Source organism: Trinickia sp., from assembly GCF_057351765.1.
This window is the reverse complement of the sequence record NZ_JBMRBK010000073.1, coordinates 1-57671: the sequence shown is the minus strand read 5'-3', so window position 1 is coordinate 57671 and position 57671 is coordinate 1. Positions and strand designations below refer to the sequence as shown.

47 protein-coding genes, 1 tRNA gene and 1 pseudogene (1 of these 49 running past the window's edge) are annotated in these 57671 nt (G+C 62.8%); 24 read left to right on the top strand and 25 right to left on the bottom strand.

Annotated elements, in window-relative coordinates; translation table 11 throughout:
- Positions 1 to 348, top strand: a pseudogene (locus ACO1XS_RS20325) (pyridoxamine 5'-phosphate oxidase family protein); its annotated part reaches 645 nt to the left of the window's first position; the annotation flags it as partial.
- A gap of 16 nt (positions 349 to 364) precedes the next feature.
- Here the strand turns inward: ACO1XS_RS20325 and ACO1XS_RS20320 are convergent.
- Positions 365 to 1279, bottom strand: coding sequence for a LysR family transcriptional regulator (locus tag ACO1XS_RS20320; RefSeq protein WP_486391547.1), 915 nt, complete (start codon positions 1277 to 1279; stop codon positions 365 to 367).
- Positions 1280 to 1454: 175 nt separating this feature from the next.
- Here ACO1XS_RS20320 and ACO1XS_RS20315 point away from each other — a divergent pair, with 175 nt between their 5' ends.
- Together ACO1XS_RS20315 and ACO1XS_RS20310 are read left to right on the top strand one after the other, a co-directional pair.
- Positions 1455 to 2654 carry a M20 aminoacylase family protein gene (locus ACO1XS_RS20315; RefSeq protein WP_331574302.1) on the top strand — a complete coding sequence of 400 codons (1200 nt, stop codon included), beginning with the start codon at positions 1455 to 1457 and terminating at the stop codon, positions 2652 to 2654.
- Positions 2651 to 3964: an MFS transporter gene (locus ACO1XS_RS20310; RefSeq protein WP_486391546.1), complete on the top strand. Its 1314-nt coding sequence runs from the start codon at positions 2651 to 2653 to the stop codon at positions 3962 to 3964. Before ACO1XS_RS20315 ends, ACO1XS_RS20310 begins: the two co-directional genes overlap by 4 nt.
- 63 nt (positions 3965 to 4027) lie before the next feature.
- On the opposite strand, the gene ACO1XS_RS20305 is transcribed toward ACO1XS_RS20310, so the two are convergent.
- Complete coding sequence (locus ACO1XS_RS20305) at positions 4028 to 4816, bottom strand: IclR family transcriptional regulator (RefSeq protein WP_331573661.1); 789 nt, start codon at positions 4814 to 4816, stop codon at positions 4028 to 4030.
- A 160-nt stretch (positions 4817 to 4976) separates the two neighbouring features.
- Between ACO1XS_RS20305 and ACO1XS_RS20300 the strand changes: the two genes are divergently transcribed.
- From ACO1XS_RS20300 to ACO1XS_RS20280, 5 genes are all read left to right on the top strand, one after another.
- Positions 4977 to 5741: an ABC transporter substrate-binding protein gene (locus tag ACO1XS_RS20300; RefSeq protein WP_331573659.1), complete on the top strand. Its 765-nt coding sequence runs from the start codon at positions 4977 to 4979 to the stop codon at positions 5739 to 5741.
- A gap of 6 nt (positions 5742 to 5747) precedes the next feature.
- Positions 5748 to 6419 carry an ectoine/hydroxyectoine ABC transporter permease subunit EhuD gene (gene ehuD, locus ACO1XS_RS20295; RefSeq protein ID WP_331573657.1) on the top strand — a complete coding sequence of 224 codons (672 nt, stop codon included), beginning with the start codon at positions 5748 to 5750 and terminating at the stop codon, positions 6417 to 6419.
- Positions 6416 to 7177, top strand: a complete 762-nt coding sequence (locus tag ACO1XS_RS20290) for an amino acid ABC transporter ATP-binding protein (RefSeq protein WP_331573655.1) — start codon at positions 6416 to 6418, stop codon at positions 7175 to 7177. The genes ehuD and ACO1XS_RS20290 overlap by 4 nt, the downstream gene beginning before the upstream one ends.
- A complete protein-coding gene (locus tag ACO1XS_RS20285; RefSeq protein WP_331573653.1) occupies positions 7174 to 8481 on the top strand; it encodes an NAD(P)/FAD-dependent oxidoreductase in 1308 nt (435 codons plus the stop codon). The genes ACO1XS_RS20290 and ACO1XS_RS20285 overlap by 4 nt, the downstream gene beginning before the upstream one ends.
- A gap of 72 nt (positions 8482 to 8553) precedes the next feature.
- Positions 8554 to 9495, top strand: coding sequence for a LysR family transcriptional regulator (locus ACO1XS_RS20280; protein ID WP_486391545.1), 942 nt, complete (start codon positions 8554 to 8556; stop codon positions 9493 to 9495).
- A 36-nt stretch (positions 9496 to 9531) separates the two neighbouring features.
- Here ACO1XS_RS20280 and ACO1XS_RS20275 read toward each other — a convergent pair whose 3' ends face one another.
- Entirely contained in the window at positions 9532 to 10323 is a 792-nt protein-coding gene (locus ACO1XS_RS20275; protein ID WP_486391544.1) for a substrate-binding domain-containing protein, read from the bottom strand.
- A 16-nt stretch (positions 10324 to 10339) separates the two neighbouring features.
- On the bottom strand, positions 10340 to 11641 hold the full coding sequence (tcuC, locus tag ACO1XS_RS20270; protein ID WP_331566114.1) for an MFS transporter: 1302 nt from the start codon (positions 11639 to 11641) through the stop codon (positions 10340 to 10342).
- A 323-nt stretch (positions 11642 to 11964) separates the two neighbouring features.
- Here tcuC and ACO1XS_RS20265 point away from each other — a divergent pair, with 323 nt between their 5' ends.
- Entirely contained in the window at positions 11965 to 13164 is a 1200-nt protein-coding gene (locus ACO1XS_RS20265) for an MFS transporter (protein ID WP_486391543.1), read from the top strand.
- Positions 13165 to 13219: 55 nt separating this feature from the next.
- Here the strand turns inward: ACO1XS_RS20265 and ACO1XS_RS20260 are convergent.
- Together ACO1XS_RS20260 and gltX are read right to left on the bottom strand one after the other, a co-directional pair.
- Positions 13220 to 13295: transfer RNA gene (locus ACO1XS_RS20260), tRNA-Ala, on the bottom strand.
- A 113-nt stretch (positions 13296 to 13408) separates the two neighbouring features.
- Complete coding sequence (gltX, locus tag ACO1XS_RS20255; protein ID WP_486391542.1) at positions 13409 to 14812, bottom strand: glutamate--tRNA ligase; 1404 nt, start codon at positions 14810 to 14812, stop codon at positions 13409 to 13411.
- A gap of 205 nt (positions 14813 to 15017) precedes the next feature.
- On the opposite strand from gltX, the gene ACO1XS_RS20250 reads away from it, so the two are divergent.
- Positions 15018 to 15995, top strand: coding sequence for a patatin-like phospholipase family protein (locus tag ACO1XS_RS20250; protein ID WP_414720138.1), 978 nt, complete (start codon positions 15018 to 15020; stop codon positions 15993 to 15995).
- A 121-nt stretch (positions 15996 to 16116) separates the two neighbouring features.
- Here ACO1XS_RS20250 and ACO1XS_RS20245 read toward each other — a convergent pair whose 3' ends face one another.
- The 5 genes from ACO1XS_RS20245 to ACO1XS_RS20225 form a co-directional block, all read right to left on the bottom strand.
- Positions 16117 to 16803, bottom strand: coding sequence for a C40 family peptidase (locus ACO1XS_RS20245; protein WP_331566120.1), 687 nt, complete (start codon positions 16801 to 16803; stop codon positions 16117 to 16119).
- Positions 16804 to 16939: 136 nt separating this feature from the next.
- Positions 16940 to 18574 carry an ABC transporter ATP-binding protein gene (locus ACO1XS_RS20240; RefSeq protein WP_486391541.1) on the bottom strand — a complete coding sequence of 545 codons (1635 nt, stop codon included), beginning with the start codon at positions 18572 to 18574 and terminating at the stop codon, positions 16940 to 16942.
- Positions 18571 to 19602 carry an ABC transporter permease gene (locus tag ACO1XS_RS20235; protein WP_331566156.1) on the bottom strand — a complete coding sequence of 344 codons (1032 nt, stop codon included), beginning with the start codon at positions 19600 to 19602 and terminating at the stop codon, positions 18571 to 18573. The genes ACO1XS_RS20240 and ACO1XS_RS20235 overlap by 4 nt, the downstream gene beginning before the upstream one ends.
- An 82-nt stretch (positions 19603 to 19684) precedes the next feature.
- On the bottom strand, positions 19685 to 20731 hold the full coding sequence (locus ACO1XS_RS20230; protein ID WP_331566124.1) for a microcin C ABC transporter permease YejB: 1047 nt from the start codon (positions 20729 to 20731) through the stop codon (positions 19685 to 19687).
- Between the two features lie 51 nt (positions 20732 to 20782).
- The gene (locus ACO1XS_RS20225) at positions 20783 to 22672 is read right to left on the bottom strand and encodes an extracellular solute-binding protein (RefSeq protein ID WP_486391540.1); all 1890 of its coding nucleotides are present in this window, start codon (positions 22670 to 22672) and stop codon (positions 20783 to 20785) included.
- Positions 22673 to 22798: 126 nt separating this feature from the next.
- Here ACO1XS_RS20225 and fabI point away from each other — a divergent pair, with 126 nt between their 5' ends.
- Positions 22799 to 23593, top strand: coding sequence for an enoyl-ACP reductase FabI (fabI, locus tag ACO1XS_RS20220; RefSeq protein WP_331566128.1), 795 nt, complete (start codon positions 22799 to 22801; stop codon positions 23591 to 23593).
- 144 nt (positions 23594 to 23737) lie between these two features.
- Here the strand turns inward: fabI and ACO1XS_RS20215 are convergent, their stop codons facing one another.
- Together ACO1XS_RS20215 and ACO1XS_RS20210 are read right to left on the bottom strand one after the other, a co-directional pair.
- Positions 23738 to 24091 (bottom strand): hypothetical protein, encoded by a 354-nt coding sequence (locus ACO1XS_RS20215; protein ID WP_331566130.1) that lies wholly within the window; start codon positions 24089 to 24091, stop codon positions 23738 to 23740.
- Positions 24092 to 24203: 112 nt separating this feature from the next.
- Positions 24204 to 25139: a hypothetical protein gene (locus ACO1XS_RS20210; protein ID WP_486391539.1), complete on the bottom strand. Its 936-nt coding sequence runs from the start codon at positions 25137 to 25139 to the stop codon at positions 24204 to 24206.
- Between the two features lie 245 nt (positions 25140 to 25384).
- On the opposite strand from ACO1XS_RS20210, the gene ACO1XS_RS20205 reads away from it, so the two are divergent.
- The 4 genes from ACO1XS_RS20205 to ACO1XS_RS20190 all read left to right on the top strand — a co-directional run bounded on the left by ACO1XS_RS20205 (position 25385) and on the right by ACO1XS_RS20190 (position 30049).
- The gene (locus ACO1XS_RS20205; protein WP_486391538.1) at positions 25385 to 26653 is read left to right on the top strand and encodes a c-type cytochrome; all 1269 of its coding nucleotides are present in this window, start codon (positions 25385 to 25387) and stop codon (positions 26651 to 26653) included.
- Complete coding sequence (locus ACO1XS_RS20200; protein ID WP_486391537.1) at positions 26650 to 27105, top strand: (2Fe-2S)-binding protein; 456 nt, start codon at positions 26650 to 26652, stop codon at positions 27103 to 27105. The genes ACO1XS_RS20205 and ACO1XS_RS20200 overlap by 4 nt, the downstream gene beginning before the upstream one ends.
- The gene (locus tag ACO1XS_RS20195; protein ID WP_486391536.1) at positions 27102 to 29363 is read left to right on the top strand and encodes a xanthine dehydrogenase family protein molybdopterin-binding subunit; all 2262 of its coding nucleotides are present in this window, start codon (positions 27102 to 27104) and stop codon (positions 29361 to 29363) included. The genes ACO1XS_RS20200 and ACO1XS_RS20195 overlap by 4 nt, the downstream gene beginning before the upstream one ends.
- Positions 29364 to 29602: 239 nt before the next feature.
- Positions 29603 to 30049 carry a hypothetical protein gene (locus ACO1XS_RS20190; protein ID WP_486391535.1) on the top strand — a complete coding sequence of 149 codons (447 nt, stop codon included), beginning with the start codon at positions 29603 to 29605 and terminating at the stop codon, positions 30047 to 30049.
- A gap of 82 nt (positions 30050 to 30131) precedes the next feature.
- Here the strand turns inward: ACO1XS_RS20190 and ACO1XS_RS20185 are convergent, their stop codons facing one another.
- Positions 30132 to 30437 carry a YcgJ family protein gene (locus tag ACO1XS_RS20185; protein ID WP_481582677.1) on the bottom strand — a complete coding sequence of 102 codons (306 nt, stop codon included), beginning with the start codon at positions 30435 to 30437 and terminating at the stop codon, positions 30132 to 30134.
- A gap of 433 nt (positions 30438 to 30870) precedes the next feature.
- Here ACO1XS_RS20185 and ACO1XS_RS20180 point away from each other — a divergent pair, with 433 nt between their 5' ends.
- The 7 genes from ACO1XS_RS20180 to ACO1XS_RS20150 all read left to right on the top strand — a co-directional run bounded on the left by ACO1XS_RS20180 (position 30871) and on the right by ACO1XS_RS20150 (position 43526).
- On the top strand, positions 30871 to 32436 hold the full coding sequence (locus ACO1XS_RS20180) for a Na+/H+ antiporter (protein ID WP_486391534.1): 1566 nt from the start codon (positions 30871 to 30873) through the stop codon (positions 32434 to 32436).
- A gap of 61 nt (positions 32437 to 32497) precedes the next feature.
- Entirely contained in the window at positions 32498 to 33187 is a 690-nt protein-coding gene (locus ACO1XS_RS20175; protein ID WP_486391533.1) for a response regulator transcription factor, read from the top strand.
- Positions 33177 to 34490, top strand: a complete 1314-nt coding sequence (locus tag ACO1XS_RS20170) for a sensor histidine kinase (protein WP_486391532.1) — start codon at positions 33177 to 33179, stop codon at positions 34488 to 34490. The genes ACO1XS_RS20175 and ACO1XS_RS20170 overlap by 11 nt, the downstream gene beginning before the upstream one ends.
- A gap of 82 nt (positions 34491 to 34572) precedes the next feature.
- A complete protein-coding gene (locus ACO1XS_RS20165) occupies positions 34573 to 35961 on the top strand; it encodes a TolC family protein (RefSeq protein WP_486391531.1) in 1389 nt (462 codons plus the stop codon).
- Positions 35958 to 37025: an efflux RND transporter periplasmic adaptor subunit gene (locus ACO1XS_RS20160; protein ID WP_331566146.1), complete on the top strand. Its 1068-nt coding sequence runs from the start codon at positions 35958 to 35960 to the stop codon at positions 37023 to 37025. The genes ACO1XS_RS20165 and ACO1XS_RS20160 overlap by 4 nt, the downstream gene beginning before the upstream one ends.
- Before the next feature lie 45 nt (positions 37026 to 37070).
- Positions 37071 to 40163, top strand: coding sequence for an efflux RND transporter permease subunit (locus ACO1XS_RS20155; protein ID WP_486391530.1), 3093 nt, complete (start codon positions 37071 to 37073; stop codon positions 40161 to 40163).
- Positions 40164 to 40793: 630 nt separating this feature from the next.
- Positions 40794 to 43526, top strand: a complete 2733-nt coding sequence (locus ACO1XS_RS20150) for a hypothetical protein (protein WP_486391529.1) — start codon at positions 40794 to 40796, stop codon at positions 43524 to 43526.
- 83 nt (positions 43527 to 43609) lie between these two features.
- On the opposite strand, the gene ACO1XS_RS20145 is transcribed toward ACO1XS_RS20150, so the two are convergent.
- The 4 genes from ACO1XS_RS20145 to ACO1XS_RS20130 all read right to left on the bottom strand — a co-directional run bounded on the left by ACO1XS_RS20145 (position 43610) and on the right by ACO1XS_RS20130 (position 47286).
- Entirely contained in the window at positions 43610 to 44335 is a 726-nt protein-coding gene (locus tag ACO1XS_RS20145; RefSeq protein WP_486391528.1) for an amino acid ABC transporter ATP-binding protein, read from the bottom strand.
- Between the two features lie 44 nt (positions 44336 to 44379).
- Positions 44380 to 45039, bottom strand: coding sequence for an amino acid ABC transporter permease (locus ACO1XS_RS20140; RefSeq protein ID WP_486391527.1), 660 nt, complete (start codon positions 45037 to 45039; stop codon positions 44380 to 44382).
- Between the two features lie 47 nt (positions 45040 to 45086).
- Positions 45087 to 45884 carry a transporter substrate-binding domain-containing protein gene (locus ACO1XS_RS20135; RefSeq protein WP_331568019.1) on the bottom strand — a complete coding sequence of 266 codons (798 nt, stop codon included), beginning with the start codon at positions 45882 to 45884 and terminating at the stop codon, positions 45087 to 45089.
- Between the two features lie 163 nt (positions 45885 to 46047).
- Entirely contained in the window at positions 46048 to 47286 is a 1239-nt protein-coding gene (locus ACO1XS_RS20130) for a MalY/PatB family protein (protein WP_486391526.1), read from the bottom strand.
- 124 nt (positions 47287 to 47410) lie between these two features.
- On the opposite strand from ACO1XS_RS20130, the gene ACO1XS_RS20125 reads away from it, so the two are divergent.
- Positions 47411 to 48307: a LysR family transcriptional regulator gene (locus ACO1XS_RS20125; RefSeq protein WP_331568021.1), complete on the top strand. Its 897-nt coding sequence runs from the start codon at positions 47411 to 47413 to the stop codon at positions 48305 to 48307.
- Positions 48308 to 48382: 75 nt separating this feature from the next.
- Here the strand turns inward: ACO1XS_RS20125 and hydA are convergent, their stop codons facing one another.
- The 5 genes from hydA to ACO1XS_RS20100 form a co-directional block, all read right to left on the bottom strand.
- Positions 48383 to 49834, bottom strand: a complete 1452-nt coding sequence (gene hydA / locus ACO1XS_RS20120) for a dihydropyrimidinase (RefSeq protein WP_486391525.1) — start codon at positions 49832 to 49834, stop codon at positions 48383 to 48385.
- A 62-nt stretch (positions 49835 to 49896) separates the two neighbouring features.
- Positions 49897 to 51408, bottom strand: coding sequence for an NCS1 family nucleobase:cation symporter-1 (locus tag ACO1XS_RS20115; protein WP_486391524.1), 1512 nt, complete (start codon positions 51406 to 51408; stop codon positions 49897 to 49899).
- Between the two features lie 91 nt (positions 51409 to 51499).
- Complete coding sequence (gene preA / locus ACO1XS_RS20110) at positions 51500 to 52792, bottom strand: NAD-dependent dihydropyrimidine dehydrogenase subunit PreA (protein WP_486391523.1); 1293 nt, start codon at positions 52790 to 52792, stop codon at positions 51500 to 51502.
- A gap of 47 nt (positions 52793 to 52839) precedes the next feature.
- Positions 52840 to 54213 (bottom strand): NAD(P)-dependent oxidoreductase, encoded by a 1374-nt coding sequence (locus ACO1XS_RS20105; RefSeq protein ID WP_486391522.1) that lies wholly within the window; start codon positions 54211 to 54213, stop codon positions 52840 to 52842.
- 69 nt (positions 54214 to 54282) lie between these two features.
- The gene (locus ACO1XS_RS20100; RefSeq protein WP_486391521.1) at positions 54283 to 55554 is read right to left on the bottom strand and encodes an allantoate amidohydrolase; all 1272 of its coding nucleotides are present in this window, start codon (positions 55552 to 55554) and stop codon (positions 54283 to 54285) included.
- Between the two features lie 244 nt (positions 55555 to 55798).
- Between ACO1XS_RS20100 and ACO1XS_RS20095 the strand changes: the two genes are divergently transcribed.
- A complete protein-coding gene (locus ACO1XS_RS20095; protein ID WP_331568119.1) occupies positions 55799 to 56488 on the top strand; it encodes a TetR/AcrR family transcriptional regulator in 690 nt (229 codons plus the stop codon).
- A gap of 1 nt (position 56489) precedes the next feature.
- On the opposite strand, the gene ACO1XS_RS20090 is transcribed toward ACO1XS_RS20095, so the two are convergent.
- Both ACO1XS_RS20090 and ACO1XS_RS20085 read right to left on the bottom strand, forming a co-directional pair.
- Positions 56490 to 57092, bottom strand: a complete 603-nt coding sequence (locus ACO1XS_RS20090; protein WP_486391520.1) for a dimethylsulfonioproprionate lyase family protein — start codon at positions 57090 to 57092, stop codon at positions 56490 to 56492.
- 83 nt (positions 57093 to 57175) lie between these two features.
- Positions 57176 to 57671: 4Fe-4S dicluster domain-containing protein (locus tag ACO1XS_RS20085; protein WP_486391519.1), on the bottom strand; the 496-nt coding region annotated here is incomplete at its 5' end.

Below are 57671 nucleotides of genomic sequence, written 5' to 3'. Positions count from 1 at the left end.
GACGTTTCGCATCGCGGCGGGATGCCGGGTTTCGTTCGCGTCGAGAACGACGTGACGTTGTGCATTCCGGACTACGCCGGCAATCGACTTTTGAACACGATAGGCAATCTGACAGCTTCGCCGCTCGCGGGACTACTCGTTCCCGACTTCGAATCCGGCGATTTGCTCTATATCGCGGCAAAAGCCGAGATCGTTTGGGAAGGCGCGGTGCTGAACGAATTCGAGGGCGCGCAGCGGGTCATCCGCTTTCACGTGAGAGAAACGAGGCGCAGCCTCGGCGTGCTGCCGTTTCGCTGGACGCCTCCGCAGTACGCGCCGCAATTCGGCACTGCCACGCCTGGCACGGCCAATCGCGTCCAGCCGGTCACACCGACGACATGACACGCACGATTTCCTTCCAAAGAAAGTTTCCGGCGGGAGGAAGACGGCGCCCGGCGCGCATCACGATGAACCGGTCCAACGAACGCGCGATCGGATGATCGATCGGAATCGCGCGGACCTCACCGTTCGCGATCGGCCTAGCGGCTGCCCGCCGTGTCATGAACGCGATGGCCAGCCCCTCGGCGGCCATCGTCAACGCGGTCACGAACCGATCGCATTTGAACCGCGGTACGAGCATCGGGCGGATATCGTGGAAGATCGCATCGATGTACCGCTGTACGGCGAAGGTATCCGGCATGACAACGAGGTTTTCGTCCACCAGTTGAGCGGGCGAGACGGTGCCGAGGCTGGCTAGCGGGTGGGCGGGAGAGACGATCGCGCATAACGGTTCGCTTTGCAGCCGCCGCATCACGAGCGAAGGGTCCTTCTCTATTCCGGCCATCAAGCAAATATCGACCTCGTCGTCCCGAACCATGCGCAACATGTCGGGCAAGATCGGACTGCATAGCTCCACCGTGATCTGCGGGAATTGCGCGTTGAACCGCTTGAGCACGCCCGCGACGAAATCATTGACGAACCCTTCGGCGATGCCGAGCGTCAGGCGGCCGCGGCGCAATTCCCGATACTCCTCGAGCTGCGATCTGAAACGGCGCGCATTACGCTCGCATTCGCGAAAGTAGTCGACTACCGCATGCCCCGCCTCGGTCAATGTCACTGCGCGCCCCTTGCGCGATACCAGGGCGAGTTGCAACTCGCGCTGCATCGAAGCGATCTGCCGGCTGATCGTCGACACGTTCACGTCCAGCGATTCCGCCGCCCCCCGCATTGTCCCGTGGACATCGATCGCCTCGAGATAGGACATCGTCCGGTCGCTGATGGCGGGTTCGAGAGTGCCCATCGCACGATCCTCCGTTGCATCGAATGCAACAGTTTCGCACGTCTGAGCGCATGGATCGCTTTTATTGCCTTGGGATAATGCCGGCTCGGGCACGACAAGACCGAACGCGCACAGCGACGCGGGTCGCGTGCCCGCGTGCCTGGGTATAGGTGCCTAAGAGCGAGGAGAACGACCGATGCGTGAAACGCAACCATCCCGATACTGTGAACTGGCCGATCTCGCCGATGCGAGACCGCAACTCGACGAAATCCGCCATCACATTCACCGGCATCCCGAGCTGACGTACGAGGAAGCCGCAACGTCGCGCCTTGTCGCCGAAAAGCTCGAAGCGTGGGGCTACGTCGTGACGCGCAATGTCGGCGGACACGGCGTCGTGGCATCGCTGAGTGCGGGAAGCAGTCCGCGTACCGTGGGCGTGCGCGCCGACATGGATGCGTTGCCGATTCAGGAACTGACTGGCCTGCCCTATGCAAGCATCCACGACGGCAAGATGCACGCCTGCGGTCACGACGGTCATACGACGGTGCTGCTCGGCGCCGCACAGCAGCTTGCGAAGACGCGCAACTTCGACGGCACCGTGCACTTGATCTTTCAGCCGGCCGAAGAGGCCGGCTCCGACAGCGGCGCGCAACGCATGATTGCCGACGGACTGTTCGAGCGGTTTCCTTGCGAAGCGATCTTCGGTCTGCACAATCATCCGGGCGTGCCGGCGGGCACGTTCGGTTTGCGCGCCGGCCCGCTGATGGCCGCGTGCGACACGGTCAAGGTGCGCATCGTCGGGCGTGGGGGACACGCGGCTCGGCCGCACCTCGCAATCGACCCGGTGGTGGTGGGCAGCAGCATCGTCATGGCGTTGCAATCGATCGTGTCGCGCAACGTCGATCCGACCGAGGCCGCCGTCATCACAGTCGGATCGTTCCGCTCGGGCCATGCGCCGAACGTGATTCCCGAAGACGCCGTGCTGGAAATGAGCGTGCGCTCGTTCTCGCCGACGGTGCGCGAAACGTTGGAGGAACGGATCCGGGGGCTGATCGCCTCTCAGGCGCAGGCTTACGGCGCGACGGCCGAGATCGACTTCATTCGCGGCTACCCCGTGCTGATCAACAGCGAGAACGAAACGGCATTCGCCCGCCGGATCGCGGAGGAACTCGTCGGTCCGGAACACGTGATTTTCCCGTTTCCGGCCATCGCCGGCAGCGAAGACTTCGCCTACTACCTGCACAAAGTCCCCGGCTGCTTCATCCGCCTCGGCAACGGCGAAGGCCGCCCGATGCTGCACAACGCGCACTACGACTTCAACGATGACAATCTCACGATCGGCGCAGCCTTCTGGACGCGTCTCGTCGAGCGCTTCCTGAGCAAGGATCGGGCATGAACACCGCCGCGCAATCCGTTTCCCAGGCAAGCGCACGCAACGATGCGCAAATGACGCCCGCGCAGCAGCGCAAGATCGTATTCGCGGCAGTCATCGGCAATCTGCTCGAATTCTTCGACTTCACCGTCTACAGCTATTTCGCGCTGACGATCGGCAAGCAGTTCTTTCCATCGAGCGATCCGATCATGTCGTCGCTGCTCGCGTTCGCGGTATTCGCCGTCGGTTTCGTGATGCGCCCGCTCGGTGGCTTCGTGCTCGGCCGGTACGCCGATCGGGCGGGTCGCAAGCCCGCGCTGACGTTGACCATTCTGCTGATGGCGGTGGGTTCGGCTGCCATCGGTATCGCGCCGACGTACGCGCAGATCGGAGTGGCAGCGCCGCTGCTGATCATCGTCGCGCGGCTGGTCCAGGGCTTCGCGCAGGGCGGCGAGTTCGGCGCGGCTACCGCGACGTTGCTGGAAATGGGCGGCGCGCGCAGCCGCGGTTTTCGCGCGAGCTGGCAGTTGGCGAGCCAAGGCGCGGCGGCCCTGCTGGGCTCCGGTCTCGCGGCGAGTCTGGGCTTCCTGCTCTCCGACGCAACCATGCACAGCTGGGGCTGGCGCATCCCGTTTCTCATGGGTACGCTGATCGCGCCGGTCGGCATCTACCTGCGCCGGCATATCCGCGAAGAAGCGCCCGCCGCGAAAGCCATGGCGAGCCGCGACGATCCGAAGCGCGGCCTCTACGTGCGCAACTGGTTCTTGACGATCTTCGCGATCATGGGCATGTCCGTCTCGACCTACGTGATGATGTATTACATGCCGACGTACTGCATCCAGTATCTGGGTCTGCCGCCGAAAATGTCGATGCTGGCGGGCGTCGCGTCGAGCGTCATCTCGCTCGTGATGTGTCCGATCTATGGCGCATTGTCCGATCGAATGGGCAAGCGCAAGCCGCTGACACAGATCGGCCGCATCGCGCTGATCGTGCTCTTGTATCCCGCGTTCTGGGTCATGACGCACTTTCCATCGCTGCCGGTCGTGCTGGCCGCGCTGATCACGCTGATGCTCTGCTACACGATGGGCTCCGCGCCCGCCTATGCGCTGATGCCCGAGAACTTCCCGAAGCATCTGCGCGCGGGTTACATGTCGAGCGCCTATGCGATCGCGGTCTCGGTTTTCGGCGGCACGGCGCAACTCGTCGCCGCATGGCTGATTCGTTCGACGGGCAACAAGATGGCGCCGGCCTGGTACATGATCGGCTGCGTGCTGATTTCGTTGATCGCCGTATCGATGTTCGAGGAAACAGGCGGCAAGGCGCTCGACGACTGACGCGCACGCGGCCGCGGCAAGGCCTCTTCGTCGCGCGCGTCGACGGCGCGGCGAACAGGCCTTTTAGCCCAAAGCCCGCACTGAAGAACTGATCGCCCGCGCGCATTGCAACAGCGGCGGGCCGAGTTTGGCTTCCATCTCCTCGAGGCTCCACCGCCCCGTCGGTGCCACGAGATGAACGGCACCCAGCGGGCGACCGTTGCCACTGACGATCGGCGCCGCGATGGTCATGTCGCCCAGGAAAAGTTCTTCGCGATTCGTAGCGTAGCCTCGCTGGCGTGCCTCGCGCAGCGCCTGCATGATGTCTGCCACCTCGATCCGGGTATGGGTCGTATGCGCGATGCGGTCCGACGACTCGACGATCGAGCGTGCTTCGGGCTCGGCCAATGCGGAAAGATAGGCACGTCCCGATGCCGTGCAATACATCGGAATGCGGCTGCCGATCGGCATATGCACCGGCACGAAGTGCGCGCTCACGAAGCGGGCGACGTACACCATCTCCCCTTGATCCGGTTCGGTCAAGCACGATGTTTCCGTGGTGAGCTTGGTCAATTCGGCCAAGAAGGGATTCGCCACGTCGATGAGCGTATCGGCGGCCAGATAATTGAAGCCGATCTTCATCACTGCGGGAGTGAGCTGGTAGCGGCGCGTTTGCGGATGCTTACGCAGATAGCCAAGCTGCTCCAGCGTGAAGATCATCCGCTGAGCCGAACTTTTGTTGATGCCCACCGCGGCAGCCACCTCGGCAATCGTCATCGTGCGGCGCTGTGCGTCGAAGCTGCTCAATACGGCCAGCCCCTTTTCCAAAGACTGATTGAACAGCAGGTTGGGCGCGTCGTCGGATGCAGTCATGTCTGAAGAAAATGGGTGGGCTCGGCTCTATTACGGAAGGAAGAATCGCATATCGATTCGCACGAGTCGATATATGGTTTTCAATTATGGTTTATCGATCTTCTACAATCGATCATCGGATCTCGCCAGGCGAACTTTCTTTTCCGCAAGGAGGTGTCCGATGTCTCTCGTCTCTTTTTCGCGTCGCGCCGCATTGGCGCTGGCCCTGCTCGGCACCGCAGTCGTTGCCTGGGCGCAAGGTGGCGCAGCCACCTACAACGTCGGCGCCACGGCGACCGGTGTGCCGTTCACCTTCCTCGACGTCAAAAGCAATTCGATTCAAGGGATGATGGTCGACACGGTCACCGCCGTCGGCAAAGCGGGCGGTTTCAACGTGAACGTGCAGCAAACCGTGTTTTCCGCGCTCATTCCCTCGCTCACGTCCAACAAGATCGACATCATTTCCGCGGCCATGTTGAAGACACCGGCACGCGCACAGGTGGTGGACTTTTCCGATCCGGTTTATTCGTACGGAGAAGGCTTGCTCGTCAAGGCCGACGACAACAAGGCCTATACCTCGCTCGACGACCTGAAGGGCGAAGTAGTGGGTGCGCAAGTCGGCACGGTGTTCCTCGACATGCTCAACAAAAAAGGCATCTTCAAGGAAGTGCGCAGCTACGATTCCATCGCCGACATGACGCGTGACTTGGCGCTCGGGCGCATCAAGGCCGGCCTGGGCGATCAACCCATCGTCGCTTACCAGATCCGCCAGAACACGCTGCACGGCGTCAAGCTCGTGTCGAGCTACAAGCCCGTCAATGTGGGCGATGTCTGCCTGGTCGTCCGCAAGGGCGATAGCGAGTTGCTCGGTCGTATCAACAAGGCCATCGCCAAGATCAAGAGCGACGGCACGTTGTCGTCGATCGTGCAGAAGTGGGGCATCTGATTCGCCATGAGTGCCGCGGCGTTTCTCCAGCAAGCGATAGCGTTCCTGCCCATCCTGTTAAAGGGCGCGGTGGTCACGGTGCAAGTGACCGTGTTGTCGTTCATGTTGAGCAGCGTGGTCGGACTGGCCCTCGCATTGATGCGGCTCTCGCCCGTGCGTGCCGTGTCGGCCATGGGCGCAAGCATCGTCAATGTCATCCGCGGGCTGCCGATCATCGTCCAGCTCTTTTATATTTATTTCGTACTGCCTGACGTTGGGATTCAGCTGAGCGCGTTTCAGGCCGGCGTGATCGGGCTGGGGATCGCGTACTCCGCCTATCAGGCTGAAAACTTCCGTGCCGGCATCGAAGCCGTGGACGCCGGCCAGCACGAAGCCGCTCGAGCGCTCGGTATGCGCGGTGCGCTCGTCATGCGCCGCGTGATCCTGCCGCAGGCCTTCCGTATCGCATTGCCGCCATATGGCAATACGCTGGTGATGATGCTCAAGGATTCGTCGCTCGTTTCCACCATTACGGTGGCGGAAATGACGCGCGCCGGGCAGCTGATCGCCTCCTCCACTTTCCAGAACATGACCGTTTATACGCTCGTCGCGTTGCTGTATCTGTTGATGAGTTTGCCGCTGGTATATGGACTGCGCAGGCTCGAGCGCCGTATGGGCGCCGGCAGGAATAAACCATGATCGAGATTCGCGGGTTGCACAAACATTTCGGCGATCACCATGTGCTGCGCGGCGTGAACCTCGCGGTCGACAAGGGCGAAGTGGTCTGTCTCATCGGCCCGTCCGGCTCGGGCAAGTCCACGGTCCTGCGGTGCATCAACGGGCTCGAGTCGTACGACGGCGGCGAGATCGTGGCATTCGGCGAACGCGTAGACCAGACCAGCAAGACGATTCATACGCTGCGAAGCCGCATGGGTATGGTCTTCCAGCGGTTCAACCTGTTCCCCCACCGCACCGTCCTCGAAAATGTGATGGAAGGCCCCGTCTATGTGAAGCGCGAACAGCCCGGCGCTGCGCGCGCGAAGGCGATGGCGCTGCTCGACAAAGTGGGCCTCGTCGCCAAGGCACCGGCTTATCCCAATCAACTCTCCGGCGGTCAGCAGCAACGCGTCGCCATCGCGCGGGCGCTGGCGATGGAACCCGAGGCCATGCTGTTCGACGAGCCCACTTCCGCGTTGGACCCCGAGCTCGTGGGCGATGTACTCGAAGTCATGCGCAGGCTCGCAAGTGAAGGCATGACGATGATCGTGGTGACGCACGAGATGGGCTTTGCGCGCGAGGTGGCCGATCGCGTCTGCTTCCTCCATAGCGGCACCATCGTCGAGGCGGGCACCGCGGCACAAGTACTGGGCGCGCCGCACGAGCCGCGAACGCAGGATTTCCTGCGCCGCGTGCTGCACCGGCCTGCTGACGTGGCAACGGGAGATGCGGGTCGATGACCGTTCCGCGCACCGCCTCGGGAAAGACGAGCGAGCCGCTGCCGCCTTCGCTGTGGGCCGCCACGGCCCCTGCCGCGCCGCCCGCCCCCCCGTTGCTCGAATCGACGGCGACGGACGTGCTCGTCATCGGCGGCGGCTATACCGGCCTTTCGACTGCGTTGCATCTTGCGGAACGCGGTGTCGGAGTGACGGTGGTGGAGGCCAATGAACCCGGCTGGGGCGCGTCGGGCCGCAATGGCGGACAGGTGAACCCGACACTGAAGCACGACCCCGACGATCTCGTGCGCATGTTGGGTGCCGAGCGCGCAGAACCGTTGATCGATGCGATATCGCGTTCGGCGGATCTCGTCTTCGATCTGATCGACCGGCATGCCATCGACTGTCAGCCCGCACGCGCGGGCTGGCTGCAATTGGCGTATTCGGAGAAAAGCGTTCCGGCCATGCATGCGCGGGCGCGGCAATGGGGGCGGCGCGGTGTGCCGGTCGAGTTGCTCGACCGGGCCGCCGTGGCTCGGCGCGTGGGCACCGAAGCGTTTGCGGGCGGTTGGCTCGATGGCCGCGCAGGCGCCATTCAGCCATTGGCATATGCACGCGGGCTCGCGCGCGCGGTGCAACAAGCCGGGGGCGCCGTGCATGCGCAAACGACCGTCGCGAAGCTGGAGCGGCAAGGCTCGCGCTGGATCGCGACCACTTCCGATGGCAACGAAGTGCGCGCCGAGCATGTGGTGATCGCCACCAACGGCTACACCGGCTCGTTATGGCCGGGCTTGGCGCAGACAGTCCTGAGCGCCAACAGCTTCATCGTCGCCACGCGGCCGCTGAGCGCAGCGCATGCGCAAGCAATCCTCGCTCGCGGCGAGACCGCTTCGACCTCGCAGCGGCTGCTGCTGTATTTCCGTAAAGATGCGGCGGGCCGCTTGTTGATGGGTGGACGCGGTTTCTTTACCGAGCCGCGCGGTCCGGGCGATTTTGCGCATCTCGAGCGCTCGCTCGAATTGCTCTTCCCGCAGTTGGGGCCGCTCGATTACGAGTATCGCTGGGCCGGGCGAATTGCCATTACGCGCGATTTCATGCCGCATATTCACGAGCCGGCGCCGGGCGTGACGATGGCGCTCGGGTGCAATGGGCGCGGCATTGCGCTCTGTACCAGTCTCGGTCGGCACATCGCGGAGCGGCTCGCGGGCAGCGGCAACCGGTTTCCGTATCCGCAATCGCCGATGACTCCAATTCCGTTGCATGGGCTTCAGCGCTTTTACATTGCGGCGGGGGTCGCGTGGTACAGCCTGCTCGACAGGTTCGGCTGAGCGGGATTATCCAAGCGGCGAAGGCGGCCCGCCTCATGCACAATGGCGTTTTCGACACAGTGAGCGCGTACGGTGGCCATCCACTTGGATCTCAACGATCTGCAGGCGTTCATCGCGGTGGTCAAGCTGGGCAGCTTCCGCAAGGCCGCCGAATCGATCAACATCTCGCAACCGGCCCTGAGCCGACGCGTCGACAAACTCGAAGAAGCGCTTGGCGCCCGGCTGTTCGAGCGCACCACGCGCCGTGTGTATCTGACGACGGTTGGCCAAGCCTTCGCGCCGAGCGCCGAGCAGTTGCTGGACGATCTCGATGCGGCGCTGCTCAGCATCCGCGAAGTGTCTTCGAGCCGACTCGGGCATGTGACGATCGCGTGCGTGCCGTCGGCTGCGCACTATTTTCTGCCGGCTGTCATTGCGCAATATCGCGGCCGCTATCCACGTATCCGCGTCAAGCTCTTCGATGCAAGCTCGAACGAAGTGTTGAACGCGGTCAAGAATGGCGAAGCCGATTTCGGCGTCGGTTTCGTCGGCAGTCAGGACGCTGACGTCGAATTCAAGCTGCTCCTGCAAGATCGCTTTGTCGTGGCGTGCCGGCGCGATCATCCGCTCGCGGGCAAGAAGCGCGTTTCGTGGAGCGAGTTCTACGAACACGAGTATGTATCGGTCGACAAGACGTCCGGAAACCGCCTGCTGCTCGACCAAGCGCTCGCGGCCATCGCACCGCGCACACAGAGCGTCTGCGAGACGCGCCACGTAACGACGGCGCTCGGGCTCGTCGAAGCCGGGCTCGGCGTCGCTGCCGTGCCGTCGATGGCGATGCCGCAGTCAGAGCATCCGTTGCTGACGAGCGTACCGCTCGTCGACCCGGTCGTCACGCGGCGCGTCGGTCTCGTACACCGGCGCGGCCGCCAGATGACACCTGCGGCACAAGAGTTCTACCGCATGGTCGTCGACACGCAGCGCACGCGCGCCGCACGCGGCGCCACGAAACGAACCGCGCAACGGAAATCGTGAACCTCGCAGCACGGCCCTGCCCGGCTGAAGGCCGGCTCAGTGTTCGCCGACCGGCTGAAGCCCTGTCGATTCGACCGCCGGCCGCGCGTCGGGCGACGCGAGATAGTCGAGAAGCTGCCTGGCTTCGCGAGGATGCGATGCGGCGGCCGGGATGCCCGCGGCAAAGCGCGTGACGGACTGCACCGATTCGGGAATCGTGCCGACGAAGGTGACGCCCTTCACAGGCAGCAACTCGCTGACCTGTTGAAAACCGACTTCGTAGTCTCCGGTGGCGACCACCGATGCAACCGGAATCCGTGGGATCATCTTCGCCTTCGGCTTGACGTCCTCTTCGATGCCCAGCTTCTTGAAAAGCTCGCGTTCGATATATACGCCGCTTGCGCTGTCTGAATAGGCAATCGACTTCGCGTGCAACAAGGTTTGCCGCAACGCGTCGAGCGAACCGATGTCCGGTTTCGGCTCACCTGCGCGCACCACCATGCCGATGCGCGAATCGGCGAGTTCGACGCGCGAGCCGGGGATGACCTTGCCCTGCTTGATCAGATCGTCGAGTGCATAGCCGACCATGATCACGACGTCGGCGGGCTCGCCGCGCGCAAGCCGATTCGGTATGGCGGCGGCGGACTTGCCCATCGACGGGCCCTGGACGGTTTCGAGCGTGTTTCCGGTTGCCGCGGCAAAGCGCGGGCCGAGCAACTGATAGGCCGCCGTGAAGCCGCCAGAGGTCATTACATGCAGTTCCGCGCTTTGCACGTTCGCCGCAGCAAACGTGCCGGCCAAAAACGCGACAGTAACGAACTTCCGCAAAACGGATCGAAGGGTGTGCATGATCGGACGGCGCCTCTTATTGGGATTGGACTGCGCCGAACGCTGCCGGCAAGCGACGGTACAGCACGAACGTTGCACAGCATGCGCAGGCGGCGGCGAGGCTCAGCCAGTACCCCGGTGCGGCCTTGTCGCCCGTCCAATGAATCAGCGCCGTGGAAACCGCGGGCGTGAACCCGCCGAATACGGCGGTTGCCAAACTGTATGCGAGCGAGAAACCGGCCACGCGGACCTCGGCTGGCATGATCTCCGTGAGCGCGACCACCATCGCCCCGTTATAGACGCCGTACATGAACGACAGCCACAGCAGCACACCGAGCATGCTCCCGAAGCTCGGCGCGTGCGCGAGCCAGGACAGCACCGGATACGCGGTCAGCACGGTGAGCATACTCATGCCGACCAGCAGCGGACGGCGGCCGAAGCGGTCCGACAGCACACCGCCGATGGGCAACCAGATGAAATTCGACACGCCGACACACAGCGTGACAAGCAGGCTGTCGGCCGTGCTCAGGTGCAGTACCGTCTTGCCGAAGGTGGGCGCATAGACGGTGATGAGATAGAAGCTCGTGGTCGTCATCGCGACCAGCATCATGCCGGCGAGCACGGTCGCCCAGTGGCGAGCCAACGTGAGGAACACCTCGCGCAGATGGGGCCGATGCTGCCGCTGCTGGAACGCTTGCGTTTCGGCGAGGTTACGGCGCAGCGCGAAGATGAAAGGCACGATCAGGCAGCCGACGAAGAACGGCACCCGCCATCCCCATGCGGCGATCATGCCTTTGCTGAGCCACTGGTTCAGCGCGAAGCCAAGCGTGGCCGCCACGACGATCGCGACCTGCTGACTTGCCGATTGCCAGCTGGTATAGAAGCCTTTACGACCCGGCGTCGCCATCTCGGCCAGGTAGACGGAGACACCACCGAGCTCGGCACCGGCCGAGAAGCCCTGAAGCAGACGGCCCAGCAGCACGAGAGCGGGCGCGGCGAGACCGATGCTGGCGTAACCGGGCACGAAGGCGATGAGAAGCGTGCCGAGCGCCATCAGCGAAAGCGTGACGATCAGGCCTTTGCGGCGGCCGACATCGTCGATATAGGCGCCGAGGACGATCGCACCGATCGGCCGCATCAGAAAGCCGGCGCCGAACACCGCGAAGGTCATCATCAAGGAGGCGAACTCGCTCGAGGACGGAAAGAAAACCGCGGCGATTTGCGTGGCATAGAAGCCGAACAGGAAAAAGTCGAACTGCTCGAGGAAGTTGCCGGCGGTCACGCGCAGGACGGTTGCGCTTGTGCTGCGTCGATTGGAAGCGACGGCTGCTTGTGGCATGGAGTGTCTCCGGATGGTTCGGTTCTAGTCGATACGCCGCTCGCGGGTCATGTGTTTGAGCTGCCGGGCGATCGCGCATTGTTCTTCGGAACCGTCTCCGATGTGAAGTGCAACTTTTGGATCGATTGATGCGTGGCGTCGATCAATCGATGGAAGTGAGCGGATGGCACGTGACCCGCGAATCACCGTCCCAAAAGAAGTCGCTTCTTTTATCGACTTAACGCTGCGCCAATAAACTTACGGCGAATCGCCGTGCATCCGCGCCGGCGGGTCCTTCCTCCCGAATCCACGTCCGGTCGATTTCGCATTCTCTTGGATCAACCTTGTCATCATCCGAAGCCGTTTCCGGTATGAGCAGCGAGCGCACGCTGTTGGCCGTCCTCTCGATGTCGGTGTTCTGCGTCGGCGCGAGCGAGTTCATGCTTTCTGCGATGCTCAACCCACTCAGCATCGAATTCGACACCGACTCGGTTCGCATCGCCTGGCTGATCTCGAGTTATGCGTTCGCCTACGCTATCGCGGCACCGATCCTCGGCTGTTTGTCGGATCGGATCAATCGGCGCCGTCTGCTTCTGATCGCGCTGCTATCGTTCGCGATCGACGGCGTCGGCATCGCCTTCGCGCCAACGCTCGGCGTAGCGATCGCGTTGCGGATTTTCGGTGGTCTCGCGTCCGCAGTCATCATTCCGACCTCGTTCGCCTTGATCTCCGAGGTCGTGCCGCGTGAGCGCCATGCGTCCGCGATGGGGGCTGTCATGCTGGGCATGACGTTCGGCATCGCGCTCGGTCCCGCGATAGCGGGCCTGCTGACGACCTGGCTCGGTTGGCGAGCACCGTTCCTGCTGATGTCGGCCGGCTGCATCGTCTCCTTCCTGATTGGTGCCGCCACGATGCCGAAACGCCACACCTCCGTCACGACGCACGAAACCCAAGGCTTCAAGTGGCTCGGCAACCGAAGCGTCACGCGTCCTCTGCTCGCGAAAGGCCTATGGAACGGGACGGGCGTATCCGCTTTCCTATTGTCGGGAGAAGTATTGCGTCAGCGTTACCAGCTCGATGTTGCCCATGTCGGGATGAGCGTGACCGCGTTCGGCATCGGGCTCGGGATCGGCAATCTGTCAGCGGGGAAACTGCGGCGCCTGATGCGCAGCGAGGAGCGTTCGCTGATCGTCGCGACGGGCCTTTTGATCGCTTCCGTCGCGGCATTCAATCTGCTATCGCTGCCGTTGTTCGGCGCGCTCCTATGCCTCACGGCGTGGGGCGCGGCGCTAGGGGCCGGCGCCCCACTGGCGACCACGGTCCTCGCCGCACGTTCGGGTCGCGACAAGGGCGCGGTTCTCGCAACCGCCGAGACGCTGAACAACGTCGTCATCCTGTCTGTCGTCCCCATCGCATCGGCGATGCTCGCGAGCGGAACGACCGCCATGGCAACAGCGGTTTTTGCAGTGGGCTTGGGGATAGGTGCCGCGCTGACGTTGCACGACGCGCTGGCGGAACTCTCTACGGACCGTAGAAAAAGATAAAGCCCCGATTGCTCAGGGCTTTTCTGACTACTGCGGCTGTCTGCGGACCATGTTTTGGTGGAGGTAAGCGGGATCGAACCGCTGACCTCTTGCATGCCATGCAAGCGCTCTCCCAGCTGAGCTATACCCCCTTGCAGAACAGAAACGAGATTTTAGAGGTCAATTCCTGGTTTGTAAATACCCTTCGCGAACCGACGCGCAATTTTTTATCGCAGCGCTCGAGCACGCCAGCCAGACGTCACGCTCACACGTGCTTTTCGATCCGACTCACCACGACGTCCCGACCGAACAGCGCCAACACCGCGTCGATCGACGGCGTATGCGTCGTCCCGACAACAACCAGCCGCAGCGGCATCGCGAGCTGCGGCATCTTGAGTTTGTGCGCGCCGAGCGTCGCCTTCAACGCGGCCGCGATACCCTCTTTCGTCCACTCGGCCGCACGCAGCGCTGCCGCCAGATCGGCAAGCGCCGGACGCACCGTATCGGTCAGATGCTGCGCGAGCGCCTCGGCCTCGGGCGCCGGCTCGCGATAGAACATGAGCGCGTTTTCGACGATCTCCTTGATCGTCGTCGCCCGATCCTTCATCAGCGCAATCACGCTCGCAAGCAACGGCCCTTTCGCCAGCGTCGCGTCATCGACGCCGAACTCCGCAAAAAACGGCAGCGCGAGTCCGGCAAGCCGGGCGTTGTCGGCTTCCTTGATGTAGTGGTTGTTGAGCCAGTTGAGCTTGTTGTGATCGTATTGCGCCGGCGATTTGCCAAGGTGTTCGAGATCGAACCACTCGACGAACTGCTCGCGCGAAAAGATCTCCGCGTCGCCATGCGACCAGCCCAGACGCGCGAGATAGTTGAGCACGGCCTCCGGCAGATAACCGGCATCGCGATAACCCATGACGCTCATTGCACCGTGGCGCTTGCTCATCTTCTCGCCCGCCTCGTTGAGCACGGTCGGCAAGTGCGCATAGACCGGCGGCTCCGCCCCCAACGCACGCAGAATGTTGATCTGACGCGGCGTGTTGTTCACGTGATCGTCGCCGCGAATCACATGGGTGATACACATATCGAGATCGTCGACGACGACGCAGAAATTGTAAGTCGGCGTCCCGTCGGGGCGCGCGATCACGAGGTCGTCGAGTTCCTCGTTCGAAATTTCGACCCGGCCCTTCACGGCATCGTCCCAGGCCACCATACCGGTGAGCGGGTTCCGGAAACGGATGACGGGTGCCACACCGGCAGGCGGCGTCGGCAAAGTCTTGCCGGGTTCCGGTCGCCAGGTACCGTCGTAGCGCGGCTTCTCGCCGGCCTCGCGCTGACGTTCGCGCAACGCATCGAGTTCTTCCGTCGACATGTAGCACGGATAAGCGAGACCCTGCTCGAGCATTTGCGTGACCACTTCGCGATAGCGGTCCATGCGCTGCATTTGATAGAACGGCCCTTCGTCGTAATCGAGGCCGAGCCACGCCATGCCTTCGAGAATGGCATCGACGGAAGCCGACGTCGAACGCTCGACATCGGTGTCTTCGATCCGCAGCACGAAGGTCCCCTTCATCTTGCGCGCAAAGGCCCACGGATAGAGCGCCGAGCGGATGTTGCCAAGGTGGATGAAACCGGTGGGGCTGGGTGCGAAACGGGTGCGGACGTTGGACATGGGCGGATTTCGCGCGATGGATACACGCATTGCGAGCAAACGGAAGGAGACCGCGATTATACCCGGCGATACCGAAGCCCCGCAGCGACGCGCTTCGCCGGGACGTGCCGCGCACGTCCCGCGCTTTGCCTTATGATGTGCCCGCGCACGACATTGCGCACGCCGTGCCCCAAGTCGCGCACGGTGCGCATCATGGCCGCAGGAGATATCGTTGAAACCCGCTTCCCCCCGCTCTACTTTGCCGCAACCACCGCAATCGTCCGGCTTGTCACGGCGCAACTTCTCGCTGGCCTGCGCCTCGATGCTCGTCGGCGCTTGCGCATCGGCACCGCCGAAAACAAGCGAGAACCCGCCCGTCGCATCGGCGCCCGAGCGGCCGCTTCGCATCGGTCTCGCGCTCGGCGGCGGCGCCGCGCGCGGCTTCGCCCATATCGGCGTCATCAAGGCGCTCGAAGCGCGCGGCGTGACGCCCGATCTGCTGTGCGGAACGAGCGCGGGCTCGGTCGTCGCCGCGCTCTATGCGTCGGGTATGAATGGCATCGCGATCAACAAGCTCGCATTGACGATGGATCAGGCTTCGATCAGCGATTGGGCGATGCCGTTTCGTACGCGTGGCTTCTTGCAAGGCGTTGCATTGCAGAACTACGTCAACACGACGCTCGCCAACCGGCCGATCGAGAAAATGGCACGCCCGCTCGGCATCGTCGCCACCGATTTGCGCACGGGCCAGCCGATTCTCTTCCAGCGCGGCAACACAGGTGTGGCCGTACGCGCTTCATGCAGCGTTCCGTCGATTTTCGAACCGGTCAAGATCGGTGGCCACGAGTACGTGGATGGCGGACTCGTCAGCCCTGTGCCCGCGTCGTTCGCGCGGAGAATGGGGGCCGATTTCGTGATTGCCGTCGATATTTCCGCCAACCCCGAGAGTGCGCTTACGCAGAACTCGTTCGACGTCCTGCTTCAGACCTTCACGATCATGGGGCAGACGATCAAAACCTACGAACTCGAAAAATACGCGGATTTCGTGATTCGTCCGAATCTGGCCGCGATGAGCGGCAGCGATTTCGGGCAGCGCAACGCGGCGATCCTCGCGGGCGAGGAAGCGGTCGCCAAGGTCTTTTCGCAACTGGAGCAAAGGCTCGCAGCGGGCCACGTCCGGGCCGTTTCCGTGCCCGCATCATAAAACGCGCGGCGCATAGGGCCCGAACCGAACGACAAAAACCGCTGCCGGCTTACACCTGCAGCGGTTTTGGACAATCGAAGAGCCCGTCCGCCGCAGCTGCGGCAGCGCGGGCCGATCGTACTCAGTTGCCGGCCGTCGCGTCCATCGTCGCGCTCACGCGCTGACGCAACTCGTCGGCCTTGACCGGGAAGCGCGATTCGATGCGGCGAGCACCGGTGAAGCGCTTTTCCCAGTAACGGTCGTCCAGATCGTCGACGCGGATCGTGCTGCCGGTGGACGGCGAATGCACGAACTTGTTGTCGCCAATATAGATGCCGACGTGGGAGAACGTGCGACGCATCGTATTGAAGAACACCAGATCGCCGGGCTTGAGGTCGCTGATGCGGACCTTTTCGCCGACACGGCTCATTTCTTCGGCCCGGCGCGGCAGCGCGAGACCGAGGGTGTCCTGGAATACGTAGCGGACGAATCCGCTGCAATCGAGCCCGGAATCCGGGGAATCGCCGCCCCAGCGGTAACGTACGCCGATCATGTTCAGCGCGCCGACGACGACATCACCCGCCTTGCCCGCCATGCCGGAGAAAAAGGCTTTGGCGCGGCCGGCACGGGTCGTGGGCTCTGCTGCTTGGGAATCGGGGGACGAAACTGAGGAAAGCGAGGTCGACTCTGCGCGAATCGGGTAGGCGGTGCTTTGCGACAACGTGTTCGCTTCGTCCGCGAACGCACCGGCTGCTGCGCTCATCAAGACGCCAACGAACATTCCGGTGACGACGCGCGCGCAAGCCTGGGCAAAGTATCGGTGCTGCATCGGTCGGTAGGATTTGCTTAAGAATCAGGGATCTGCGAGGGGTTCTGCGGAAAGTTTGGACGATACTAGCCAGGATGTAACCAGTTGTCAAAACAAATTAAAAAAAACAATCGGGGTACCGTCATAATTGCCGCGATCATCCTTGCATGCTGGCTGCGAGGAGCTTTTGCGTATACGGATGCCGCGGTTTCGAGAATATCTTTTCGACATCCGCCGTCTCGACGATCGCGCCGTCCTGCATGACCGCCACGCGATGGGCCATCGCCCCGATGACGGCCAGATCGTGGCTGATAAAAATAAACGCAAGGTTGTATTTCTGTTGCAATGTGCTCAGCAGCGCCAACACCTGCTGCTGAATGGATACGTCGAGCGCGCTCGTCGGCTCGTCGAGTACCAGAAGCCGCGGCTCCAGTACGAGGGCGCGAGCAATTGCGATCCGTTGCCGCTGACCGCCCGAGAACTCGTGCGGATAGCGCGCGAGCACGGTCCGGTCCATCCCCACTTCCCGCAATATCGCCACGATCTTTTCGCGTCGCGCGGCGGCGCCGAGCTCCGGCCGATGGAGCGCGAGCCCTTCGCCCACGATGCGTTCGATCGTATGGCGCGGCGAAAGCGAACTGAATGGATCCTGAAAGACGACCTGCATATTGGAGCGCAGCTCCGTCTTTGCCCGCCCTCGATAGCTTGCGAGCGGCTGGCCTTGAAATTCGATCGTCCCGAACGCGGTGCGTTGCAAGCCGAGCAATGCCATCGCCAGCGTCGATTTGCCCGAACCCGATTCGCCGACGATGCCGAGCGTCTCGCCCTGGCGCACAGCCACGCTCGCATTCGATACCGCCGCAAAGCTGCCCGAATGAAACCAGCCGCGCATGCCGGGCAAGCGGGTCCGGAATGCCACCGATACGTCGCGCGCTTCGAGCACCGCGGGCGAGATCGGCAGTACGGGTTGCACCGAACGACGCGGGCGGCTTTCGATGAGGCGGCGCGTGTAGGCGTGCTGAGGCGCTTCGAAGATCCGCTCGACGGGGCCGCATTCGACGAGCACGCCGTGCTCCATGACGGCAACCCGCTCCGCGAACCGCCGCACGAGGTTCAGATCGTGCGTGATCAACAGCACGGCCATCCCGCGCTTGGCCGCTTCCTCGCGCTGCAACTCGAGCAGCAGATCGACGATCTGCGCGCGAATCGTGACATCGAGCGCTGTCGTCGGTTCGTCCGCGAGCAGCAGGCGCGGACGGCACGCGAGTGCCATTGCGATCATCGCGCGCTGCCGCTGCCCGCCCGATAATTGGTGCGGATAACTGAGAACGCGCTTGTTCGGCTCGGCAATGCCGGTGCGCGCAAGCAATGCCACGGCGCGCCGCCGCGCTTCGGCGGGCGCGACGCCGTCGTGCGCGACGATCGTCTCGGCAATCTGCTCGCCGATCGTGTAAAGCGGATTGAGCGCCGTCATCGGCTCCTGAAAGATCATCGCGATATCAGAGCCGCGCAGTGCGCGCATGTCGCGTTCGCTCTTGGCGTTGAGATCGGCCCCGGCGAACCGGATGGCGCCGCTCACGTGCGCATCGCGCAGCAGTCGCAGGATCGCAAGCGCCGTGACGGTCTTGCCCGAGCCCGATTCGCCGACGAGCGCGACGCGCTCGCCGCGGCCGATCGCAAGCGTGATGTCGTTCACAGCGACGGTCTCGCCGAAAGCGATGCTGAGTCCTTCGATCGACAGCAGCGGCGCCCCGTTCGCATCCATGGCTTGATTGCTATGCGCCGCGCTCATTGGTTGCCTCCCGCTCGCATGGCATCGGCGAGCCGCGTGTCGAGCGCGTTGCGCAGCGCATCGCCCATGAACGTCAATAGCAGCAGCGTGGCGACGAGCACGCCGAATGTCGATAACGAGATCCACCAGGCGTCGAGATTCGCTTTGCCCTCCGCCAGCAACTCGCCAAGGCTGGGCGTCGGCGGGGGCACCCCCAGGCCGAGAAAGTCGAGGCTCGTCAGCGCGAGAATCGAGCCGCTCATCCGGAACGGCAAAAACGTGATGACGGGCGTCAGGCTGTTCGGGAGTATGTGACGCCAGATGATCTGCCGGTTGCTCAGGCCCATGGCGCGCGCCGCACGTACGTAGTCCTGCGTACGGTTACGCAGAAACTCGGCGCGCACGTAATCCGACAGCCCGATCCAGCCGAAAAGCGAAAGCAGCACGATGAGCAGCACGAAGCTCGGCTCGAAGATCGACGCGAAGATGATCAGCAAATAGAGCTCGGGCAGCGCGCTCCAGATCTCGATGAGCCGTTGGCCGAGGATATCTGTTCGGCCTCCGAAATATCCCTGGACCGCGCCGGCCAGAATGCCGAGCACACTGCCGATCAACGTCAGGATCAACCCGAACTCGACCGAAATGCGAAAGCCGTAAAGCAGCCGCGCGAACACGTCGCGCCCTTGCTGATCCGTGCCGAGCCAGTTCTCGCGCGACGGCGGTGCGGGATTCGGCTCCTTCGAAAAATAGTTGAGCGTGTCGTAGTAGTAATGGTTCGGCGGATAGATTGCGAAATTGCCGGGCAGATCGAAGCGGCGGCGCACGTACGGGTCGAGATAATCGGCGGGCGTCGGGAAGTCGCCGCCGAACGTCGTCTCGGCATAGGTCTTCGCGAGGGGAAAATAGAATTGGCCCTGATAGCGCACGACGAGCGGTTTGTCGTTCGACCATAGCGGCCCAGCCAGGCTCGCGACGAACGCGATACAAAAGACGATCAAGCTCCAGTAGCCGAGCCGTTGCGTTTTGAAGCGCCGCCAAAGGCGCCGCATCGGCGTGGGCGAAACGAAGGCTTCGGCGATCTCGCTGCGCGGCTGCGCGTCTTGCCCGATATGAGGACGGACTCGGCCCACGTCAACGCTCCAGTTGTTCGAATTGAATACGCGGATCGACCCAGACGTAACAGAGGTCGGAGATCAGCTTGGTTGCAAGCCCGATCAGCGTGAAGACGTAAAGCGTACCGAGCACGACGGGATAATCGCGCCGCACGACGGATTCGTACGACAGCAGACCCAGTCCGTCGAGCGAAAAAAGCGTTTCGATCAGCAAGCTGCCCGTGAAAAACGCACCGATGAATGCAGCGGGAAAGCCGACGACGAGCGGCAGCATCGCATTGCGGAACACGTGTTTCCAGAGCACGCGTTTCTCGCTGAGGCCTTTCGCCCGCGCGGTCAACACGTATTGTTTCTTGATTTCGTCGAGAAACGCATTCTTGGTCAGCATCGTGACGACGGCAAAGCTGCCGACCACCGATGCCGTGACGGGCAGCGCGATGTGCCAAAGATAATCCGCGATCTTCGCGCCGAACGAGAGCTGGGCGAAATCGTCAGAGACCAATCCCCGCAGGGGGAAGAACTGCCAGAACGAGCCGCCTCCGAACAGCACGAGCAGCAGCACGCCGAGCACGAACCCCGGGATCGCATATCCGACCAGCACGATCAGGCTCGACACGACATCGAACGGCGAACCGTTGCGGACGGCCTTCGCGATGCCGAGCGGCACGGAAATCAGGTAGGTCAGAAAAAATGTCCAGAGACCGATGCTGATCGATACGGGCAGCTTCGAAATGACGAGCGACCAGACGCTACGGTGATGGAAGTAACTCTGCCCGAGATCGAAGCGCGCAAACCGCGAGAGCATCAGCCAGTAGCGCGTCAAAGGCGGCTTGTCGAAACCGTATAGCGCCTTTAGTTGCGCGATCTGCTGCGCGTCGACGCCGTTGTGCGCGCGCAAGCCGAACGGCGGCGGCTGCCCCTCCTGGGCCGCTCCCTTGCGCAATTCATAGGCGGCCTGCTCGACGGGCCCGCCCGGCACGAATTGAATCACGGCAAACGTGACGGTGAGCACCCCGACGAGCGTCGGAATCATCAACAGCAACCGCTTGAGAATATAGGCCCACATAATCGGTTATCCGTCAGCATGTATGCACATCAACGCGTTTTAGCGGCGCATTCAGCGCGCGCTATCGGCACTCGATTTGGCGCCTGCCTGCTTGTCGGGCTCGCGCCACCACGTCGATACGATCCAGTCCTCGGCGGAATAGTACAGCGGCAGCGTCTGCGGATAATGCAGGTCGCGCCGGTAGGCGATCCGATGCGTGGTGCTGAACCATTGGGGAATGATGTAATAACCGTGCATGAGCACCCGGTCCAGCGCATGCGCCGCATTCACGAGTTCGTCCTTGGTCTGCGCATGCACCAGCGCATTGAGAATCGCATCGACGGCGGGCGATTTGAGTCCGCCCATATTGTCCGAGCCCTGCTCGTCGGCCGAGCGGCTGCCGAAGCGCGAGACCTGTTCGACGCCGGGAATCTGCGTGCCCGGATAACGCACGATCGTGACATCGAAATCGAAGGCGTCATAGCGTTTTTGGATCAGCGCGAAATCGACTGTTCGATAGATGGCGCGAATGCCGAGCTTCGCGAGGTTGCGGATATAGGCGGCAATGACGGGCTCCATCGACGCCCCCTGCCCCGAATCCTCGAGGATCTCGAAGACGAACGGCTCGCCCTTGGCATTGCGCAAGGCGCCGTCGCGATAAGTCCAGCCCGCTTGCGCGAGCAATTCGCGCGCCTTGCGCAAGTTGCCGCGCAACGAGTTCGGCGGGTCCGTGCTCGGCTGCACCGGCATCGGCCCGAACACAGCGGGATCGAGTTGTGCGCGCAACGGTTCCAGCAGCTCGAGTTCGCCGGGGCCAGGCACTCCCCTCGCCTGCAGCTCGCTATCGGCGAAGTAGCTGTCGAGCCGCGTGTACGCGCCGAAGAAAAGGCGCTCGTTCAGCCATTCGAAGTCGAATGCAAGGTCGAGCGCCTTGCGTACGCGCAAGTCCCGGAACAAGGGCCGCCGCAGGTTCAACACGAAACCCTGCATCCCCGCGCCATTGTGCTGCCGGAATTCGCGCTTGATGAGTTCGCCGTCGTCGAAGCGTTTGCCGACATCGCGCCGCGCCCAGTTGCGCGCGATGTATTCGACGAGCGCGTCGTATTCGCCGGCCTTGAAGGCTTCGAGCCTCGCCACGCTGTCGGCGTAGAGCTTATAGGTGATGCGCTCGAAGTTGTTCGTTCCGACCCGGACCGGCAACGCCGCGCCCCAGTACGACGGATCGCGCCGATAGGTAATCGTATGGCCGCCATCGTACTGCTCGATCAGATACGGTCCGCTGCCGATCGGTTTGTCGAACGCGAGTTGATCGAACGGTATGTGCGTGCCGTCGGCGCGCAGGCCCCACTTGTGCGAAAACACGGGCACGCCGCCGGCGATCAGCGGCAATTCGCGGTTGGCCTGTTTGAATTCGAAGCGAACGGTCGACCGATCGACGACGATCGCGCGCGCGATGTCGGCATAGAAGGCGGCGAACTGCGGAGCGGCTTGCCGGCTCTTGAGCGTATCGAACGAATACTTGACGTCCTCGGCGGTCACCGGATCGCCATTCGAAAAGTGCGCTCGCGCATCGATGTGAAATGTCACCGAGCGGCGGTCGGGCGCGATGCGGATATCGTCGGCCAGCAAGCCATATGCCGAAGCCGGCTCGTCGAGGCTGCCCGTGGTCAGGCTCTCGAACAGCATGCCGATGCCGGGAGCCGCGTTGCCGCGCATCGTGAAGGGATTGAACTTGTCGAAGCTCGTGAGACGGCTGGGATTGGCAAGCACGAGCGTGCCGCCTTTGGGTGCCTCGGGGTTGACGTAGTCGAAGTGCGTAAAGCCCTGGGGATACTTGGGCGTACCGAATTGGGCGATGGCATAGGCGGCCTCGACCGGGGCGGACACACCGAGCGCGCATGCGAACCCGAACAAGACCAACAGCCAACGCAGCGCGGCGGTCCGTCGCAAACCTGTCGTCATAAGCACCTATGGTCGAGCGGGGATGGCGATATGAGAGAATTGCGCAAATTGTACTGAAAAACCGTTCGCCGGCCGCCCGATCGCTTACGCGCCGCCGTGCAAGGCACACCTGATATAGGAGAATTCATGGGCTTTCTCGCTGGAAAACGCATTTTGCTGACCGGTCTGCTGTCGAACCGCTCGATCGCCTACGGCATCGCGCAAGCCTGCAAGCGCGAAGGCGCCGAGCTCGCTTTCACCTACGTCGGCGAGCGCTTCAAGGATCGCATTACCGAGTTCGCCACCGAATTCGGCAGCGAACTCGTGTTCCCTTGCGATGTGGCCGACGATGCGCAAATAGAAGCGCTCTTCTCGTCGCTGAAGCAACACTGGCCCAGTATCGACGGTCTCGTGCATTCGATCGGCTTCGCCCCGCGCGAGGCAATCGCCGGCGATTTTCTCGATGGTATGACGCGTGAAAACTTCCGCATCGCGCATGACATTTCGGCTTACAGCTTCCCCGCGCTCGCAAAGGCCGCGTTGCCGATGCTGTCGCAGGATGCCTCGCTGCTGACGCTGTCGTATCTCGGCGCCGAAAAGGTGATTCCGAACTACAACACGATGGGTGTCGCCAAAGCGGCTCTCGAAGCGTCGGTGCGCTATATGGCCGGTTCGCTCGGCGCGCGCGGCGTGCGCGTGAATGCCATTTCCGCCGGCCCGATCAAGACGCTCGCGGCAAGCGGGATCAAAGGCTTCGGCAAGATCCTCGAGTTCGTCGCCGAAAACGCACCGCTCAAGCGCAACGTGACGATCGAGCAGGTCGGCAATACCGCAGCCTTTCTGCTGTCCGATCTCGCAAGCGGCGTCACGGCCGAGATCATGCATGTCGATAGCGGTTTTCATGCCGTCGTCGGCGGGATGGCATCGTTCGCCAGCGAGTGACGCCCCTCGCGCTGGGATTCGTTGCTGCCACGAGACCGTTCTAAAGAAAAACCGCCCGCCAGAGATGCTCCGGTGGGCGGTTTTTTCACACGTGCTTAGTGCGGGAATCCGCTTGTCTGTCTGAGATGCGGGCCCGCTCAATCATCACCACGGGCCACGACCGTGGCCGCGACCATGGCCACGCCCGTGATCGTGATCGTCATCCCAATCCCGGCCATGACCACGGCCATGATGGCGGTACCAGTCGTCACGGTCCCAATAACGGCGCCCATCCCAGTAACGATCGCCGTGCCATCCGATCACGACCGCCGGCGCAGGTGCATAGACGACAGGCGGTGGCGGGGGCGCATAAACCGGTGCGGGGGCGACATAAACGGGCGCGGGCACCCCGATGTTCACCCCCACGCTGACATCCGCGGCCATTGCGGCGCTCGACGCACCTGTGATAAGTGCAACAACTGCAAGGCCCGAAACAATGCGCGTTTTATTGATAGTCATGACATAACCCCTGTCCGTCATACGGTAATTCGATGAGGGGGACTATACCGCAGGGCTTGCCGCCGCATATTTCATACTTGTAACTGTTGCTGCACGATATGTGCCGCCCGAATCAAGGCGCCGGTGCGACCCCGCTCGATGCCGGCTTCGTGGTAGGGATGCCGTTGCGCGCGTAGGCCCAGCTCAACGCTGTCGCGGCTCCCAATACAGCCGCTTCAAGGGAAAACTGTCCCATGCTGAGAAGCGCGGCGCCGAAAGGCAGTGGAGTGTATATGGCGTAGAACAACGCCATCAACAGTTGCTTTTTGAGCGCGAGCGTCAACAATATGAATTGCGCAATTCGCCCCGCCCCGTTCTTGCATAAAAACGGCGAGGCCAAGGCGCAACACATCAGACAAGCGAACGCCGGCTCGACGAACGTCAGATAAGCCGGCGCCAAGACGTTGATCCCATAGGGAAGCTGGCACCATCCACCGCCAGATACCATCTCGCCGAACGCTGCGAACACCGCGCCCTTCCCCCACGACACCAACGGGAACGCAACCAGTCCAATCAGAACCGACGCGGCGAGCGCGGCGCAATGAAACATGCGTCGCGGCTTGGCGAAGCGCTCCACGAGCGCCGCAGCCACTGCGGTCGCGGCATAGAAGAGCATCGCGGGTACCGCCATGATCGCGAAAAACAGCCAGCCTCGCGCGCTCGTGCAATAGCCGTTCATGAACCAGCCTCGCAGCGTCTCGTTGAGCCCGCATAAAAGCAGAAAGACAATGCCGGCATGAACGGATCGCGACCGATGCGGCCACGTCCGCCTCATGTGCGCGAACAACCAGATGGCTACCCACACTGCAATGGCGTTATTGACGATATCGGGCAGCGGACTCGAGATCTTTGCCGATGGATACGGCACATCGAACGCCTGAAGCATGACGGCATGAACGCTGAGCGACAGGACCGCGGTCAGGCAAAACGCCACGAGCAGGCGCCCCCGATGGGCATGGAAATGCGAACGAGGCCGGATCGAGGGGCTGAGGTCGGAACTGCAAGTCATGAGCGAAACTCCTGCACGGAAGCGAAACGGTGCGGCGCATTGCGGCACGCGTGGGCTCGCCACTATGCGCATGCGGGAGCGTCATCGCCATACGATTTTTCTCAATCGAACCGATCGCGACAGGCGTGTACGCCAATTCGAGCGCATCAGCCGCCTACGGCAACGCGGCGCTCGGCGAAGCGATCGGTGCGGCCTCGCGATAAGAGGTCTAGACTGAGCGAGCGGTCTATCGGCAAGGAGAGACGATGCGCGAAAAGGCCCTCGCAGCGGCGGCAATCGCGTGCGCAACGGCGGTTGCGCCTCCCGTGGGCTTCGCCGAAGCCGGCTCGTCCGATTCGCCTCTAGCCGCACCATTGCCCGCCAACGCTGTTGTGGCGGGCGCACGGCTCGCCGCCCTCGGCAATTGCGCGGTCTGCCATACCGCGGCGGGCGGCGCCCCATTTGCGGGCGGCCGCCCCTTCCATACGCAATTCGGCACCCTTTATTCGACCAACATCACCCCCGACCCCGAAACGGGCCTCGGCCGGTGGTCGTTTGGCGATTTCTCGCGCGCCATGAAAAGCGGTGTCTCCCGAGATGGACATCGTCTTTATCCGGCGTTTCCCTATCCGCATTTTCAGGGCATGACCGACGTCGATCTCGAATCCGTCTATCGCTTCCTGATGACGAGCGAGGCTGTCAGGGCCGTCCAGCCGCCAAACCATCTGGTGTTTCCGCTTCGGCTTCGTCCACTGATGGCAGGGTGGAACCTCCTGTTTCTTCGCCGTCCGGCCGAGCCGAAGCGCATTCCCGACCGCCCCGACGAACGACGCGGCAAATATCTCGTCGATACTCTCGGACATTGCGCCGCCTGCCATACGCCTTTGAACGCCCTCGGTGCGGAAAAAGCGGGCCATGCGTTCCAAGGCGCTGTCGTCGAAGGCTGGGAAGCGCCGGCATTGACCGCATTGCTGCACAGACCGAAACCGTGGAGCGTCGATCAATTGAGCGCTTACCTGCGTACAGGCCTCGCGAGCGAGCACGGTATGGCGGCCGGGCCCATGCGCGATGTGACGCAGGCCCTGGCCTTCGCGGATCCGGCCGACGTGCGGGCGATGGCCTCGTATCTGATGACGTTACAGGTACCCAGTGCACCCACACGAACGGTGGCGACGGTCGCCGAGCAAGCCGATTCCGCTCAGCTGCAGCGCGGCAATACCCTCTTCGCAGCGGCGTGCGCATCGTGTCACGACGATGCCGCTCCCATGTCCGCGTATGGCGGCCGCCCATCGCTTTCGCTCGGCACGGCGGTCAATGCGCAAAGTCCACGCAATGCGGTCCGCTTCGTCTTGCACGGCATCCGCGACCAGGACAGCGCGGGAGCCCTTTACATGCCGGCTTATTCCGCGACATTGACGAATGCGCAAATTGCCGACGTAACGGCATTTCTGCGGGCACGCTTCAGTACCGGCGCCCCATGGCGCATCGACGAAAGCTACGTCGCCAAGCTTCGCAAGGAGAAGAGCGAGCCATGATCGATCTGACGGTGAACGGCGAGCGTCACACGCTCGACATCGACCCCGCGATGCCGCTGCTCTATGCGCTGCGCAATTCGCTCGAGTTGAACGGGGCCAAGTTCGGCTGCGGTCTCGGACAATGCGGCGCGTGCACAGTCATCGTGGGAGACGAGCCGGTGTTCTCATGCTTGCTCCCGGTCGCGGCGGTAGGCGAGCGCAACGTGCGGACCGTCGAGGGTCTCGGCGATGCACAGCATCCAAACCGGCTGCAGCAAGCCTTCATCGATCGACAGGCCGCTCAATGCGGGTACTGCATCGCCGGCATGATCATGCGGGCGCAGGCCTTGCTCGATCGCGTCCCCTCGCCCACCGAGGCACAGATTCGCGAGCATATGGCGCCGAACCTATGCCGTTGCGGCACGCATATGCGCATTCTCGCGGCGATCCGCGACGCGGGACACAGGCCATGAGCGGCCGCGTCGTCATCGAAAGTCCGTCGCGCCGACGGTTTCTCGCGGCGGGCAGCATCACGGTCGGCTTCACGCTGCTGCCCGCCGCCAGCATATGGGCGCAGACCACGACGGAAGCCGGGACTTTCAACGCGTCCGAACCGGATTTGCCCGGCAGTCTCAAGACGACTCCCGTGCTCGACGCCTGGATCAAAGTCGACGCCGACAGCCGTATCACGGTATTCACCGGCAAAGCCGAACTCGGCACCGGCATCCGAACGGCGTTCCTGCAGATCGCCGCCGAAGAGCTCGGCGTGTCCCCCGAGCGCCTCACGCTCGTGACGGCCGACACTTCGCTCACGCCCAACGAGGGATACACGGCCGGCAGTCATTCGACGGCCGACAGCGGTACCGCCATCGCCCATGCCGCGGCCCAAGTACGGCAACTGCTCATTCAAGCTGCCGCGACCAGGCTGGATGCGGACGCCGCCTCGCTCGTCGTCGAACAAGGCGTAATCGTAGCGGCTGACGGGCGGCGGTTGTCGTTCGGCGAAGCCGTGAGCGGCACCGATCTGCATCGCCATGCGATGCCCGGACAGCCCACGAAGGATCCGGGATCGTTCGGGATCGTGGGGCGGCCCTATCCGCGCGTCGACATCCCCGGCAAGGTCACAGGCGGCGCGAGCTACGTGCAGGACATGCGGCTGCCAGCGATGGTCCACGCCCGTGTGGTCCGGCCACCGTCATATGGCGCGACGCTTGCCTCGGTCGATCTTGCGCGCATCCGGTCGCTGCCCGGCGTGGTCGCCGTCATTCGTGACGGCAGCTATCTGGCCGTCGCCGCCGAAGACGAATGGCAAGCCATCGTCGCGATGCGTGAGCTGTCGGCCAGCGCCACGTGGAAGGCAGCGCCGCCGTTACCCGATCCAGCGACGCTCTACGACACGCTGCTGAAGCTGCCCGCTCAGGAAATTTCCGTCGCGAACCGGAAATCGACTTCAACGATCGCCGCAAAGACCCTGCACGCACGGTTTACGAAGCCCTATCTGACGCACGGCTCCATGGGTCCTTCGTGCGCGCTGGCGCAATTCGACGGAACGCAGATGACCGTCTGGACCCATACACAAGGCGTCTTCCCGCTACGAAAGGGCATCGCCGAAATGCTTTCGATGAGACCGGAGCACGTTCGCTGCGTCCATGTGGAAGGGGCCGGTTGTTATGGGCACAACGGTGCCGACGATGTCGCAGCCGATGCCGCACTGATTGCACACGCGTTGCCGGGGCGCCCCGTACGCGTCCAATGGATGCGGGAACAGGAACACATGTGGGAGCCGTTCGGGCCTGCGATGATCACCGATGTGACAGCATCGCTCGACGATACGGGACATATCGTCGACTGGCGCTTCGAGATCTGGAGTAACACGCACAATAACCGCATCGAAAACGCCGGACGTCTGATGCCAACCTGGTTTCTCGCCAAACCGTTCACACCGGCTCCGCCGAAACCCATCCCGATGCCGGAAGGCGGCGGTGACCGCAACAGCATTCCGCTCTATCGCATCCCGAACGTCTATGTGCAGCATCATTTTCTGCCCGAGATGCCGATCCGTGTCTCGGCGATGCGCTCGCTCGGCGCCTATCACAACCTGTTTTCCATCGAGAGCTTCATCGACGAACTGGCAGCCGCTGCCGGCGCAGATCCCGTCGACTTCCGGCTTCGCCACCTCGACGATCCGCGCGCGCGAGACGTCATTCGTCGGGCCGCCCAACGGTTCGGTTGGGAACGCCAGCCCGCCTCGACGCGCTGGCGGGGCCGAGGCTTCTCGTTTGCCCAGTACAAAAACCTCATGGCGTATTGTGCGATTGCCGCCGAGGTGAGCGTCGAGCCCGACACCGGGCGTGTCACGATCGAACGGATCGTGAGCGCCGTCGATTGCGGGCAGATCGTGAATCCCGACGGCGTGCGTAACCAGATCGAAGGCGGCATCGTGCAATCGGCAAGCTGGACCCTGTTCGAGGAGACGACGTTCGATCGACACACGATCACGAGCTTCGATTGGAGCACCTATCCCATCCTGCGGTTCGAGTCCGCTCCGCGCGCGGTCGATGTCGAATTGATCGACCGCCCGGGGCAACCGTTCCTCGGCGTGGGCGAGGCCGCGCAAGGGCCGATGGCGGCAGCCCTCGCCAATGCGATCGCTCATGCAACGGGAGTCCGGTTCAGAGCGCTGCCGATGTCCCCGGCGCGGCTGCGCTCCGCGCTCGAAGCGCGCGTATGAGCGGCCGCTTGCTGCGATGCGGTCGGCTCATGCGGCCGATGCTGCACTGCAATTTGTATCGAATGCTCTCGCCGCTGGCGCACCGCCCGAAACCGCATCGCGGCCGCGGCTCGGCGGGCGCACGCCGATCGCGGCCTCCCGCCTGTTTGCTTCCGGATACAAACGGTAACGACATTGCATTGATTTGGGGACGGGAAATCGCACAATGCGAGCGCAGGCACTCGATCAGGGGGATTCAAATGAAAACTAAACGTTGGGCGCTTTTCGCCGTCACCAGTATTGCTTTGGCCGTATCGTCCGTCTCGTTCGCTGCCGGTGGTGGTGCGGGCGGTGGTGGCGGTGGCGGTGGCGGTGGTGGTGGCGGTGGTTCGGGTGGTGGCGGCGGCGCTGGTGGCGGACATGGTGCCGGAATGGGCAGCGCGATGGGAAGCGCGGCCGGCAATGTCGGCGGCTTGTCGGCCAGCCATATGAGCGCGGAAGGAATCAAGAATTCCAACAGCCCGATTTCGGGCGATCGCGACAAGGGCCTCGCTCGTGCCGCCGATCGCTCCGATACCCAGGCGGATCGGGTCGGGGATACCGCTCGATCGACCGCGACCTCGCCGCATCATGGCAAGGCCACCAGGACGGCAGTCCATCATCACTCCATCGTCCGCAAGCCGACGGCGCCCCTCGAAGGATCCTGACGCACGTACGCACGTCATCGTTCGTTTGAATGCGAGTGGGCGCCGTGCGCCCGCTCCGTTCCGGCACCCGCGGAATTGAACGTCACTTGCCAAATAACAGCGCCGTGTATTTTTTCGAGATCGCGCCGCTGCGCTTGCCATTTTCGCCGTAGTAGCGATTGATGCGGCAGACACGCTCCTTTACATCGCAGAAAATACCGTTGGCGAACGTGAATTCGGTGAGGCTGAAATCGCCCTGCGAAAAAAGCCTCGCCGCGGCGTGCGCACCGAGGTAGCGCTCGGTCAACGAGCGTGAAATGCCCTTGTCGTCCGCACACATGAATCGATCGCAGAGCACGCCTGGTGCCCGCAGTTGTACCGAGCCGGACGTGCCCGCATTCGCGCACATTGCCCCTGCAAACCATAACGGCGCCAGGCAGGCGAGATAAATTCGTTTGTTCATAAGGACAACCGCCCTCGTCTTGCTATACCGATCCCGCTCAGGGAAACAAAGGACACCATCAGCAGGGCAACGATGCGTTTCATGTCCGATGGCCCGGCGAATGAGAACCTCTCGATTCTAACGATGCGCATGCGCGCGCCGACCCATGGATATTTATAGGTTTTCTGGACTACCCAGAGCAAGCGGCAACGCTGCACACATTCCGTCTCTAGAACGGTTCCACAATCTGGGCCACCTCGATCGGTTCCGTCCGCATGAATGGCGACCTTCCTGCCATGTTCACCGTTTTCCGCCGCTCAGGCAATCTGACGAACCTTTCTTTACGAACCCACTCGCGCTCGCGCTAGACTTCGATTCGGCCGATAACAGGAATTGAGTCGTGGAAACGTTTGAATGGATCATCGTACTGTTGATCGCGGCGGCGTTTTTGGCGGAACTGGCTCGCAGAATCGGTGCACCGTACCCGACGCTGCTCGCGCTCGGGGGCGCGGGCGTGGCATTCCTGCCCGCCAGCCCGAGATGGACGCTCGACCCGCAACTGGCGCTGGCCCTGTTCGTTGCCCCGGTTCTGCTGGACGCCGCCTATGACACATCGCTTCGGGACCTTCGTGCGAACTGGCGCCCGGTAGCCGGGCTCGTGATCGCCGCGGTGGGTACCACCGTCCTCGGCGTGGCGCTGGCCTGTCACTGGCTGATGCCGGGCATGCCGTGGGCCATCGCGGTTGCCGTGGGCGCCATCGTGGCGCCGCCCGACGCGGCAGCCGCAACTGCCGTCATGCGCCAGGTGGGACTGCCGCAACGGGTGCTGAATGTGCTCGAAGGCGAGAGCCTGCTCAACGATGCAAGCGCTCTGTTCATCTACCGACTCGCGCTGACCACCCTTGTTGCGGGACCGCTGAGCTTCGGCGATTACATGCCGATGTTCCTGCTGACGGTATTCGGCAGTATCGCGGCCGGGATCGTTTTGGCAATCGTCTTGCGACCGATCACGACCGCCTCGGACCATGTGGCCATCTCTTTGATCCTGCAGTTCGCTTTCACCTTCGCCGTTTGGATACTCGCGGAAAAAGTCGGCCTCTCCGGCATTTTGACGATGGTGGCGTTCGCGATGACAATGGCGCGCGGCGGCGGTCCGCGCATCCCTGCGCGCATGCGTGTGCCGATCCTTGCAGTCTGGGAGGCTGTGGTCTTCGTCTTGAACGCACTCGCATTCGTATTGATCGGCATGCAGCTGCGACCGATCTGGGAGCGCCTGGGCAGTGGGACGGGCACCCCGCGCATCGATGCCGTCGTTGCCGCGATCGTCGTACTCGGCGTGGCCATCGCGACGCGGTTCCTGTGGGTCATGGGCTACAGCGCGCTCGTGATGTTTCAGAACCGGAAGGCCAGTCCCGTGACGCGCAAGAACCGCTCGTGGGGAGCCGGGCTCGTTGTCTCATGGGCGGGAATGAGAGGCATCGTGACGCTTGCCGCGGCATTCGCGGTTCCGCAGACGCTGCCCAACGGTTCACCGTTTCCCTACCGCGACATCATCTTGCTGTGTGCGTTCGTGGTCGTCTTCGGGACCCTCGTGCTTCAAGGCCTCACGATGAAACCGATCATCCGGCTGCTGAAGCTGTCCGACGACGATCCCGTTGCCAAAGAGGTGCGAACCGGCCGGACCTTGATCTATCAGGCACTGCTCGATTCGATCGAAGCGGACGACTCCATGCACGCGAAATTGCTCAGAAAGGAGTATCAAGCCGTCGTCGAGCTCAACGCGAGCCACGATCACGGCAAACCGCTGAACGAGGTGCCCGGTGGCCCACTGAGGCGCAAGGCGATCGACGCTGCGCGCCGCAAGGTTATCGACCTTCGCAACGAGGAAGTCATCGGCGACCAGGCCTACCGCACGCTCGTGCAAGAGCTCGATTGGGCCGAATTGTCGGCCGGCGGCAACGGGTAGTGCGGCAAACAGGCAGTTGTGCGATGCTTGCTTCAAAGGGAAGACGAGCAGGCGGCCCGGTATGAAAGTACTCATTGTCGAAGACGATGCGGCGATCGCCGCCAACCTTTACGACTATCTGGAAAGCGACGGGTACGACGTCGATATCGCGTCCAATGGCAACACAGCGTTGCGCATGGCGCTTGACGAAGTGTGGGACGCAATCCTGCTCGACCTGTCGCTGCCGGGCATCGACGGGTTGACGCTGTGTCGCAAGTTGCGCACGGAGGCCCACCGCGACACGCCCGTCCTCATGCTGACGGCAAGAGACACGCTCGAGGACAAGCTGCAGGGGTTCACGGAAGGCACCGATGACTACCTCGTCAAACCGTTCTCGCTCAAGGAAGTGGGCGCGAGACTGAGCGCCCTCGTCAAGCGTTATCGAGGCCAGGTCGCAACGATGGAGCTGAGCTTCGCCGATCTGCGTCTCGATCTGTCGACGATGACCGTCCAGCGCGCCGGCAGGCCCGTCCGGCTCCCGCCCAAATGCCTGCACCTTTTGCGCATCATCATGCAGGCCCCCAACCGTGTGTTCAGCCGCAGCGAACTCGAAATGGAAGTATGGGGCGAAGCGCTTCCTGACAGCGACACGCTGCGCGCACATATCTATATGTTGCGTAAAGCGTTGAGCGAACCTGGAAAAGTCGATCTCATCGAAACGGTCCACGGCCTCGGGTACCGACTTTCCGCGAGCGACAGTCATGCGGCGTAGCTTGCGCTTCAAGGTCGCGCTTGCTTTCTCGGCGCTCATCGTCGCATTGCTGTTCGCGCAAGCGTTCGGCGTCAGGACGCTCGCCGAAGCTCAGGAAGAAAGGCTGATCTCGGCACTGATCCGTGACGACATGGCCAATGTCCTCAAGAGCTACGATGCCGATCCAACGCTACTCCCGCCCTTCGATGCACGCCTTGACGGATACGTATCCGCGCCGGATCGCTCTTCTGCCGCCCTGACGGCTCCGATGAAGGCTCTGCCGATCGGCATTCATCAGATCATCGTCGATGGGCGGGAGATCCATATCGCGATCGCGCCTTTCGGTAGGGCCCGTCTTTACCGCATCTACAACTTCAGTATCTACGAGCAGCATTTCAAGGAAGCGATCGACTTCCTGATGGCGGGCACCGGCCTCTTCGCGTTGCTGACGATCTGGCTGTCGTATGGCCTGTCGGGACTATTGGTACGGCAAGTGGCAGGCCTCGCACGGCAAGTCAAGACGCTCAAACTCGGTCGCTCGGCGCCGATCCACCCTGGTAAATACGACGAAACGGAGCTCGTCGGATTGGTCGACGCCTTCAACGACTATCATCGACGCATGGCCGAGATGATCGAACGCGAGAAGGCATTCACGGGCAACGTGAGCCACGAACTGCGCACGCCGCTGACGTCGATCAAGACGAGTTGCGAGTTGCTCGAACATGACGCGTCGATCAGCGGCAAATCGCGCACGAGGCTGCAGCAAATCGAACGGGCCGCGGACACGATGCGCGAAACCGTCAACGCCTTGCTGATGCTCGCCAGAGAAGAAACGGAGCAGGACGCGGAGCCGGTGGCCGTGGCGACGCTTATCGAGTCGACGCTGATGCCATTTGCCGGTCGCCTGGCCGAAAAGGAATTGAAGACAGTCATCGATGTCGATCGGCGAGTTCGCCTCCTAGCCAATCGGTCGGCCTTCGCGATCGTGCTTTCCAACGTGGTGGACAATGCGGTGCGGCACACCGAGCATGGGCGCATCCGGTTTTCGTATGGCGACGGCTGGCTGCATATCGACGACACCGGTTGCGGCGTCCCGGCACAGGCACTGCCGCACGTGTTCGATCGGTTTTATCAGGCCGCCGCGCAGGAACCCACTGCGCGCGGCGCCGGAATCGGCCTGTCGATCGTCAAGAAGATCTGTGACCGGTACCGCTGGTCCGTCGAACTGACGAGCGAGCCGGGGCGCGGCACCCGCGTGTCGTTGCGTCTGCCGCAAGCCGACTCCGCAGCGATACAGCCAGGCGGCGATGCAGCCCTTTATTGACAAAAACTTCACAAGGCGCCGCGTAGCATCGACATCCGTAGCCGCGGTTTGAATCCGAGCGGCAGCACCGACGGATGCACGAATGCGCCGAGTACTACTGATGACGTTCGCGATGCTGAGCGGCTGCGCGGCGTATCACGCACAGCCACTCGCACCGGCCGCGCTCGCCCGGCAGTTCGAGCAGCGCTCGCTCGCAAGCGAACAGTTGCACGCATACGTCAGCCGCGAGATGGGCCGTGATATCGCTCCGTGGCCGCCCACGCGTTGGACCCCCGAAACGCTGACCCTCGCGGCGTTCTATTACAGCCCCGCGCTCGACGTGGCGCGCGCGCAGTGGGAAACGGCGAAAGCCGGCATCGAAGTGGCCGATGCAGTGCCCAATCCCGTGCTCCAATTGCCGTTTCAGTACAACGCGCCCAACCCGGGTCCCGGTTCTCCCTTTACCCTCGGCGCCGCACTCGATATCCCGATCGAGACTGCCCATAAACGCGGATATCGCGTCGATCAAGCGTCGCACCTTTCGGAAGCTGCGCGGCTGAATATCGCCAATGAAGCATGGAAGGTCAGATCGCGTGTATGGGCAGCCCTCGTTGCGCTTTATGCCGCACGCGAACAGAGCGGCTTCCTGAACAAGACGGCCGCAGCTGAGCGGCAAATCGCCGAAATGAGCACGAAGCGCCTCGCGGCGGGCCAGTTCTCGCAGCCGGACGTCGATGCAGCGGTTCTCGCCGATACCAAAGCGCAAGCTGACCTGGCCGCCGCACGCAGCGCCGAAGAGGACGCGCGCGCGCAGCTCGCGGCGGCCATCGGCCTGCCGATCGCAGCACTCGACGGCGTCGAGGTCGATCTCGAAACCTTCGGTACCGCACCGGCTGCCCTGCCTCCGGCCGAAGCGCGGCGCGACACCATCTTCCATCGCGCCGATCTGCTCGCGTCGCTTGCCGACTACGCCGCAGCCGAATCCGCGCTTCAGCTCGAAGTAGCTAAACAGTATCCCGACATTCACCTCGGGCCCGGCTATACGTACGACACGGGCACGCACAAGATCGCCTTCGGCCTGGCCGGCATCACACTGCCGATCTTCGATCGCAATCAAGGCGGCATTCGCGAAGCCGAGGCCAAGCGCAAGGAAGCGGCCGCCCGCACGGCCGCGGTGCAAGACACGCTGCTCGGCGATCTCGACCACGCTCTCGCGCATTACCAGGCGAGTCTCCAGGCGCTGCGGCTGTCCGACGCGCATCTGGCCCACGCCCGCAAACAGCTCGAGGCTCGGCACGCGGCGTTTTCAGCCGGCGACGCAGACCGTCTCACCTACACTCAGGCGCTGGCCGACTATCAAGTCAGCGAACTCTCCCGCCTCGATGCGCTCATCGCGGTTCAGCGGTCCGTGGGCGCGCTCGAAGACGCACTGCAGCAGCCCCTCGCGCACGCAGCGGCAAGCCGCAGTCCGAATGAAGCGATGCCGCCATGAAACCCAAACTCGTACTTATCTTACTGATTTCACTCGCGTTGGCGGGCGGCGCCGGATGGTACATCTCCAGGACGCTCGCCGCTCAGGGTGCCTCCATGACCGCTCCCTCCAAACAATCGGCCGAGCACCCTACCGTGCAGATCGTGAATGGCGAAACCGTCGTGATCGTTCGGCCCGCCATCCAGCGAGCAAGCCATATCGCGGTCTCCCCGCTTGCTGCTGTCACCGAGCGATCGTATATCAGCGCTTACGCCACGGTCATCGATTTGCAACCGCTCTACGATTTGCATGATCGCCGCGCAACCGCGAAGGCGGACCTCGACGCGCTCACGGGACAGGCGGCCGCGTCGCGGGCGCAATACGAACGCAGCCGCGTCCTGTTCGCCGACGATCGCAATATTTCGCAAAAGAGCCTGCAGGATGCGCGCTCGGCCATGCAGGCCGATGAAGCCAAGCTGCAGTCGGCCAGGGCGGCCCTCGCGGGGCTCGATGCAACGTTGCGGCAGCAGTTCGGCGACGCGCTCGCAAACGCGGCAGCCGCGCCGGCATCGGCGTTGTTCGAGCGATTACAGTCAGGTCGGGCGGCCGTGCTGCGCGTGACTTTGCCCGCAAGCGGCGGCGACACCGCACCGGTCGAGATCGCGGTACAGCTTCCCGATGGGCAGCCAGTACAGGCGCACAGGCTGTCCGCCTCCGCGCTTGCCGACCCCGCCGTGCAAGGCAGCCCCTGGCTCTACGTCACCGAGCGGATGCTCCCGGCCGGTCTGCACACGAGCGCAAACGTGTCGATGTCGGACCATACGGTGTCGGGCCTGCTGATTCCGGCACAGGCCGTGGTCTGGTATGGCGGCCAAACCTGGGCCTATGTGCGCACATCGCCCGATCGCTTCACGCGGCGCTACGTGTCGAGCGACGACGAACGGGACCAGGGCTTCGTGGTGACTTCGGGGTTTCGCGCGGGCGAGCAAATCGTCACGCAAGGCGCTCAGTTACTGCTCTCGGAGGAGCTCAAGCCTCAGGGCATCGCTACGGCATGCAAGGACCCGCCGGAGTGCGACGACTGATTGGCTTCTCCACGTTCACGGCCTGTCCACGCGACCTCACTTCCCATGCTCAATGCGATCATCCGCTTCTCGCTGCGCTTTCGCGGCGTCATCTATGCGCTCGCGGTCGTCGTCGCCGGCTACGGCCTCTTTAGTCTGACGCGCGCGAAGCTCGATGTGTTTCCCGAATTCGCCCCGCCGATGAGCCAGGTCCAAGCCGAGGCACCGGGCCTGACGAGCGAACAGGTCGAGGCGCTCGTGACGCAGCCGATCGAAAATGCCCTGGGCGGCATGGTCGGTCTGCAATCGATGCGTTCGCGATCGATGCAAGGCCTATCGGCGATCACGCTCGTCTTCAACGATCGTACGGATGTCATGCAGGCACGGCAGCTCGTCACCGAGCGTATCAACGGCCTTTCCGCCAGCCTTCCCGCCGGCGTTGGCCCACCGCGGCTTTTGCCGCTCACGACCACGACGAGCGTCGTGCGGACGATCGGGTTGACATCGAAAACGCGCTCCCTCATAGCGCTCTACGACGTCGCGCAATGGACGGTAACGCCGCAGTTGCTCAGCGTGCCAGGCGTGGCTGATGTCATCGTATTCGGCGGCGCACCTCGTCAAATGCAGATTCAGGTGGATCCGGCGAAGCTGATGCGCTACGGACTATCGCTCCAGGATGTCATTGCCGCGGCTCGGCAGTCGACTGGCGTACGGGGTGCGGGCTTCGTCGAAAACGACAACCAGCGCATCGCCGTGAATGCCGACGGTCAGATCGCCACGCCTTCCAAGCTGGCGGGTGTCGTGCTGCGCTCCAGTAACGGGGCGGCGATCCGTCTCGGCGACGTCGCCAATGTCGCCTGGGGTACCGCGCCGTCCGTGGGCGCTGCATCGATCATGGGCACGCCCGGCATCATGTTGCAGCTGGAAAGCCAGTACGGCACGAACACGATGGCAGTCACGCGCGATATCGAAAGCAAGCTCGCCGCGCTCGAACCCGAGCTGACGCGCGAAGGCATCAAGGTGACCGCAAACGTCTTTCGGCCTGCCGACTTCATCGAGGCCGCGATTGGCCATCTGCGTGCGGCGCTCATCGCCGGGGCTGTGCTCGTGATCTCTGTCTTGTTTCTGTTCCTGCTCAACGTGCGCACCGCCGCGATTTCCGCAGTGGCCATTCCGATTTCGCTGCTCGTTGCGGTCATCGTTCTGACCTCGTTCGATGTGAGCCTGAATACGATGACGCTCGGCGGCCTCGCGATCGCGCTCGGCGAAGTGGTTGACGACGCAATCGTCGACGTCGAGAACATTTATCGGCGATTGCGGATCAATCGCACCTTGCCGGTACCGCTTCCGGCGCATCAAGTGGTACTGCGCGCCTCGCTCGAGGTCCGCAGTGCCGTGGTGTTCGCGACTTTCATCGTGATGTTGATTTTCCTGCCCGTGCTGACGCTGACCGGCGTGGGCGGAAAACTCTTCGCTCCGCTCGGCGTGGCTTACATTCTCGCCGTCCTGGCCTCCCTTGCCGTGGCGCTGACGCTTACGCCGGCAATGGCCCTGGCGTTGCTGAGCCGCGGACCGCTACCTGAACGCGAGCCACGCCTGATCGCCCGGCTGAAAACGCGCTACACGACGCTGCTGAAAAAGGTCGAAGAGAATGTGAAGACCGTCACGGCGGTCGTGGCACTGTTGTGCGTCGCTGCTCTGGCGACGCTGCCGTTCATGAGCGGCAACTTCATTCCGCAATTGCGCGAGGGCAATTACACCGTTCATATGGGCCTTGCTCCCGGCACATCGCTCGAAGAATCGATGCGCGTCGGTACGCTCGTGTCCCAAGCATTGATGCAGGTGCCGGGCGTGCGCCTCGTGGCACAGCGGGCCGGCCGCGCCTACGGCGTCGTCGATCCGGCCGGTGTGCAGTTGTCCGAGTTCGAGGTCGATCTCGATCCCATGAGCGCAGCCAATCGAGATCGAACGCTCTCCCGGATTCGCCAAACCCTCACACGCTTCCCCGGTTTGACCACTTCAATGAACACGTTTCTCGTCGAACGCATCGACGAAACCATTTCTGGCACGACGGCACCGGTCGTCGTGAATGTTTTCGGCAACGATCTCGATGTCATCGATCGAACAGCGGAGGACATTGCACGCGTCATCGGAACGATTCGGGGCGTGGCGAACGTCCGGGTGGAATCGCCATCTGGCATCCCCCAGTTCGACGTAAGGCTGGAGCCCGACGAATTGAGTCGATGGAGCCTCAAGCCGGTTGATGTGCTCGACGCGATTCAGGCGGCCTATCAGGGCACCACCGTATCGCAGATCTATGAGGGCAGCCGAACCTACGACGTGGTCGTGCAACTCGCACCGGCAGCTCGCAGAACGGTCTCGGATCTCCGCATCATGAGGGTACGCAATGCAGAGGGACTGGCCGTGCCTTTGCAGGCAGTCGCAACGATCCGCGAGGTCTCGGGCCGCTATCAAATCGCGCATGACGGCGGACGGCGCATGCAAACCATATCGGTCGATCTCGGCAGCCGGCCGGTGAGCGATTTCGTGAAGGAGGCGCAGGCCCGCGTGAGCCGCGAAGTCAGGATGCCACCGGGCACCTACGCCGTGTTCGGCGGCGAGAGCGAGGCGCGCGCACGAGCTCAGCGGGATATTCTCGCCTACGGCTCGATTTCGCTGATCGGCATCACGTTGCTGCTTTTCCTCGCGCTCAAAAGCCGCCGCGCGGTGCTGCTCGTCATGATCAACTTGCCGTTCGCACTCGTGGGCGGTGTCCTGAGTGTCTTGCTGACGGGCGCCGATCTTTCGCTTGGCAGCATGGTGGGCTTCATCACGCTCTTCGGCATCTCGTTGCGCAATTCGATCATGCTCATCAGCCACTACGAGCACCTGGTACATATCGACGGCTTGCCATGGAACGTCGAGACCGCCGTGCGCGGCGCATCGGAACGGCTGGTTCCGATCATGATGACCGCGCTGGTCACTGCGCTGGCGTTGCTACCGCTCGCCGTCACGAGCGGCGCCGCCGGCAACGAGATCGAGGGACCCATGGCAATCGTGATTCTCGGCGGTCTGATTACGTCCACCGCGCTCAATCTGATCGTTCTGCCGATGCTCTCATTGCACTATGGGCGGTTCGAACGGGATGATATCGCGTGAAAACGCGCGCTCGAACCGATCCGGTCGCGCCCGGCGCGGCTGCTTCAACGCCCTCCTCGCGAGTACGGCGTACAGCGTTCGCCGAGTGCCGCGGCTTTTCGCCGGCTGCCTACCGCGGCGCAGCCGCGGGCACTACGCTGGCGGCACCGAAGATTTACTTCGAACCGTGCTCCTCCCGCCGCCAAGTGCGCGGCGATCGGCTCCTTTGGTATGAGTCGGCCCGCATAGACAATCGTAATGCCCATCGACCGCCCGACCCTGCCGACGACAACGGCACCCATGGATTCGCCCTCCGCTCACGGCTCTCATGGCGACGACCGCCCTACATCGAGACCATCCGGGGCACCCGAGCCATCCGGGTCATCCGGCAACCGCACGCCGCCGAGCGGACCGCTGGCCGTGCTGCGCACGCGCCCGCGCGAGGCGCACGCTACCCCGGGTGGGCATCAAGGCGGCGACGCATTCGGCAGCGGCAATGTTGGTTCGCACCCTGAGCTGCAACCGATCGCGCGTGGCCCGCGCTTTCAGCGAGCGCTGACTCGGCAATTCGACAGGTTGAGGTTGCAGGACCCGGCAGCCATTTCTGCATCTCGCGATACCGACGATGCGCATTCGTCATCGAGCGGCTCAATGACGTCGAGCCGGCGATCCGAGCGCAACACAGACGATGCGGACGACGATTTTCTCGTGCTGGCCGACTCCGCACTCAACGGCACGCCGAACTTCTGGTCCGGCGGCGCGCGTCGCGCCGAACGGCAGCAGATGTTGTCGGAGTGGGTTGCACTATCGAGCATTCCGGCCGATGCACACGCGCTCGCCGCCGGCGCGGAAGAATTGCGCAGGCAGGCGGAGACGCTTCATCCGATCACGTTCGCCACGGACTTCGGCGATGCCCTGCGGGCCTTCCACCCCCTGGAGCAGTTGCCCAAAACGGTATTCGAATGCGAGGATGCGGCACGAGCCTGGCAGATCGCGGCCGATCAATACCGCGCTGCAATCGATTTGACGCGCAAGGTCGGCGCAGCCGCCGCAGACGTCGGGAAGCTCGACGAAGCGGCCGCGCATTGCGAGGCTCAGACAGCGCGACTGATCGTCAAGGCTTCGCTGCTGACCGCCATGACCCACTTCAAGCGAAACCGGCATGCTTTCGCAGTGGGCAATCCGCGAGCCCTGGACGCGGTGCTGAAACCATTGCGCACCGCGCTCGAACACTGCGAGGCGGATTCGCTTCGCGCGCTGCCGCTCGATGTGGCACCGATCGAGGCCTTCGACGCCGAGCTTCGCGCAGTCGCCGACGCCTTCGGGCAGTTGTCGGCCGCCGCGGCACAGAATCCCGCGATGGCCCCGGCGGGAAACCGCAAGAACGTTTTATCGGAACTCGAGTACGTCCTGAGCGCGCTGCCGCTCGTCCTGCGAGGCGAGCCGAACGTGCCGGCGCTGCTGGCCGCGCTGCACTCGGCCCTCGAAGCTCCGTTGGTTCAAGCCGGCGGTCTTCTGGTCGCGGCACAAGCGCGTCGCAGCGACCCGTCGCGTTCCCTCGACAGCCTGGTCGATACGTTCGAGTCCTGGTATCAGACTGCGCGTGCCTACGACGATGCGCTTCACACGTTCGATGATTCCACGGCATCCTGGCCTGAAGCGGCACGCTCGGCTCCAAAAGCGCGGCAACTGTCCGCAGAGCTCGGCGAGTCCCGCAACGCGGCTGTCGGTCAAATGAACGAGGCGCTCGTCGAGCTCTTCTCGGCGATGTCGGCCACGATGCATGAGCCGCATGACGAGGATGCCGATCCGACCGCGGCGAGCACGAGTGTGACGGCCGCCGAAATATTGATCGGTTCGGATGTGCGGTGGCATTGCCAGACACTGCGGGCCAAGCTGGAAGCGACGCCGTTCCCGCGTGACGCGGCGGATATCGATGCCGCCCGCCTGGCGGCGCCTTTCGCCGCATTGGAACAGTACGTGGAAGCGATGCTCGATCGGGAGGCGGACCTGCTCGACGCCGCGGATCGGGTGCGCAAGGCCGCCGTGGCGGCCGGGGCCGCGGCGCCCGCATATGGTCGCGCCCTGGGCCCCGCCCTTCGCCAATTCACGAGCGCGTGTGCCCGACAGCGAACGAGACTCCTCAACGGCGCCTTTCAGAAGGCTCACGCCGCGACCGTCGCGTTCACCATCGAAGAGTCCGCCGCAATGGGGCCGGCGCTGAAATGCATGTACGACCTTCGGCAATCGCTTCCGATCGTGCGGTTCGGCGCTTCCCCCGAAGACCGCGCCGCGGCGCGAGAAGAGGAAACCGCCAACGAAGCGCTGATCGCGACTACGCGCGAAGCCGTCCAACGTATCGAGGCGCATCTTGCGCAAATGCCTTCGCCACCGGCGGATGCACCCGAGATCATCGCGGACAACCACGCCAACCTGCAGTTGAACCTGAACGCCCTAACCGTGGCTATGCGCTCGGTCGCCGAGCTGGTCGAATGCTACGGCGAGGCCCGTCGTGCGATCCACGATGGCGCTACGGCGGATTGCACGGTGAAGCTCCGGTTGCTGGCCGAAACGGCGAGGCAGGTGCGCGAGCAGGCCGCCGCCGTGCCGTCCGCGGGCCGAAGCAAACGTCTGACTCGCGGTGTCGCCGGCGAACGTGCTCAACGTACGTGGCAATTCACGCGGCGTGTGGCCCGCACGGCCAAATCGGTTCAGTACACACTGAGTGTGCTCGCCGACCTCTCGCACGGGTACCGAAACGCGGCGGAGCTCAGCCGCGAGCCGACACTCGACCCGTTGCGCTTTCAACAACTATCCGATCAACTGTCCGACGACGTGTCGCGTGCCGCGAAGGATATCGACGCGACTCGCAACCAGCTGATCGAGGACGTCGGCACTCGGCACCCCAGCGTGGATGCCGCGACGACCGCCGAACGCGAAATCGATCAAATTCAATCGTTCACCATCCGTCTCGAATGGCGCTACGTCGCCGACTTCGATACAGCGAAGCGTCAATGGCTTCGAGCGACCGTGCGTGCGCTGGCCGAGCGGCTCGAGGATCCGGCCGGCACCGTTCCGTTCGGTGCGGCGCCGCTGCTCGATATGATCGACCAACACCTCGCGGCCGGCACGAAGATTCTCATGATCGCCGCCTCCCGCATGGAAGACGTGGAAAAACGTCAGATCACAGACGCGCTGCGGGACAACAATGAAATCAGAGGTGAAGTGAAAGCGTGCCGTGAGCAGTTGAAACGCCTGCCGGCCAGCGCACGGACCGCTCCGGAGCAGCGTCCGGTGCCGCCCTCGCGGCCCGCTTCCGGCACGGGAACCTCCCGGGCCGATAGCCGCAACAAGAAAGCGAGCGGTAAGGGGAAGCGCCGCTGAGGCGAGCGGAGTATGCGTCCGAACGCCTGGGACTCAACCCTCCAAAATGTTATGCCGCCGATCGGAACACCGCACGGAGAGTATCAATGCAGGACCTTCGCAAGAAAGTCCCGAGCGCGCTCCGATCGAGGCGTATCGAAGAAGCTGTCCTTGACACAGTCCTCGACGATCACGCCGGCATCCATGAAAAGCACGCGATCGGCGACCTTGCGCGCAAAACCCATTTCATGCGTCACACAGACCATCGTCATACCGTCTTGTGCGAGCTCGATCATCAAGTCCAGGACCTCGTTGATCATCTCCGGATCGAGGGCCGACGTCGGCTCGTCGAACAGAATCGCCGCGGGGTCCATCGACAATGCGCGGGCGATGGCGACACGCTGCTGCTGTCCGCCCGACATTTGCCCCGGAAACTTTCGAGCGTGCGACTCGAGCCCCACCCGATCGAGCAGCATCATCGCCTTCACGTCGGCTTCTTCGCGGGATCGCCGGAGCACCTTCATCTGCGCCAATGTGAGGTTCTCCAAAATGCTCATATGCGGGAACAGCTCGAAATGCTGAAAGACCATTCCGACCCGGGTACGAAGTGACGTCAGATCCGCTTTCGAATGTCCCACGCTGACGCCGTCGACGGTGATCGAACCTTGCTGGAAAACCTCCAGCCCATTGATGGTCTTGATGAGCGTCGACTTTCCCGATCCCGAAGGCCCGCAGACGACCACGACCTCGCCTTTTTGAACTCGCGTCGTGCAGCTATCGAGTACGCGATGCTGGCCGTACCACTTTGAAACGTTATCGATGTCAATCATGTCGTGTTACCCGATCTTAAGGTTGCTTGCGGGCCGGCTGGCATCTAGTGACGGCTCTGCAAGGCGAAGCGCCCTTCCAAGCGATTCTGGACCCCCGCCAGCAGCGAACTCAGCACCCAATACAGCGCGGCCGCCGCGAGGTACAACGGCAACGGCTGAAATGTCGTTGCAATGACCTCCTGCGCGGAACGCAGCAACTCCGTCACCGTGATCACGGAAACGAGCGACGTGTCCTTGATCAGACTGATGAGCGTGTTGCCCATGGACGGCACCGCAAGGCGCAGCGCCTGCGGGCCGACGACGTACCGCAACGTCTGGAAATAGGTGAGCCCCAAACTGTGCGATGCGCTCCATTGGCCGCGCGGGATGCCCAGAATCGCACCGCGCATGCTCTCGGAAAGGTAGGCCCCCGCGTTCAACGTCAGTGTCAGAATTCCCGCCGTCGTCGGCGACAGCGATATGCCGATGTCGGGCAGTCCGTAGTACACGACGAACATCTGCACGAGCAGCGGCGTGCCGCGCATCACACTGACGTAGGCTTGCGCGACCCGATCGAGATAGCGATTGCCGCTGATTCTCAACACCGCGGTGAGCGCACCGACCAGGAGCCCGAATGCCATCGCCGCGACCGCAAATTTCACGGTCAAAAGCGCACCCATCAATAACACGGGGGCCGAGTTGACCACCAAATCGAATCGATCCATCTCTTCACACTCCAGCAAACAGCAGCGGCCGGCCAGGCGCCAATTCGTCAATTACCGACCGGATGAGCGACATCCACGCCGAACCACTTCTTGGAAATCGCAGCGAGCGTCCCGTCGTTCTTCATGGTCGTCAGTGCCTCGTTTACCGCGGCCGAGAACTTGGGATTTCCTTTTTTGAACGGAATACCGATTTCATCGCTGGTATTCTTCAGGAGCCCGCCTCCACGAATCGGCACGTGAGAAGTCTTGATCAGATATGGCACGAACAGGCGGTCATTCAGATACGCGTCGGCTCGACCGCCTACGAGATCGCTGAGCGCTTCGGACATTCCGGGGTACGTCTGCACGATGATGCCGGGAACCGACTTTGCCAGATCGGCAAAGTTCGAACCGAGTGTCACGGCGACGCGCTTACCCTTCAGTTCGTCGAGACTCTGATACTCGGTCTTGTCGTCCTTTCTTTCCAGGACTTGGACGGCTGAATAAGCGTACGGAGGACTGAAGTCCAGCGATTCGCGGCGCTTTTGCGTGATGGTCACCTGATTCACGACCACGTCGAACTTGCCGGCCTGCAGGCCGCCGATCAGCCCCGACCACTCCCCCGTATAGAAGTCCGGTTTGACGCCGAGCTTCGCGGCCAGCGCTCGTGCGACATCGACGTCGAAGCCCTGCAATCTTCCCTGCGAGTCTCGATAGTCGAACGGAGGATAGGTTCCCTCCATGCCGATCATCAACGTGCCCCGAGCCTTGACGGCATCAAGCAGGTCTTGCGCAAAAGCACCGAACGACATAGACGCCGCCGATATCGAGAGCGCTGCAAAAAGAATGGCTTTCCGGATCTTCACGATTTTGTCTCCAACGTTATATGAATAGCCCATGAACGACAGACGAATACGTTTCGATTCATCCATCCACAGGCGGGTACTACAAAACAACGCACAAAGCGCTCATGCGCCTTATCGACGTCAACCTCCGATCGATCGGGTCCTTACGCCTCAGCCTTACGCCTCAGCCTTCCGTCACCGCAGCCGCGAGCCGCACAATCGCTTCGTCGACCGTCGCGCGAGGGCAGCCGAGGTTCACGCGCATATAGCCGTGCCCTTCCCTACCGAACTTCTGCCCCTTGTCGAGCCAAAGCCTCGCCTTGGTCAGCATGAATTTATCGAGCGCGTCGGCGTCCATTTCCAACCCTCGGCAGTCCATCCAGGCCAGATAGAGAGAATCCGCGGGCAGCACCTTGAGCTTCGCCGTCATCTCGTTGACGGCGTTGCGAAAGTGAGCGTGGTTCGCGCGCAGATAGCTCAACATCTGTTCGAGCCACGGCTCGCCGTGCGTATAGGCTGCTTCCGCCGCGACCATTCCCAACGTGTTGACGAGCGGGAACATGTTTCTGTCGTACTGCCGGAGCAGTTCGGCGCGCAGACGCCGGTTCGGAACGAATACGTTCGCGCTTTGCAGACCAGGCAGGTTGAAGGTCTTGCTGGGCGCCGTGCAGGTGACGCTGTTCTGCGCGAACGTTTCGCCGAGCGAAGCGAACGGAATGTGCTTTTTCGCGGGGTTGACGATCAGGTCCTGATGGATTTCGTCGGAGACGACGAGCACGCCATGCCGAAGGCAAATTTCCCCCATGGCGCGCAGCTCGCCCTCGGACCACACATTACCGGTCGGATTATGGGGATGGCTCAGGATGAAGAGCTTCGTGTTATCCCGGATCGCCGCTTCGAACGTCTTTTCGTTGAAGCGATAACCCGTGTCCGTTCGTTCGAGCGGCGCGAAAGCCAGATGGCGTCCGTTCATCAGGACGTCGTTGTGGAAATGCGCATAGACCGGCGGCTGAATCAGCACTGTGTCGCCCGGCGACGAAAATGCCTGCACCGCAGTCTTCAGCGTGGTGATGATGCCGGACGTCTGCACCACCCATTCTTTGGGGACGTCCCAGCCGAAACGCTTGGCCTGCCAGCCGACCACCGCCTCGACATAGCTGTCGGTGGCGCCGCCCGGATAGCCGAAGATGCCGTGCTCGACCGCTTCGTGAAGCGCCTCGATCACGGGGTGGGGCGCGCGGAAATCCATATCGGCAACCCACATGGGCAACGGATCCGCAGCGAATTCATCTGCTGAAAGCAGCTTTTCGGCAATCGCCCATTTCATCGAGTTCGACTTCTTGCGATCGGCAACTTGATCGAATATGCAAGCAAGGTTTTCCGTCAAAGCGTCGTCTCTGATCTCTCTGGAACATGCCTTCACTATTTCTTCCTCGTTTCGATATGACGGCACGCGGTCACGCGGCCATGAATTTCGGTCAGAATAGCAACGCACGTCCATGAGCAGAAATGGTATGTTTTCATGGAACAATGAATGGAGATCATGGATGCTAGACCGCCAACAGCTCGCTATCCTGCTGGAAGTCGATCGGCTAGGCAGCGTCACCGCAGCCGCGGAACGGCTCAACGTCACACAGTCCGCGCTGTCGCACACGATCCGAAAGATGGAAGAGCAGCATGGCGTCAAGATCTGGACGAAGAGCGGGCGCGGGCTGCGCTTTTCTCAGGCCGGGGAGTATCTGCTCGCTTTGGCGCAGCGCGTGTTGCCCCAAATCGATCACGCCGAGCGCGTGTTGGTGGATTTCGCCGAAGGTCGGCGCGGCGCACTGCGCGTCGGCATGGAGTGCCATCCCTGCCAAAAGTGGCTATCGCGGCTCACGCCCCGTTACCTTGCCGCCTGGCCGGACGTCGACTTCGACGTGCGCACAGCGTTCCGCTTCGACGGCGTTGCGGCACTTGCCGGCCATGAGATCGACCTGCTCGTTACGCCCGATCCCATCGATTTACCGGATATTCGCTTCACGCCTGTCATCGACTACGAGCTCGTCCTGGTCGTGCACGAAGCGCATCCGTTGGCTGCGCGTGCCTTCGTTCAGCCTCGCGACCTGCGCGACGAAGAACTGATCACCGTTCCCGTCAGCGAAGACCGGCTCGACATCTATACGCGCTTTCTTATCCCGGCTCATTGCAAGCCGAGGAACCGTAGAACCGCGGAAGCGACCGATCTTATGCTCCAGCTCGTCGCCGCCGGGCGCGGCGTTTCGGTGCTGCCCGACTGGCTCGTTCACGAAGAGGGCGCCGATTTCCCGATTCGAGCCGTGCGGCTTGGCAAGCGCGGCATCGGCAAGAGCATCAATTTGGGTATCCGCCGCGGAGAAGAGGAAATCGGATATATCGCCGGCTTCGTGGCGATCGCGCGCGAGATGCGCGTCAGCCGAGCTTGATCGCCCGGCGTGTTCCGTCGCCGCATCCGAGGTTTGACGCACGTCCACACGGCAACACCGCCTACGCGTCAGTCTTCAGCGCGCCACCGGTGCCGGTTCCTTGAGCCGGTTCGCCACACGAATGGCGTCGAAATAAGCGGGATTCGGCGGCCGTTTCAGATAACGGCCCTGCCCGCGCCGCGCGCGCAAATCGCCATCGGCCCACGCCAACTCGCCGCGCGCGATCGTGTACGTAGCCACACCTTCGACCGTGATTCCTTCGAATACGTTGAAATCGACGTTCTGATGGTGCGTGGCCACTGAAATCGTTCGGCTCCCCTGCGGGTCCCAGACCACGAGATCGGCATCGGCGCCCTGCACCACCGCGCCTTTGCGCGGATAAAGATTGAAAATCTGCGCGGCGTTCGTCGACGTCACACGCACGAACTCATTCGGCGTGAGGCGCCCCATGTTGACGCCGTAATGCCAGAGCACCGACATGCGGTCTTCCACGCCCCCGCATCCGTTCGGAATTTTTGTGAAATCGTCCCGCCCCATCGCCTTTTGCGACGCACAGAACACGCAATGATCCGTCGCAGTCGTCTGGAGATGACCGGCCTGCAACCCGTGCCAAAGCGCATCGCGATGCGCCTGCGTGCGAAACGGCGGGCTCATGACGTGCGCGGCCGCACGTCCCCAGTCGGTATCCCGGTACACCGATTCGTCGATGACGAGATGCCCCGCGAGCACTTCGCCGAACACGCGCTGGCCCTCGCTGCGCGCGCGGATGATTGCATCGAGCGCATCCTTCGCCGACACGTGCACGATGTAGACCGGCACGCCCAATACCTGCGCGATCCGTATCGCGCGGTTGGCCGCCTCGCCCTCGACCTCGGGTGGACGCGAAAGCGGATGGGCCTCCGGTCCGGTAAAGCCGCGAGCGAGCAATTCGCGCTGCAGCCGGAACACGAGTTCGCCGTTCTCCGCGTGCACCGTCGGCAGCGCTCCGAGCTCGAGCGCGCGCATGAAACTGTTCACGAGCACTTCGTCGTCGGCCATGATCGCGTTCTTGTAGGCCATGAAGTGCTTGAAACTCGAGACGCCATGCTCGTGCACGAGCGTGCCCATGTCCCGATGAACCGATTCGTCCCACCACGTCACCGCGACGTGAAAGCCGTAATCGGCCGCGGCCTTCTCGGCCCAGCCGCGCCAGTCCTCGAACGCGCTCATGAGGGGCTGCTGCGGATTCGGAATCACGAAATCGATGATGCTCGTCGTGCCGCCCGCCAGACCGGCTGCCGTCCCCGTGAAGAAGTCGTCGCTGGCCCGCGTGCCCATGAACGGCAACTCCATATGCGTGTGCGGATCGATGCCGCCCGGCATCACATACTGCCCGCCCGCATCGATGACGGTCGCGTCAGCCGGCACATCGAGATCGAGCCCAATCTGCGCGATCGTGCCGCCCGCCGCACTGTCGTGGCACAGCACATCGGCCCGATAAGTGTCGTTCGCGTCGACCACGGTGCCACCGCGAATCAGGATTGCCATTTCGATGTCTCCTGTTCCATGCCATGTCGTCAATGGAAGTTGACGCTGATGTCTTCGTGCCGCTATGCCCGGGCGATGCGTGGATTCGCCCGATCGCCGAGCCGCATCCACACGCCGTAGACGAGCGCGGCCAACACGAGCCCGACGAACCACGCATACGTATACAGTTCCTTGAACATATCGGGCACATTCGGAAATGCCGCGGGAAACGCGGTGTTGAGAAAGCCAGGCAGGTTGGGCAGCACGCCGATCAGCAGCGCCGCGACAGCCGCGGGATTCCATCCGCCCGTGTACGAATATTCGCCATGCTCGTCGAACAGCTCGCTGTGATCGAGCCGGGTACGTCGCACGAGAAAGTAGTCGACCATCATGATGCCCGCCACCGGACCGAGCAGCGCCGAGTATCCGACCAGCCATGTGAAAATGTAGCCCTGCGTGGTCGCGAGAATCTTCCAAGGCATCATGACGATTGCAATCGTTGCGGTGATCAGGCCACCGGTCTTATATGACACTGCTCGCGGCCAAAGACTCGAGAAATCGTACGCCGGACCGACGAGGTTGGCTGCGAGATTGCAGCACATCGTATCGAGCGTGAGGATGATCAGCGCGAGCCCGACGCCGATACCGGTCATGCGGCTCGTCAGATCGATCGGGTCCCAGATCGCCTTGCCGTAGATGACGACCGTGGCCGAGGTCACCACCACGGAGATGACGGAGAGCAAAGCCATCGGTAACGGCAGGCCAATTGCCTGCCCCACCATCTGGTCGCGCTGTGTGCGCGCAAAGCGTGTGAAATCGGGAATGTTCAGCGCCAGCGTGGCCCAGAACCCGACCATCGCAGTCAGGCTCGGCCAGAACGTCGCCCAGAATTGCCCGGCCTTCTTGCCGCCCGCCACGAACTGGGATGGCGTCGACAACATCGAGCCGACACCGCCCGCTTTGGACGTCGCCCACCAGACGAGCGCTACGCACATCACGACCTTGATCGGCGCGGACCAACTTTCGAGCCAGCGGATCGAATCGGTGCCGTTGACGATGAAGTAGATCTGGATGCCCCAGAAAAACAGAAAGCAGGCCGCCTGCCCTGCCGAAATGCCGAGCACCGCGATCGGCGCGCCTTGCAAGCTGTTGCCGGTCAGGATGTTGAGCAGCGTATAGATCGCGCTGCCGCCGAGCCAGGTCTGAATCCCGTACCAGCCGCAGGCGACGATCGCACGCAATAACGCAGGCAGTTTGGCGCCTTGTGTACCGAACGAGGCGCGCACCAGCACGGCGTAGGGAATCCCGTGCTTCGCACCCGCATGGCCGATCAGCAGCATCGGCACGAGGACGATCACGTTGCCGAGCAGTACGGTCAGCACGGCTTGCCACGGCGACATGCCCTGATCGGTCAACCCGGCCGCCAGCATGTACGAGGCGATGTTCATCACCATGCCAACCCATAGCGCCGCGAAGTGATACCACTTCCAGGTTCGGCGAGCCGGGTCGGTCGGCGCGAGGTCGTCGTTGTAGAGCGGGCTCGCAGCCAAGCCCGGCTGCATGACGGCATCGCTGCTTCCTACGGACTGATTCATTGGGTTCTCCCGTCGTCGCCTGCGTGTCATGTACACGCACCGACTATCAAATGACCGGCGCGCCGTCTCATGCGGCGCGTCCGGGCTCGCGTCAGGCCGCTTGAGCAGGAACGCCGGCCTCGTCCTGCGTGCGCGCCGGGTTGTTCGGATGCGTGGTCCAATTGGAATAGGCGCCGCTGTCGACGCGCTCCATCGTGATGCATTGATCGACCGGGCAGACGTGCATGCAAAGATTGCACCCGACGCACTGGTCGTCGATCACCTCGAAATGGCGCACGCCGTCCTTTTCTCGCGTAATGGCCTGATGCGAGGTGTCTTCACAGGCGATATGGCAGAGCCCGCATTGGATGCAGCGCGACTGATCGATGCGCGCCTTGATGTCGTAGCTCATGTTCAGGTACTTCCAATCCGTCACGTTCGGCACCGCACGGCCGCGGATGTCGTCGAGCGTCGCGTAGCCCTTTTCATCCATCCAGTTCGAGAGCCCATCGGCAAGATCCGAAACGATCCGAAAGCCGTAATGCATCGCGGCGGTGCAGACTTGCACACTGCCGGCGCCCAGCACGATGAACTCGGCCGCGTCGCGCCATGTCGTGATACCGCCGATGCCAGAAATCGGCAACCCCGGCGTCTCGCCGTCGCGCGCGATTTCGGCCACCATGTTGAGCGCGATCGGTTTCACTGCCGGGCCGCAATAGCCGCCGTGCGTGCCTTTGCCGTCGACGGTCGGCATGGGTGCCATCTGATCGAGATCGACGGCGACAATCGAATTGATCGTGTTGATCAGCGATACGCCATCGGCACCGCCCTTGAATGCGGCGCGCGAGCCGAGGCGGATATCGGTGATGTTGGGCGTGAGCTTCACGAGGCACGGCAGCCGCGTACCCTCCTTGCCCCAGCGCGTGACCATTTCGATGTATTCGGGCACCTGACCGACGGCGGAGCCCATGCCGCGTTCGCTCATACCATGCGGGCACCCGAAATTGAGTTCCACGGCATCGGCGCCGGTATCTTCGACACGCGGCAGAATCCATTTCCAGTCCTGCTCGTTGCAAGGCACCATCAACGAGACGATCAGCGCGCGATCGGGCCAATCGCGCTTGACCTGCTCGATTTCGCGCAGATTGACCTCGAGCGGGCGATCGGTGATCAACTCGATATTGTTGAGCCCCGCGATGCGCTGCCCGTTCCATTGCACAGCGCCATAGCGCGAGCTGACGTTGACGACATGCGGATCGAGACCGAGCGTCTTCCAGACCACACCGCCCCAGCCCGCCTCGAAGGCGCGGTTGACGTTGTAGGCCTTGTCGGTTGGCGGAGCCGAAGCAAGCCAGAACGGATTCGGCGATGAAATGCCGGCAACGGTGCAGCGAAGATCGGCCATGGCGGGCTCCGTGGGGCGAAGGCTGGGAAAGAATCGGGCTGAGCGCGTCAGGCCGCGTGCTTGGCCGTGCGGGCGAAATGCCGGTCCATCGATTCGGCCGCGAGCTTGCCGTCCTGCACGGCCTGGACCGTCAGATCGAGCCCTTCACGTGCGGCGCAGTCGCCGCCGGCCCAGACCTGCGCAAGCGAGGTACGGCGTTCGTCGTCGACGACGATGCGCCCGCCATCGAGCGTGAGAACCTCGCGATCGATGCCGTCAGCGACAAGCTTCTGTCCGATCGCCTTCAGTACCATGTCGGCCTCGATGGCGAAACGCTCGCCCGTGTCGATGAGGCGGTGCGATTCGTCTTCGCGGGTGCGCTCGAATTCCACGCCGGTCACATGGCGTCCGTCGCCGTCCGCAATGAGTCGCAGCGGCCGCGCGCACAGCACGATCGTGACGCCTTGCTTTTGCGCGAATTCGCGCTCGGCCCACGTCGCACTCATCGCCTCCACCCCACGCCGGTAGACCATCGTTACGCTCTCGGCACCGAGCTTGCGGCTTTGCACGGCGGCGTCGACAGCCGTATTGCCGCCGCCGATGACGACCACGCGACGGCCGACGGGTAAGGTCGATTTGTCTTTTGCCTGGCGCAGCCGCGCGATGAACGCGATGGCGTCTTCGACGCCGACCAGCCCTTCGCCCTCGATACCGACCGCCTTGACACCCGCGAGCCCCACTGCCAGAAAGACCGCGTCATGCTGCTGACGCAACTCCGCCAGGTCGATGTCACGCCCAAGCGCTGCACCGGAGCGCCATTCGATGCCGCCGACCGACAGCAGCCATTGCACCTCGCGCTGCGCGAAGTCGTCGACAGTCTTATAGGCGGCAATGCCGTATTCATTGAGGCCGCCTGGCAACGCATGCGCATCGAAAATCGTTACGCGATGGCCCGACAGTGCAAGACGATGCGCACAGGCGAGCCCGGCCGGTCCCGCACCGACCACGGCGATGCGGCGCCCCGTATCGGGTGCGCGCGCAAAGAGCGGCTCGCCTCGGGCCATGGCCCAGTCCGTCGCATGCCGCTGCAACGCGCCAATCCGTACCGGTTCGTTGTCCTGATCGTTTCGAACGCACGCGCCTTCGCACAGAATCTCGGTGGGGCAGACCCGCGCGCACATGCCGCCGAGCGGATTGGCCGACAGAATATCGCGCGCCGCGCCCTTCAGGTTCCCATTGCCGATCTTGCGAATGAATCCGGGGATATCGATTTGCGTCGGACAGGCATGCACGCATGGCGCGTCGTAGCAATAGTGGCAGCGGCTGGCCGCAACCGCTGCCTCCGTGGCGTTCATGAGCGGCGAGATATCGGCGAACTCGCAAGCCAACTGAGCCGAGTCAAGCCGGCCGGCGGCAATATCGCCGGTTTTCTTGATGGTCATGCGTGCTCCTTCGCAAGAGGGACGACAGGACTGGACGACGTGAAACAGCAGCCGGACAAACCGCGTGCGTCAGACGGCCTCGCATGCGCGCTCGAGCATCGCGTGCAACAGCACGTTCGCTCCCGCCTCGATCCATTCGGGCGTGGCATCCTCGATTTCGTTATGGCTGATGCCGTCGACGCAGGGGACGAACACCATCGATGTCGGGGCCACCTGTGCGAGATAGCAGGCGTCGTGTCCGGCGCCCGACACCATGTCGCGATGCGAATAGCCGAAGCGCTGTGCGGCACGTCTAACCGATTCGACGCAGGCACGATCGAACGCAACGGGTGCGTAATAAAAGATTTGGTCGAGCGCGGTTTCGAGACCAACACGGTTGGCGATGTCGGCTACGCCCTGGCGCAGCTCGGCGTCCATTTGCGCGAGTACGGCATCGTCGGGATGGCGAAAGTCGACAGTGAAAAAGACGCGCCCGGGAATGACGTTGCGCGAGTTCGGATGAATCTGCATCATGCCGACCGTTGCGCACGCAAGCGGTGCATGAGCCAGCCCGATCCGGTTGACGAGATCGACGACGCGTGCGGCCCCGAGCAGCGCATCGCGGCGACGCGGCATCGGCGTAGGGCCCGCATGTGCCTCCTGCCCGGTCAGCACGATTTCGTACCACCGCTGCCCTTGCGCATCGGTGACGACACCGATCGTCTTGTCCTCGGCCTCGAGAATCGGGCCCTGCTCGATATGCAGTTCGAACGCCGCGTGGATCGGCCTGCCGCCGCAGGGCACGTCGCCCGCATAGCCGATCCGCTGCAGTTCCTCGCCAATCGTTTTGCCCTCGATATCTTTGCGCGAGAGCCCGTACTCGAGCGTAAAAACGCCGGCGAATACGCCTGAGGCCACCATCGCCGGGGCAAAGCGCGAGCCTTCCTCATTGGTCCAGATGACGGCCTCGACCGGATGCTCCGTTTCGATGCGATGATCGTTGAGCGTGCGAATCACCTCGAGCCCGCCGAGCACGCCGTAAATGCCGTCGAACCGGCCGCCGGTGGGCTGCGAATCGGCATGCGAGCCCGTCATGACCGGGGCGGCGTCGGGATGACGGCCCGCGCGCCGCATGAAGACATTGCCCATCTGATCGACGCTGACCGTACAGCCGGCTTCCTTCGCCCAACTGACGATCAGATCGCGCCCTTGCCGATCGAGATCGGTCAGCGCAAGGCGGCATACACCGCCTTTCGCTGTCGCGCCGATCTTCGCCATCGTCATCAGGCTGTCCCACAGGCGCTGGCCGTTGACCTTCATCGACGTATCGATGCCGCGCTCTGTCATTGCACTCGTGCTCATCGGACGCGCTCCTTATTGAAATCGGACGATTGGCATGCCTGACCAGCGCATCGGAATCGCGCATTGCATTGAAGTACGTGCTTCATCGATTTCATCGTTTCAATGCGGATCGAATCCTGTCCGATTGGACAGGTTTTAGAACATTGGCCTCGACTTTGCAATCTTTTCTTTATTCGGGCGATGACGAGACCGCTGACGACTACAATGGGACCGGACGCGGCATAGGATCGAACAAGGCGCTTACATGAAGATCGACGACCGACGGGCGGCGATGGCCGAACACTCCGACGCGCAATCGGACCCACCGATATTGCGACGCCGCAAGGCACATATCCGGCTGTCCAACGAAGCGCATTTGCTCGCTTGCGCCGAGGCCGTGTTTGCCGAGCGAGGCCTCGAGGGGGCGAGCACGGCCATGATCGCCGAGCGTGCCGGCGTGCCGAAAGCCAACGTGCACTACTACTTTCCGACGAAACTAGCGCTCTATCGCCGCGTGCTGGACGACGTATTCGAGGAATGGCATTGCGCGGCCAATACGTTCGATTCGAGCGACAACCCTGTCGAAGCGATAGAAGGATATGTGCGAGCGAAGATGGCGCTCTCGCAACGCCGCCCACTCGGATCGAAGGTCTGGGCCAGCGAGATCATTCAAGGCGCCATGCATATGCAGGATATTCTTTCGGAACGCGTCAAGCCGTGGATGGAAACGCGCGTCGTCGTCATCAACGATTGGATTGCGCGCGGGCTGCTCGCACCGATCGATGCGCGTGCACTGCTTTATTTGATCTGGGCTGTCACGCAGCACTACGCTGATTTCGATGCGCAGATCAAGGCGCTTTCAGGCAAACGTGCGCTGTCGAAAAAAGCGTTTGCAGCGCTGACCGACGATGTCGTGGCCCTGGTGATCCGTGCATGTGGGGCGAGAGCGCCATAGGTCAGACCTTAAGACACCACAAAGCCAGGAATGGATTGTCGTCCGAGCGCACAGCGTGAATCGCGCCGGGGACATTGTGGATGCCGCAACCAATCCCTGGCGAAAGCCATGGCCCCCGATCCTTGCGAAACTGACCGGGGGTCATCAACACATACGCTTCCTCGGGCGGATGACCGTGATCGGGGTAGCGGACGTCAGGCTTCATGATCGTAAAGCCAAGCTGAAGATCGGACCGTTCCTCGGTGCCGCCTGGGCCGCAAATCGTGCCGTTCGCATGGCCCTCCAGAAAATTCTCGCTCGCATTCGCAACGGTCATCCGCCGGGACCAGCCGATATACGGTTCGAGCGCTTTGATGCTTCGCGCCACTTGGCCGAATGCATTGTCCGCGCCCAGATACGGCTCGAGCGTGCTATCGAGCCAATCGCAAGCGGGAAAGCGCTCGCGTGTCTCCAAGCGAATCTCGCCATGTCGCTCGAGCAGCGCGAATATCTGAACCGCCAATGCGCGGGCCTCTTTTGTCAGCGTCTCGGCCGCGAAGAGCACCCTGGCTCCGTCTATGAAGTCTTGTATTTCTTTGGGACGCGAATGTGATCGGATATCCATGGTCATTGCCAAACGCTGAGCAACCGTATCAGCCCTCTTCACCCCACGGTCGCGGCTGAAGCGCGCTCCGTCGGGCTCGGGCATTACATGTTCGCATAGTTTGGCCCACCACTGCCTTCGGGCGTGACCCAGACGATGTTTTGTGTCGGGTCCTTGATGTCGCACGTTTTGCAATGCACGCAGTTCTGCGCATTGATGACGAGCCGGTCGCTCCCGTCGTCGTTTTTGACGAATTCGTACACCGCGGCAGGGCAGTACCGTCCCTCCGGCCCCGCGTAGGTATGCAGATTAACGTTCACTGGGACGGACGGATCTTTCAGCGTCAAATGCGCCGGCTGATTCTCTTCGTGGTTCGTGTTCGACAGGAAGACCGACGAAAGCCGATCGAACGTGAGTTTGCCATCGGGCTTCGGATAAGCGATCGGCGCGCACTGCGCCGCGGGCTTGAGCATCTCGTGATCGCGGTGCTTGTGATGGAGCGTCCACGGCACGTTGCCGCCGAACAGCTTTTGCTCGATGCCGACCATCAGCGTGCCGAGATAGAGCCCCTTGCTCATCCACTGCTTGAAGTTGCGCGCG

What these genes read in the sequence shown, in the direction of transcription:
- ACO1XS_RS20320 (WP_486391547.1), bottom strand. Translation starts at nt 1,279, where the DNA reads ATGGGCACTCTCGAACCCGCCATCAGCGACCGGACGATGTCCTATCTC.
- ACO1XS_RS20100 (WP_486391521.1), bottom strand. Translation starts at nt 55,554, where the DNA reads ATGAGCACGAGTGCAATGACAGAGCGCGGCATCGATACGTCGATGAAG.
- ACO1XS_RS20150 (WP_486391529.1), top strand. Translation starts at nt 40,794, where the DNA reads ATGACGTCGAGCCGGCGATCCGAGCGCAACACAGACGATGCGGACGAC.
- ACO1XS_RS20235 (WP_331566156.1), bottom strand. Translation starts at nt 19,602, where the DNA reads ATGCGGCGCCTTTGGCGGCGCTTCAAAACGCAACGGCTCGGCTACTGG.
- ACO1XS_RS20275 (WP_486391544.1), bottom strand. Translation starts at nt 10,323, where the DNA reads ATGCACACCCTTCGATCCGTTTTGCGGAAGTTCGTTACTGTCGCGTTT.
- ACO1XS_RS20285 (WP_331573653.1), top strand. Translation starts at nt 7,174, where the DNA reads ATGACCGTTCCGCGCACCGCCTCGGGAAAGACGAGCGAGCCGCTGCCG.
- ACO1XS_RS20175 (WP_486391533.1), top strand. Translation starts at nt 32,498, where the DNA reads ATGAAAGTACTCATTGTCGAAGACGATGCGGCGATCGCCGCCAACCTT.
- ACO1XS_RS20190 (WP_486391535.1), top strand. Translation starts at nt 29,603, where the DNA reads ATGAAAACTAAACGTTGGGCGCTTTTCGCCGTCACCAGTATTGCTTTG.
- fabI (WP_331566128.1), top strand. Translation starts at nt 22,799, where the DNA reads ATGGGCTTTCTCGCTGGAAAACGCATTTTGCTGACCGGTCTGCTGTCG.
- ACO1XS_RS20095 (WP_331568119.1), top strand. Translation starts at nt 55,799, where the DNA reads ATGAAGATCGACGACCGACGGGCGGCGATGGCCGAACACTCCGACGCG.
- ACO1XS_RS20160 (WP_331566146.1), top strand. Translation starts at nt 35,958, where the DNA reads ATGAAACCCAAACTCGTACTTATCTTACTGATTTCACTCGCGTTGGCG.
- ACO1XS_RS20200 (WP_486391537.1), top strand. Translation starts at nt 26,650, where the DNA reads ATGATCGATCTGACGGTGAACGGCGAGCGTCACACGCTCGACATCGAC.
- ACO1XS_RS20145 (WP_486391528.1), bottom strand. Translation starts at nt 44,335, where the DNA reads ATGATTGACATCGATAACGTTTCAAAGTGGTACGGCCAGCATCGCGTA.
- ACO1XS_RS20115 (WP_486391524.1), bottom strand. Translation starts at nt 51,408, where the DNA reads ATGAATCAGTCCGTAGGAAGCAGCGATGCCGTCATGCAGCCGGGCTTG.
- ACO1XS_RS20290 (WP_331573655.1), top strand. Translation starts at nt 6,416, where the DNA reads ATGATCGAGATTCGCGGGTTGCACAAACATTTCGGCGATCACCATGTG.
- gltX (WP_486391542.1), bottom strand. Translation starts at nt 14,812, where the DNA reads ATGTCCAACGTCCGCACCCGTTTCGCACCCAGCCCCACCGGTTTCATC.
- ACO1XS_RS20165 (WP_486391531.1), top strand. Translation starts at nt 34,573, where the DNA reads ATGCGCCGAGTACTACTGATGACGTTCGCGATGCTGAGCGGCTGCGCG.
- ACO1XS_RS20105 (WP_486391522.1), bottom strand. Translation starts at nt 54,213, where the DNA reads ATGACCATCAAGAAAACCGGCGATATTGCCGCCGGCCGGCTTGACTCG.
- ACO1XS_RS20240 (WP_486391541.1), bottom strand. Translation starts at nt 18,574, where the DNA reads ATGAGCGCGGCGCATAGCAATCAAGCCATGGATGCGAACGGGGCGCCG.
- ACO1XS_RS20185 (WP_481582677.1), bottom strand. Translation starts at nt 30,437, where the DNA reads ATGTGCGCGAATGCGGGCACGTCCGGCTCGGTACAACTGCGGGCACCA.
- ACO1XS_RS20215 (WP_331566130.1), bottom strand. Translation starts at nt 24,091, where the DNA reads ATGACTATCAATAAAACGCGCATTGTTTCGGGCCTTGCAGTTGTTGCA.
- ACO1XS_RS20315 (WP_331574302.1), top strand. Translation starts at nt 1,455, where the DNA reads ATGCGTGAAACGCAACCATCCCGATACTGTGAACTGGCCGATCTCGCC.
- ehuD (WP_331573657.1), top strand. Translation starts at nt 5,748, where the DNA reads ATGAGTGCCGCGGCGTTTCTCCAGCAAGCGATAGCGTTCCTGCCCATC.
- ACO1XS_RS20170 (WP_486391532.1), top strand. Translation starts at nt 33,177, where the DNA reads ATGCGGCGTAGCTTGCGCTTCAAGGTCGCGCTTGCTTTCTCGGCGCTC.
- ACO1XS_RS20300 (WP_331573659.1), top strand. Translation starts at nt 4,977, where the DNA reads ATGTCTCTCGTCTCTTTTTCGCGTCGCGCCGCATTGGCGCTGGCCCTG.
- ACO1XS_RS20090 (WP_486391520.1), bottom strand. Translation starts at nt 57,092, where the DNA reads ATGGATATCCGATCACATTCGCGTCCCAAAGAAATACAAGACTTCATA.
- ACO1XS_RS20195 (WP_486391536.1), top strand. Translation starts at nt 27,102, where the DNA reads ATGAGCGGCCGCGTCGTCATCGAAAGTCCGTCGCGCCGACGGTTTCTC.
- ACO1XS_RS20230 (WP_331566124.1), bottom strand. Translation starts at nt 20,731, where the DNA reads ATGTGGGCCTATATTCTCAAGCGGTTGCTGTTGATGATTCCGACGCTC.
- tcuC (WP_331566114.1), bottom strand. Translation starts at nt 11,641, where the DNA reads ATGCCACAAGCAGCCGTCGCTTCCAATCGACGCAGCACAAGCGCAACC.
- ACO1XS_RS20310 (WP_486391546.1), top strand. Translation starts at nt 2,651, where the DNA reads ATGAACACCGCCGCGCAATCCGTTTCCCAGGCAAGCGCACGCAACGAT.
- ACO1XS_RS20210 (WP_486391539.1), bottom strand. Translation starts at nt 25,139, where the DNA reads ATGACTTGCAGTTCCGACCTCAGCCCCTCGATCCGGCCTCGTTCGCAT.
- preA (WP_486391523.1), bottom strand. Translation starts at nt 52,792, where the DNA reads ATGGCCGATCTTCGCTGCACCGTTGCCGGCATTTCATCGCCGAATCCG.
- hydA (WP_486391525.1), bottom strand. Translation starts at nt 49,834, where the DNA reads ATGGCAATCCTGATTCGCGGTGGCACCGTGGTCGACGCGAACGACACT.
- ACO1XS_RS20140 (WP_486391527.1), bottom strand. Translation starts at nt 45,039, where the DNA reads ATGGATCGATTCGATTTGGTGGTCAACTCGGCCCCCGTGTTATTGATG.
- ACO1XS_RS20245 (WP_331566120.1), bottom strand. Translation starts at nt 16,803, where the DNA reads ATGCAGCACCGATACTTTGCCCAGGCTTGCGCGCGCGTCGTCACCGGA.
- ACO1XS_RS20155 (WP_486391530.1), top strand. Translation starts at nt 37,071, where the DNA reads ATGCTCAATGCGATCATCCGCTTCTCGCTGCGCTTTCGCGGCGTCATC.
- ACO1XS_RS20305 (WP_331573661.1), bottom strand. Translation starts at nt 4,816, where the DNA reads ATGACTGCATCCGACGACGCGCCCAACCTGCTGTTCAATCAGTCTTTG.
- ACO1XS_RS20225 (WP_486391540.1), bottom strand. Translation starts at nt 22,672, where the DNA reads ATGACGACAGGTTTGCGACGGACCGCCGCGCTGCGTTGGCTGTTGGTC.
- ACO1XS_RS20125 (WP_331568021.1), top strand. Translation starts at nt 47,411, where the DNA reads ATGCTAGACCGCCAACAGCTCGCTATCCTGCTGGAAGTCGATCGGCTA.
- ACO1XS_RS20205 (WP_486391538.1), top strand. Translation starts at nt 25,385, where the DNA reads ATGCGCGAAAAGGCCCTCGCAGCGGCGGCAATCGCGTGCGCAACGGCG.